Origin of the sequence: Desulfuromonas acetoxidans DSM 684, from assembly GCF_000167355.1 — a bacterium.
In the GTDB taxonomy this organism is placed as follows: Bacteria; Desulfobacterota; Desulfuromonadia; order Desulfuromonadales; family Desulfuromonadaceae; genus Desulfuromonas; species Desulfuromonas acetoxidans.
Genome location: NZ_AAEW02000011.1, coordinates 57,672 through 115,342 on the forward strand (window position 1 = coordinate 57,672; position 57,671 = coordinate 115,342).

Below are 57,671 nucleotides of genomic sequence, written 5' to 3' on the forward strand. Positions count from 1 at the left end.
CCCGACGCGTTATTCACTTCATGACAGGGTGGCCCCCCTGGTGAATAACGCTCCCTGAAGAGACTGACACATGGTGGGGCCTCCCATTCCGATAAATCGGCAACCCCACATAGCGCTCCTTACCAGAGGTAAGTGCTACGGCCGGGAGAATATCACCGCGTCACATGCGTTAACCAATAATAACACAGAAAAGGAGTTTTTATGACAGTAGTAACCAAGTTTGATGAGAAAAATCTGCAGTTGGAAGAACAGCGGTTTCGCGTTCTGGAGAGCTTGGATAAATTCCGTCAACTCGTTGGAGTTGACGAGGCAAAGTTTACCGACAGCTTAAAGGGAGCATTCGGTGTGAATTCGGCGCACAAGCTGAACTGGGATCAGATCGGCATAGCCTTTTCGGTGCTCGAAAAAATTCATTCTGATGGTGGTACTGATTTTTGTGAAGCCTCTTTTTCAGAAGCAAGTCAACCTGGATTCTCAGCTGACCTAACACTCAAAGTTTAACCGACAACGAAAGGAAAAGCCCAATGGCCAACAAGCAAGTTGAGGGAAAAGACGTGGAAACCACCATTCAGGAAAAAATTGATCAGCGCCATCAGTTTTTAAATGGATTAGCTCAGGCTGAATCTGACTTCAGAACCGCTGAAAAACCAGTACAAGAATTGCGGGAAAAACTCTCCCAGACTCAGCATCTCCTGAGCGATAAAACAGCGCAAAGAGGAGCTGTCGTTTCCCACGCAATAAAACAAACCAATGCCAAGCTTGAGGAAGAAATAAAAGGTCTGATGGCACAGAAAGCAGAGATTGAAAGTGAAATTTCGAAGCTGCTTCCTAATTACGAAGAAAAAAAAGAGCGTGTTGACAACATGAGACTGGAAGCGCGTAGTGGCATGTCCGTTACCACGGATGATTTGGTGTATTTCCGGCAAAAAATCTCATCGAAGACCGCGCAGATCGAGAAAATTGAGACCGCGATTGAAGAAAATAAAGTCCTGATGAAAACGGAAAACAAAGCTCTGGAAAAACATCAGGAACTTTGCGAACAAAAGGAAAACCTCTTGGCCAGTCTCGCCATGAATCAAGGAGATGCCAAGTCTCTCGATGCCGTCAATGAGCAATTGGCTGAAATTGAAAAACAAATTGAGTCCCAACAAGAGGAATCCATGGCCTATGCCAATGGAAAAGCTCAAACCATCTCCGGTTTGAGGCGGATGCTCGATATTGAGCAAACAGAGCGAGACAGGCTTGAGGTTCTTTTTGCTGACCTGGTGAACTATCACCTCCTTTGGCGTGCTGAGCAAATCGGTGCTGAATACGTCAAAGCAGCCCAGATCGTTGAAGAGAGCTATAAAAATCTCTTCGGCATCGAAGTGGCTCTTGAAGCCATCAATCGTCGGAAGGATCGCCCTTCAATTCTTGACCATTCCTGCCAGCAATTGCGATTGCCGGGTTTCCTTATTAAGGGTTGCGAAGCTAAAGCTGGAACTGAAGGCCTCCTCTTCAGCTTTGAAAATGGAGGAGACTTTATCGACAAGGCTGCTGCTGCCGAAGTTGAACGCTTAGCTGAACTGGGAGTTTGTCAACTTCAATAAGAAGAGCAGGTACCATTTCGAGCTAGGCAGACCATAGAAACGGTATCCAGGACTGATTGCATTTTGTCATCAATCAGTCTGAGTGAGTGGAGATGGTCTGTCATGGAACTGGCGAGAGTCCACAGCTACGGCTGCCCCCTCTCGCCATTTTTTTAACTATCCACATGGAGTAGCCATGACAAAGCGGGAAGCAGAAAGAAAACTGCGGAAATTGATTGAAGTTGCAGACCTGCCAGTACGACCAAGCTACACGCCGGGTGAAGTGCAGACGCTAATAGGCGTTAAAAGTGAGAAAACCTTACGGCGCATGATCGTAGAACACGAGGTGGATCCAGAGACCGGGCAGCCAAAGAAACCATATACCCTGGCCAGTATTACATTGAGAAATGAACGTCGGATCACATTCCCAGATCTGGTTGACTGGCTGCTTCGCAACTCTACATATGAGCGGCTTTATTCCTGATACGAGACGAAAAACGTAGACCAGAATAGGAGACAATTATATGGCAAAGAAAAGACCTGGTGTTGAATTTTTGCTCAAGATGGCAACGACTATTCAAAGAGAGTTGGAAGGAGTCGGGATCAAATCGAAAGAGGCTCGTGAGGCAGCCCTGAAGGCTGTTGAGGTGGTTCGACAGGATAATGGCGGTACAGAAGTTTATATTCCAAAAGGAATGGCCTTAACTCTCAGCCAGAGAGATTGGGAACTATGGAATGAATTCGATGGTTCAAATCATAGTTTTCTAGCCAGGAAATATAAACTTACGATTCGACAAATTTATCGGATTGTTGAGCGCTGCAGAGAAGAAGGTGTTTGGGGCGGCTAGAACCATAGGGTGAAAATGACCTCCTGTTCGCTACAATGTAAGAATGAGGCCCACGAAAACAGGGAGGTTGTTATGGCTGAGGATATTAAAGAATATCTGGTCTTCCAAACGTTACGGGATGTCCCAGTTTATAATCGCATCAGAGCTCAAAACCGCTATGCAGTCATCAAGGCCTTTGAAAAATTTCTACGCAAGGAAAGGCAGAGGCTCAAGAAAGATTTCCGCATAAAAGCGGCACAAATCAAGTTTGCGGAAGAATCCGGTATCAGCCTTAGGACGCTATATCGATGGATCAAGGCCCACAGGAAGAAAGGATTGCGTGGGCTGGTACCAAACTTTGGGAAGCTGAAGAAAGATGAAAAAAACAGGAAGGCAATAACTGCTCTTGTGCCGGATCCAGGGAAAACCCTGTCAGCAAAAATAGAAATCAATCTCAAAAATCCTTTATTGGCTCTGCACCAGATCAATTTAATTGTCCAAATGAATCCTGTCTTTACGGCTGAAGTAAAAGAATATTCTAACAAGATAACTGAGGTAATTGGCATTGCCGATGGTGGCAACCTTATTCTGAAATTGCCCAGACGGCTTACCGAGGACGAGAAGAACACACTGAATGGACACTTGCTTGGAACCCACCGTAATTGTTGTGCCAAGGCCCTTGGTCTACTTCTTATGAATGAGGGATGCTCTCTCCAGGAACTCATGTTGAAAACCCAACGTTCAAGGAGAACAATTTTTCGATGGCATGAAAGGTTTGAGAAGGAAGGAATTTCTATCGTCAAGGTTAAATACGAGTCTCAGGCAATGATTGAGAAGAGGAACTTGGAGAGGGTTAGAGTTGTCGATATCCTCCATTCACCACCAATGACCTTTGACATCAATCGCTCTAACTGGACGTTGCCATCCATCATTCAGGCATATGAAAAGCTTTACGGCGAACACCTTGCAAAAGGAGCTTTAAAGCGAGTTATTAAGGACGCTCGTTATACATGGAAGCGTGCTAGAACAATGCTGACCAGCAATGATCCGCTTTACCGCCAGAAGGTGAAAACACTTATCACTGTCTTGCATTGCTTGACGCCCAATGATGCCTTTTTCTTCATCGACGAAGCTGGGCCTTGGAAAGTGAAAAAATATGGTGGAAAAGTCTTAACTGCACCAGATCAGGTTAGAACTATTCCAGAGTACCAACCAGACAAAGGGGCTGTCTATTTGATCGCCGCTTTGGAGGCCCAGACAAACCAAGTGATTTATCAGTACATCAAGGGTAAGACGGCCTCAGCTATTGTTGCGTTGCTTCAGGAGCTTCATGAACGCTACAGCGCTTATTCTCGCCTCTGCCTGACATGGGACTCGCTTTCAAGCCACAGCGCTAAAGAGGTCAACGAGTGGATTGAAACGGCAAACGCGAATTCAAAACGGGACTCTACCCCGAAGGTAAACGTTTACCCGTTACCATCTAATGCCCAGTTCCTCAATGTTGTTGAATCAACCTTCAGGAATATTAGAAAGGCCGTCATATACAATAGTGATTATCAATCAGTTGAAGAGATGCAGAGAGCAATCTCCAGGTATCTCAACGAGAGAAACGCGTATTTCCTTGAGAATCCAAGGCGCGCCGGAAATAAGATATGGGACAAAGAGCTGTTCACGCCGGACGATCTCCCTGGAGGCCTGTTCCGGAGGATGTGAATGAGATCTCTATGTTCAAACAACCATGAGGCTAAAAATGAAGAATAGATATGAAGTTGAAGGCAAGATAAGAAATTTACTTGGCACGGTGACACCATATGAATCCTTATCGATCTTAAACGATATGTCGAAAGAAATACTGAGATCGGTTGGGGAGAGTGGCCCACTCGCTGGAATTCCTGTCTATCCGAGAATTCTAAACCGTAAGGGATCTAAGAGCATAATTGACAAGGATCCAGAGATGAAAAAATATATACTTGGCTTAACTGAAACAACGACAATTGCAGCTCTCAGAAATAAATTGATCAGTTTATTTGGGAAAGAACGAGTGCCTTCAAAAAGCGCTCTGCATAGGTATTTGGCAAAGCTTGAAGGGAGAGCTTAAACTGGCCATTTTAAAGGTCTTAAAAGGCCATTTTATGACCGGTTCAAATTTTCAATTTTAAGTGTCCAAATTTTGCGTTTTAAGTGTCCGCGTACATGAACCTAGATCAACCGACAATGAGTCTGTTTCCGTTATGCTTAACGAATTCGGCTTGCCTCCCTTTAGCTCGGCAAATCGTGCAACTCATCATTTTTGACATAAAACAGTTGATAACTGTCTAAAGCCGCGATCTATATCTTTTGTCGCACCAACCTAACGGGTGGGACGGTGCCCACCCTTCAGCGAGTTATCTTGCAACCAAGCTCTGCCATTCAGCAGCGCCGAGAGCAATCAATGAACGTCAGAGCGATGAGCATACAGAAAATTCTCAATTGAAATTTAGCCGCCCTACTTTTCTTGTTGCGCAGTGATCAACTCCCGCGCAATCACCAACCGTTGAATCTCAGCCGTTCCTTCACCGATATCACACAATTTGGCATCGCGGTAAAACCGCTCAACACAACTGTTTTTCAGGTAACCGTAACCGCCTTGCAATTGAACAGCGCGCTCAGCGCTCTTGACCGCCATCTCCCCGGCAAACAGTTTGGCTTTTGCCGCAGCGGTTCCGCAGGTTTGTCCGTCGTCACACAACTGGGCGGCTCGCGCCGTCAGCAGCCAAGCCGCATCATAATGGGTGGCCATATCGGCCATGGGCCACTGCACCGCCTGAAACGTGTTGATCGGCGTGCCGAACTGCTGTCGGCGTGCTGTATGACGCTGCGATTCCTCCAGACAACCGCGCATAATGCCACAGGCCAGGGCGGCAATCGTCACCCGACCATGGTCGAGCAGACTAAACGCGGCTGAAAGTGCCCGGTGTTCCTCACCCAGGAGTTGCTCTTCGGCGAGCTGCACCTGATCAAAATGGACTGCCGTGGTATTGGAGCTGCGACAGCCCAATTTCTCTAGAGGGGCGGACGGCGTTACTCCCGGTGTATCACGCTCCACCAGATAAGCGCTGATCGCAGACTTCTTATGCTCGCCACTGCGTGCCATGACCACGTAAAGCCCGGCCACCGATCCCTGAGTGACAAACATTTTACGACCATTAAGCTGCCAGCCGTCCCCGTTTCGCTGGGCACGGGTCTTAATGGAGACCGCATCACTGCCACTGCCCGCTTCAGCCAATGCCCAGGCCCCAAGAGGCTCACCTTTAGCCAGGCCAGGAAGATAGCGGTTTTTCTGGGCTTCAGAGCCAAAACGTTGCACATGATCGCACACCAGACTATGTGCAGCCAGAGTCAAAGCCATGCCGGCATCGTAACGCGCCACCCCTTCAATAATCAGTGCCATCTCCAGGAGAGACTTCCCCAAACCGCCCCATTGCTTATCAACACAGATCCCCAGCAAACCATGTTCGGCTAAGGCGTGAACATGCTCCATGGGAAAGCGATTTTCCCGATCCCACTCGGCGGCATAGGGCTTCACATGGGCCACCGCCAGTTGGCGGATTTTATCGATCAGCGGATGATGTTGTGTTGCATTCAGAGTTTTAATCATCACGATTCCTGCTCCTGCAAAAGTTGCGTCACACGCTCAAAAAAGGTCTCATCCAAGGCACGAGGCTGTTTATCCGGCCCCACGATCAGATGGCGGCTGCTGCCCTGAACAATCACTTCTTCATCACGTAAAATCCGGTACGAAAATTCAATCAACCGTTTTTTCAGGCGCTGCAACGAGGTTTCAACGATCAACCGATCTTCATAAAACGCCGGTGCCAGATAGCGTAGCGACAGATCTGCCACCACCACAAAATATCCCATCTTTTCCCACGTACTGTATGGGGTACCAATCTGACGAAGAAAGTCAGAACGTCCCTCTTCAAACCAGATGGGATAGGTGGCATGGTGAACAACACCCTGAGCATCGGTTTCAGCATAACGGACAATGACTTGACTGCTCTTTGCAACCACGTTGAACTCCTCCTGAGCGGGTTCCATACAAAAAACCATAAAAGGTCTTGGCCTAACCAAAGGTTTACATTTATAATACGAAATTGTCGTTTTTGTTATGTTTTTATGCTTTTTTGAGCTGTTGTGAGGTTTTATGAGCCCCGAAGAACTTGTCTCTTTTGTCAACACAGCACAGCGTGTCGGCACCCTGTCTACAGTTGACCATGCTGGAAATCCCAATAGCGCCATTGTTGGGTCAGCCATGATGCCTGACCCGCAGCATGTTAACATCGCCCTGGCCAAGAATCACAGTCTGGAGAATCTGCGACACAACTCCCACGCGGTCCTCAGCATTTATGAACCGGCACCGGTGATTTTCAACTGGCAAGGAGCTCGCCTTTATCTCACGGTTGACTCCATTGAAGAAACCGGACCGTTTAAAGAGGAGATGATTCAACGGGTTGAACAGGAAGCCGGGAAAATGGCTGCACGAACCATCCACGCTGCGGTACGTTTTTCTATGGTGAAAATCCGCCCCTTGCTCGATAGCATTCGTTAAACAATGAATATTCTACTGATCAATCCGCCCAACTGCGGGCGCAGCATCCCCGAAGAGCGTTACGGCATCGATTCACTAAAGCAGATCTTTCGTGGTGAACCGTTAGCCCTTGAAGTTGTTGCTGCCGGCCTCACTGACCACAATGTGACGATTCTGGACCTTAAAGCTGACAACACGGATTTGCAAAAAACAATTCATGCCGGTAAACCCGATATCATCGGCTTTACGGCAATGACCTGTGAAGCCAACACGGTCAAGAAATTGGCCAGACAGGCACGTACACTTTGCGATGCAACTTTGGTTATTGGCGGAATTCATGCCAGCAATGTCCCGGAACACTTTAACGAAGAACCGTTTGACTATATCGTCCTCGGCCTTGGCAAAGACAGTTTTCACCAACTGGTCACGCATCTGGAACAGAGTCAGTCAGACTTTGCGATCCCGGGAATTGCCAGCGTCACGCCGGGGCAACCATTATCTTGGTCACCACGACGTTATAACCACACTGATCAGCCCATTGATCACGCTCCGCGCTACGACCTGATTGAATCCTACCGAGACGATTATTTTCTGGCTAAATTAAACGTGTCCTTAGGTTTTGTCGTCACCGCCTTTGGCTGTCCGTTCAATTGTTCGTTCTGCTGTATCGCCGGCCAGTGTGGTGGCCAATACCTGACCCAGCCGATTGATGCGGTGATTCGCGATCTGCAGAGTTTACCCGACATTCCGTTTATCCGTCTGGTGGATGCCAACACCTTTGGTTCTCCGGCCCATGCGGAAGAACTTTACCGGGCGATCAAACAAGCTGGAATTAAAAAGAATTACTTGATTGACGTGCGCGCCGATACTGTGGTACGTCACCCCGTGCTGTTGCAACAATGGAAAGAGATTGGCCTGCGTTCCGTGGTCATCGGTTTTGAAGAGATCAATGATCAACGGCTCGCGCAGATGAACAAACAGGGAACCCAGGCGCTCAATGATGAAGCACTGTTGCGTCTCAAAGAGTTGGACATTACCGTGGTTGGTGATTTTATTGTCGACCCGGATTACAGTCATGACGACTTTGACACCCTGGAGCGCTACATCACCAGTCATAAGATCGACTTGCCCATGCTGACAATCATGACACCACTGCCGGGCACCCCGATATACGACAGCATGAAAAAGCGAATTACCGAACACAATCTCGATTATTACACGTTGACCAATGCGGTCACCCGGACCCGTTTGCCGGAAAAGGAATTTTACACCCGTTACGCCAACCTGTTGCGTGCCTGCCACGCCCAGGCGAAGTTATAGGATCACGTATGGACGCCTACATCACTGACCTCGCATCGTTCCTCCCCAATAAACCGGTTTCCAACCAAGAGATGGAAGCCATGCTTGGACTGGTCGGTGATCTGCCTTCGCGTACGCGGCGCATTATTCTGCGCAACAATCGCATTGAACAACGCTATTATGCGATTGATCCAATCACCCTGGAACAAACTCATACCAATGCCGAGTTGACCGCCGAGGCAGTTCGCCAGTTGCGTTCCTACGATCCGCACAACATCCACACCCTGTGCTGCGGAACCTCATCGCCGGACCAGATCATGCCGGGGCACGCCTCCATGGTGCATGGTGAGCTTAAAGGAGGACCGTGCGAAGTGGTGTCCACTGCCGGTATCTGTATCTGTGGTGTCACCGCCCTGAAGCAAGCGTGCATGCAGGTGGCTTTAGGCGAAGCACCCAGTGCGATTGCCACCGGTTCGGAACTCGCCTCATCTTTCATGCGTGCCTCATTGTGCGGCCAGATCTCAGACGAGCGCGCGGAACAGCTGCAAAACCAGCCGGTATTGTCTTTTGATGCGGATTTTCTGCGCTGGATGTTGTCGGATGGTGCAGGTGCCGCCAAGATTTCACCGACCCCTGCCCAAGAGGGAATTTCGCTGAAGGTTGAATGGATTGACCAGCGTTCCAGTGCCCATCTATTTGAGCCGTGCATGTATGCCGGAGCCATCAAGGAACAGGGAAAACTGCGCGGCTGGCGCGAATTTGAGACCATTGAGCAGGCCGTGGATAATCATGCCTTTTTAATCAAGCAAGATGTCAAATTACTCAATGAAGAGATCATTCCGACATCCGTTGACAGAGCGTTGCTGCCCATTGCTGAACAACGGGGATTAACACCTGAGAGCGTTGACTGGTTTCTGCCCCACTACTCATCCGATTATTTCCGGACCCGGCTTTATGACCGAATGCAGGAACAGGGCTTTCACATCCCTTATGATCGCTGGTTTACCAACTTGACAACAAAAGGAAATACCGGCGCAGCCTCGATCTATATCATACTCGAAGAGCTGTTTTATTCCGGCCGTCTGAAGAAGGGACAGCGCGTGCTGTGTTTTATTCCGGAAAGCGGACGCTTCTCCGTATGCTACATGCTTTTGACGGTCTGCTAAATCAGCGACCACAGCAATAGTGACAAAAAAAACCCCTGCCAGATGGTCAGGGGTTTTTTATCAGTTATCCACACGTTCCCGTAGTTCTTTACCAACTTTGAAAAACGGAAGTTTCTTCGTTTTCACCTGGATGGCTTCACCCGTTTTCGGGTTACGACCGGTGTACGATTTATAGTCCTTAACGACAAAACTGCCAAAACCGCGGATCTCAATCCTGCCACCTTTGACCAGTTCCTGCGTCATTGAGTCGAACATAAGGTTAACAATCTCCTCTGCCCGCTTATAGGTCAAATCCTTTTCAAGAGAGAGCGCTTCGATCAGTTCAGACTTATTCATACTTCCTCCTAGCCGCTCATCTTACACGGTATTCCGATCAGGTTGTCAGCAAAGAGTTCCAAGTTATTTAAGCGATATTAAGAACATACATGATTAATCACACGTGTCAACAAGTGAAACCACCGTTTTTATTATTAAATCACAGTAAAGGGTGAGACTGTCCAGATCACTTTAGCGTCAACCGTACCGATATTCTCCCAACTGTGCGGTAAATGGGACTTGAAGGACAGACTGTCACCGGGAGTCAACTCATAGACTTCATCAACGACAGTTACTTTTAAACGGCCCTCCAACAGATAGATCAGTTCATCACCCGGATGATACATGTTGGATTCGCCACTGAGGCCGCCAACAGGGACGGTACAGTAAAAAGACGAGAACTGCGGATCGCGAAGTCCCGAGGTAAACGACTCGGTAATCATGTTGCTGCTGTCTTCATACACCGTTGCATCACGCTGACCGCTGGAACTAAAAACCACTTCATGCGTGGTTTTTACCTCTTCAACAAAATAGTCGACGCTCTTATTGAACACACGTGCCAGCTTCATAAGAATTTCAACCGACGGGATCGTCAATCCCCGCTCGACACGGGATATCATATTGGAAGACACCCCGGAGCCGTTGGCCAGCTCCTGAATGGTCAAATCACGGCCAAGACGGATCGCTTTCAACTTTTTGCCGATAATTTTTTTCAGTTTCATGGTCAGTTACTCCTTACGCCTGCTGCTGGGCGACATTGGGCGCCGGTGAAACAACCCACATTACCAACGTCTGCCCCTGATAGGTATTGGTCCAGCGATGTGGCAGGTTGGCTTTAAATGACAGCGAATCGCCATCACTCAGCAGGTAGCTTTTGCCTTCGATGATAAATTCCATCTGCCCCTTGAGCACCATGGCAAACTCTTCACCAACATGGACCATATCACCTTCGCCACTGTTGCATCCCTCTTCCAAAGTGTCATAAAACACAGTGAAGCCGGGATCACGCAGCCCTTGCGTCAAACTGACGATCTGATGTTTGTCTTCAAAGAAGAAGATGGGCTCGCCGGATCCATTCGGCGTATGTACCACTGTTGAGCCTTTTTCCGCTTCTTCAACAAAATAACTGATACTCATGCCGAAGGCACCGGCCAGCTTCATAAGAATCTCAACAGATGGCGTCGTCAGTCCGCGTTCGATCCGGGAAATCATATTGGAAGACACCTGAGATTTATTGGCCAAACCTTCAATGGTCATATCGTTATTTAGCCGCATTTTTTTCAGTTTTTTACCAATGAGTTCTTTAACCATGACAACTCCCTAGTTCGTAATAATAGAATGTTGTTTTATCATCAGCAATAACACATGTCAACGGCAGATATCCCATTTGTCGCAGAATTCGTATTTGTAGCACAGAATAAAAATAGCCATTTCACAGATAACCAGAAGATCAGATAGTTATATATGTTTGCCAAGGCACTTGTGTTGTTAAACATAGCTCATATTTATGTTTTTTTCACAACAAACACTTTTCGACTCCCTTAAACAGTATTTCAATACCCTATTTCTATTATTTATTAAGTACTCGGCGAAATATTACGAATGTTCATTCGGGTATATCGCCACATGAAGGCGTCATTAGACTGTGTTTGACGGGCCAAGGAGGAAATTGCAAAGATTAAGAGGGGAGATAAAAGGAAATAAAAAGATTTAAGAAAAAAGTTAAAGATCCTAAGTGGCCGGAATCAGGTGGGAAGAGCACAGTGGAAGTCAAAAAAAAACAGAGGATCAATCTCTATTGGCACAGCGAATGCATATTCCAAAGACAACAAAAAAGAAAAATCCTCTATTGAGCCTCGGCGCTTTCTCCTCCTTAGCCCGAGGCTATTTTTTTATCTAACTTAGCGTTCCAACAAGGAAATTCTGACTCACGCCGACAATCTCAACCGAGACAAGTTCTCCAGCAGCACCCTGCTCACCTGCGACCAGAACGGTCAAATATTCAGCACTGGTGCCTTGCCACTGGTTATTTTTTGTACGGGATTCCAACACAACGTCAACAAGCCGACCAATAAACTGCTCTCGGTACTGGCTGGCTTTTTCCTCTGCCAATACTCGAAGCTCTGCGGCACGTTGCTTGGCGATATCCCCAGGGATCTGATCGGGCATGGTAGCCGCCGGCGTTCCCGGCCGGGCACTGAACGGAAAGACATGCAGATAATGCACCGGCAAAGACGAGATAAACTCACAGGTATGCCGATGTTGCGCTTCTGTCTCACCGGGAAAACCACTGATCACATCAATACCGATCGAGACACGTGGAATTTTTTGACATAACAGTTCAACAGTGTCGTGAAACTGCCGGATGGAGTAATGGCGATTCATCTGTTGCAGAACATCATCACAACCGGACTGCAATGGGATATGAAAATGGGGGCAGATCCGAGAAGAGTGTTGTACACAGTCGATCAACGCCTCGTTGACCTCTTGAGGTTCAATAGAACCAAGACGGATGCGGCATCCATCAGTCTGCGTCAATAAAGCATTGAGCAAGTCAGTTAACGTACATTGCGGGGTCAAATCCTGACCATAGTTGCCAATATGGATACCGGTCAAAACCACTTCACGATAACCGCCCGCAACCAGTTGATTGACCTGGTCTACCACTGCAGAGGTGTTCACGGAACGACTTCGACCGCGAGCGTAAGGGATGATGCAGTAACTGCAAAAGGCATTACAACCACTCTGGATTTGCACAAAGGCACGACTGTGTTCGGAAAACGACGCTATTTTCAAGTCCGGGCACTGTTGTTGACTGGCAATATCGCCAACCTGAACCTGAGGCCCCTCCTGACACAGGATATCGATGAGATCCTGTTTTTCACTGTTGCCGATGACATACATCACTCCAGGCAACTCCGCGATCTGTTGCGGTTGAATTTGAGCATAGCAGCCGGTCACCACAATACGGCATTGCCCGTTCAAACGACGGGCTCTACGAACCAATTTGCGTGACTGGGCATCGGTTGCCGAAGTGACGGTACAGGTATTAACAATGACCAACTCTGCCCCCTGTTCAAAAGGGACAATCTGATACCCCTGTTCGCGCAGCATCCGCTCCATTGCTGCAGACTCAAACTGATTGGCCTTACATCCCAGAGTAACTATGCTGACGCAACTCATACCGTAATCCATCCACCGCCAAGGACACAATCGTCGTCATAAAAAACCGCGCATTGTCCGGGGGTCACACCATATTGAGGCTCATCGAAAACCACATCGACATCACCGTTGGGCCGGATCGACAGGGTGGCCATGGCCGGATGATGACGGTAACGAATCCGACAATCAACACGCAACGAGGTGTGTTGTGGCGGTACCGACCAAGTCACATCACGTACTTGCAGACGATCACGCTGTAAAGCGGCTTTTTCACCAACGATAACCCGCTGCTGCTCAGCATCAAGCTCAATCACATAAAGTGGTTCCGTCCAACCAATGCCGAGACCTCGTCGTTGGCCGATGGTGTAGCGATGGGTCCCATGGTGCGTTCCCAGCACTTTACCGTTAATATGGACAATCTCTCCATGGTCCGGCCATGGGCTGTCATAGCGTTCGAGAAATCCGATATAATCGTTGTCGGGAACAAAACAGATATCCTGACTTTCTGACTTCTTCCGAGAACTGAGGTGGTATTTTTCAGCCAGGTTGCGCACCTCGGGCTTGGTCAAACCGCCAAGAGGAAACAACACCCGTTTTAACTGGGCCGCACTGAGCACAAAAAGAAAATAACTCTGGTCTTTTTGTTTATAAAGCCCGCGACAGAGACGAACATGGTCCTTTTGGCGGTCGATGCGTGCATAGTGGCCAGTGGCCAGATAATCGGCCCCCAGCTCATCAGCCAACGCGAACAAAGCGCCAAACTTGAACTGTTGATTGCAACGGACACAGGGATTAGGCGTGCGACCGGCACGGTATTCGCGACAGAAGTCTCCGATAATGGCAGCATTAAAAGTGTCTCGGCAATCCAGACTGTGAAACGGAATCTCTAACTCTTCAGCAATGCGGCGCGCATCCGCCTCGCCCTGAATCGATTGATCTCCAGGCAGCAGACGCATATGGGCACCGATCACCTCATAACCCTGATCAATCAGCAGGGCTGCCGTCACCGATGAATCAACACCGCCACTCATGGCCACCAATACTGTGTTTTTTTTCATTTTGGATCCTGCAACCTGACCCCTCTACGGATTCAGGAAAAGACAGCGAAGGCACTTCCAGATGAAGTGCCTTCGTGGGGTTAAACAGGATGTTGAAAAAATCCCGTCCGGGGATTTTTCAACGACGCAAGCCAAAAATGCGATTTCCGTCTTGCTCACAAAATCAAGGACTTGAAAACATGTCCTTGATTTTGATCGCCCGTCCATGAGCTCCACAGTCTGTTTTTTCAACAGCCTGTAAATCTATCGAACGGACACAACGCTAATGGGGATCGATCTCACACTCGACCACCAAACAGTCCGAGGAAAATTCGCGCTCAAGCATCGGACTCATCTCGCGCAATTTATCAACAATGGGTGGTAATTGTTCCAGAACATAGTCCACATCATCTTGTGTTGTCTGCGGACCGAGGCTGAATCGAACACTGGAGTGCAACACCGCCTCCGCAACCCCCATGGCCGCCAGAACATGAGACGGACCATCGGATCCGGAGGTACAGGCCGAACCCGACGACGCGGCAATGCCAACCATATCCATGTACAACAACAGCCCTTCCCCTTCGATAAAGGAAAAACTGACGTTGAGGGTGTTGGGCAAACGGTTGTCCTTATGTCCATTGAGAGTGACATCAGGCAGAGCCAATACCCCCTGTTGCAAACGGTTACGCAACACCATCATTCGTGCAACATCGTCATCAAACTGTTGTTGCGCTACGGCACAGGCTTTGCCAAAAGCAACAATCCCGGCGACATTCAGCGTACCGGCACGACGCCCCTGCTCCTGATGACCGCCATGAATCAGCGATTCCAGTTCGATACCATCACGCACATAGAGGGCTCCCACTCCTTTAGGCGCACCAATTTTATGCCCGGAAAACACCATCAGATCAACACCACACTCTGCCACGTCAATCGCCACTTTACCGAGCGCCTGAACGGCATCGCAATGGAATCGTATCTGATGCTTGCGAGCAATCCGGCCGATTTCACCAATGGGAAACAGACAGCCGGTCTCATTGTTGGCCCACATGACGGAGATCAGAATAGTCTGATCGGTGATGGCAGCTTCCAGTTCAGCCAAATCAAGCATCCCTTCACTGTCCACCCCAAGATACGTGACGCAAGCCCCTTTTGTTTCCAGGTAGCGACAGGTATCGAGCACTGCCGGATGTTCCACAGCCGTCGTAATAATGTGATTGCCATTGCTTTTGAGCATTTCATAACTACCGATCAGCGCCTGATTGTCTCCTTCACTGCCGCAACCGTTAAAAACAATCTCTTGCGGCGTGGCATTGATCAGGTCAGCAACCTGCTGACGGGCATTATCCACAGCGCCTTTAACCTCTCGACCGGCCCAGTGAATACTGGAGGGATTTCCATAAGCGTGCTGATAAAACGGTAGTAAAGCATCAACCACCACAGGAAGAACCGGGGTGGTTGCATTGTTATCCAGATAGACGTTTTTCACGATCAAACCTCTTTACTTGCTGTCCTCACTCTGCTCGGCACGTTGCTGCCGAATCCGTTCCTGAGCTTCTCTGGTCAGGTCCTCAATTGAAACCGATGACAAAAACCCCCGGATGCGTTCTCCAAGTTCCTGCCATACCGTATGGGTGACACACTGGTCCGAACAGGCGCAATTGCCAAACTCATCCATACACGAAACCGGGATCAGGGTCTCTTCGACGCTGTCAATAATCTGATCTACCTTGATTTGGTCGGCGGGTCGGGCCAGAACGTAACCGCCGCCGGGACCACGAACACTCCGAACCAGCTCGCCGCGACGCAGTTTAGCGAAGAGTTGTTCCAGATAGGTCAAGGAGATATTTTCATGATTGGAGATCTCGCGAATGGAAACCGGTGTCTCCCTTTGCTCAAGGCTTAAACGTACCATGGCGCGCACGGCATATTGAGCTTTTGTTGACAGCCGCATGGTTAAGCCCTTCTTTCGTTGAGGTTGTCCTGTTTCACTTGGTCGTTCAGAACCTTCTGCTGATCCTGTAATTGGACAACCTGTTGTTCCAGTGACCGGATGTGTTCAAACAGGCGGCTGATAGCCTGGGCCTGAGGGTCCGGTAACCGGCCATGTTCAAGATCAAAAAGGTGCCGTTCATCCTGCTGGCGACGCTCCTCTTCACTGAGCACCATCCGTCCAGGCACGCCGACGACAGTCGCCTTTTCCGGCACCTCTTTAACCACTACTGAGTTAGAGCCCACCTTGCTGCCACTGCCGACCTTAAACGGGCCAAGGATCTTAGCTCCTGAGCCAATCACCACATCATCGCCAAGTGTCGGATGACGTTTTTCCTTGGCCCACGACGTACCACCAAGAGTAACGCCGTGATACAGGGTGCAGTTATCACCGATTTCGGCCGTTTCACCAATTACCACCCCCATACCGTGATCAATAAAAAAACCACGACCGATTCGGGCTCCGGGATGAATTTCAATACCGGTGACAAAACGACCGAATTGTGAAATACAACGGGCCAGAAAGTACCATTTCCAGTTCCACATTTTATGCGCAAGACGGTGCAGTTGCAGAGCATGAAACCCCGGATAGCACACGATCACCTCAAGCATACTGCGAACGGCCGGATCACGTTGAAATACAGCGCTGATATCTTCTTTTAACGTTTTAAACACGTGCAACCTCCTCTGGTGCATGCAGTTATGGGTCACTCTTAGCATTCCTGAGCATAACTGTCAACTATTAACCCTGTACGGATGGCACCATCAGTCGTGTTTTGATTAAACGCTAACAATCCATAACTTTATCCGCCCTGAAGAAATCGTTTATAAGCGGGATTGAAGGTTTCTTCGATGTAGTAATACCCCAGATGATCGAGAAATGACGTGAGCTGTTCGTGTTGATCTTCCGGAACTTCCAGACCCACCAGAACTCGCCCAAAGTCACCCCCTTGAGCGCGATAATGAAACAAAGAGATATTCCAGTTACTCCCCATCGCCGAAAGAAAGCGCGCCAAAGCACCTGGACGCTCCGGAAACCAGAAGCGGTAGAGAAACTCCTTACCCACCTGTCGCGAATGTCCGCCGACCATATAGCGGATATGGGTCTTGGCCAGATCATTATCCGTCATGTCGAGGCAATCGTAGCCGTTTTTCTGCAACAGTGTGAGAAAATCAAGACGCTCCTGAGAATCCCTGACCGACAGACCGACAAAAATATAGGCATCTTTACGCCCGGCCAGTCGGTAGTTGAATTCGGTGATATTGCGCTCATCAAGTAACGTGGTGCACAGATGGCGCAGGGCACCGGGGCGCTCGGGAATGGTCACGGCATAAAGAGCTTCCTTTTTCTCACCGATCTGAGTGCGCTCAGCCACATAGCGCAAGCGGTCAAAGTTCATATTGGCCCCGGAATTAACGGCGACCAGATGCTGACCTGTGATGCCATGCTCCTGCACATATTTCTGCAGACCGGCCACAGCCAAAGCTCCAGCCGGTTCAACAATGGAACGTGTTTCCTGATAAATGGTTTTGATCCCGCTGCAAATTTCATCGGTATTAACCTGCACCATGTCATCTACATACTGACGGCACAATTCAAAGGTCCGTCTGCCCACTTCGCGCACGGCAACACCATCAGCAAAAATTCCGACGGAATCCAGAGTTAAACGCGCCCCTAACGCCAGGGAACGGCTCATGGCATCGCTGTCTTCCGGTTCAACACCGATCACTTTGACGTCAGGACAGACCGCCTTGATAAAACTGGCCACGCCAGCTATCAACCCGCCACCACCGACAGGAACAAAAATAGCATCAAGACGACCAGCACTTTGCCGTAAAATTTCGTCGCCGATGGTGCCCTGACCGGCAATAACATAGTCATCGTCAAAAGGATGGATAAACACCATACCACTCTCTTCGATCATAGCCTGACAACGCTCGGCCGCCTCAGAATAATTATCCCCATGTAGGACCACCTGGGCATCGTAACTTTTCACTGCCGAGACCTTGATGGCCGGCGTTGTCGCCGGCATGACAATAACGGCCTTAATCCCTAACTGACATGCGGAAAAAGCAACCCCTTGGGCGTGGTTACCCGCAGAAGCGGCAATCACACCGCGACGCTTCTCCTCATCAGTCAGTTGAGCCATGCGATTGTAGGCACCGCGCAATTTAAACGAAAAAACCGGTTGAAGATCTTCGCGCTTCAACCAGATGTGGTTATTCAATGTCGTGGAGAGTGTCGATGCTGACTCCAACGGTGTTTCCACAGCAGCATCATAGACCCGAGAGGTCAAAATCATTCTGAGCATCGTATGCACAACCGCACTCCTTTGTAAGGCAATTGACCGGTTGTACCACGGCACGTTAAACGAGGTCAAACCAACAAAAAGAGCGGCACAAGCCGCTCTTTTTGTCAGGTCTGTCAGGGGAAGACAAACAAGTTCAAGGGTAGAGGTGTTCTAACTTAGTAGCGTCCAAACTCCTCATCATCAAGGGCAATCTGAACATCATCTTTTTCAGGCGTGCGTTCAACCGGAAGCGTATGGGGTTTGCGCTCATAAGCCACCCGCTCAACCTGGGGCTTCGGTTCCTGCCATGCAACAGGTTCCGGCTCAGGCTGATGCATAACCACACGGTTCTGACCTTGCTTGAGTACGAATCGTCCCAACATCTGACGCAGCTGATCGGCCTGACTGGACAGCTCTTCGGCGGCGGCCGCACCCTCTTCGGCACTGGCGGTGTTCTGCTGGGTTACTTGATCGATTTGACCTAAGCCGATGCTGACCTGTTGCACACCTTGGGCCTGCTCGTTGCTGGCCGAGGCGATTTCAGCGACCAGATCGGTCACTTTAACGATGCTTTGTACGATGTCGTTAAAGCCGCTGGCCGTACGGTCGGCAATGGTCACACCGTTTTCGGCTTTTTTGACGGAACCTTCGATCAGTTCAGCGGTTTCACTGGCGGCTTTGGCGCTGCGAGCGGCCAGGTTGCGCACCTCTTCGGCGACAACAGCGAAGCCTTTGCCGTGCTGTCCGGCGCGGGCAGCTTCTACGGCGGCGTTGAGAGCCAGCAAGTTGGTCTGGAACGCGATCTCGTCGATCACTTTGATGATCTTGGCGATATCCTGACCGGAGGCGCTGATGTCGTCCATGGCACCAATCATATCCTGCATGCTGTCTTTACCGCTGTCGGCTGCAGTGCGAGCCTGATCGGCAAGCTGACTGGCCTGGCCGGCGTTGTCGGCACTGAGTTGAATCTGGCTGCTGAGCTCCTGCATGGAGGCGGAGATCTCTTCGAGAGAGCTGGCGGATTCCGTGGCACCTTGCGATAAGGCCTGACTGGAATCGGATACTTCAGTGGATCCGGCTGCAATCTGCTCTCCTGCCACCTGGACTTGGGACATAATTTCATTCATGTCGTTGCCAAGCGCTTTGAGGGCGCCACGAATCTCGTCTTTGTCGCTGTGGGGAACCACGTCAAAGTCGAGGTTGCCGTCGGCCAGCTTGCGCAGCGAGGCGACGATATCGTTTTGCAGACTGTCGGCAAATTTGTCCATGGTGGCGGCCATCTGCCCCACTTCGTCTTTTTGATTCAGATTCATTCGGGACGACAATTGACCAGCTTCGAGACTGGACAACATCTCTACGGCGTGTTTCAGTGGACGGGAGATGCCGCGAGAGACAAAATACACCAGAGCCAAGGCCAGAAGAATGACCACGCTAACCACGACGAGAACGGCGTAGAAGATGGCGTTGAGTTCGGCCTGAATGTCATCCAGATACAATCCGGCACCGACAATCCAGCCCCAGTCACGCTGCAATTTGACAAACGAGATTTTTCCAACAGGCTTGGTGGTACCGGGTTTACTCCATTGGTAATCAACAAAGCCTTGACCGTTTTTACTGGCCACTTTGGCCATTTCGACGAAAAGCGCCTTACCGCTCGGGTCAGTTGAACCACTGAGGCTTTTACCATCTAAGTCCGGCTTGATCGGGTGCATGACCATGTTTGGTGTGGCATCCTGAATCCAGAAATAGTTGTTACCTTCATCAAAGCGCAAATGGCTTACAGCTTGTTTCGCAGCAGTTTGAGCCTCTTCCAGACTCATAGTCCCGCTTTTGTACTCTTGGGCGTAATGATCGACAACACCCCAGGCACTTTCAACCGTGTGCTCAATTTCAACATTCTTACCATGGTAAAGGCTGTCTTTAAGACGACCGTACACCCAGCCGACTGTCAGCGTAAATCCGACAACCAAGGCCATGCTCAGCACAAAAATTTTCATGGATACGTTCAAGTTTTTCATAGCTTCCCCCGATAGGTTTGGTTGGCAGGTTGTCGAAAAATCCATCCAGGACTTTCACCCACGCATAACGAAAATCAAATCTTCGTCATCTTTACAGAATCAGTCTTTAAACAATCAGGAGCTGATTCTTATCGCCCCTCCCTGGGCTCATAAATTTCGTGACTAAGGTGTTGCCTGCAGCAATCCACGATTGAGTGCATCATGAATCTCTTCGATACGACCAACCAACTTTTCGCTTTGACAAAAATCAACACCCTCGCGAGTCAGTTCAGCCAAACATTTTTTTTCACTACGCTCCAGTTCATTGCTGCAAATCAGAATGGAAACAGGCCGCTGCAAATTGCTGCACATCTCCAGGCATTGCGATTCGAAAAGTCGCTCTTCCATGCTTTCAGCAAGGGAGAGATAGTTAACAACAACCAGCAGATCAAAATAATTGTCGTTAACATCAGCATTCTTGAGATAATTAACGGCTTCCGGCAAAGAGACCGAAGATTGCACCTCCCAACCGGCGAGCCTTAATAGAAAAGATACAATTTTCAATCTCTCCGGTCGGGCTGCTGTAATCATCACTTTGTTCATAACGTTGTCCTTAGTATTAAAAAAAATTTTCATGTCATTATGCTTGTGATCTTGTTGAGATCTTTAAAGAGCAATCGTTGTGCCAGAAAGCCAAAAAGCCCATAACAAGCTGGATTGACAGAGGAAACGATCAAAAATCAACATGGTCGTAGAAACAAAAAGGTTATGCACAAAAGAATAGAAACATGCGCAATTAAAAATAAATCGCGCAAAAACGATGAGTTACATCGATATGCAGTTCTGCAAGTTATAACAATTGTCATAGCCTTTTTTAACGGCGGGAGAAGACGTTTTTCTCAACAAAAAACGGGGGGCTATTCCACACTAGAACAGCCCCCGTTTTGGGGATAGATACACGCTTTCAGTATAATTAGGCCGTCTTTTTATGCCGCTTCGACAAAGTCTCCTTCATTGATCAAGCGATCAACGTCAATAAGGATTTTCACTTCATCATTCAACTTGCCCAACCCCATAATATAATCCTCGTTCAGTTGTAATTGGGGAACCGGCTGAATCTGGTTACTGCTGATCTCGACCACTTCATTCACACGATCGACAATCAGTCCAACGGTATCTTCACCAACATTGACAACCACAACACAGGTACGATCATCATACTCACGCTGTTCCATATCAAATCGCAGGCGGACATCCATCACCGAAATCACCTTACCGCGCAAATTGATCACACCCTGCATGTAGTGTGGCATGTCCGGAACAGCGGTAATTCTCTGGATGCCGATGATCTCAATCACATGGGCGATATCGATGCCAAAATCCTCACTACCGATATGAAAGTTCAAGTACAGGTCCTTCTGTGCCATGTCCATTGTTTCAAACGTTTCGTCAACCATTGTGTTCTCTACATCGCTCATCATGTCCCTCCTGACTTCTAAAAAATCCTTAGCGGGTTGCATTCTCGCCCCAACCACTACCCTGTCCCGGAACCAATTGGGAACGCTCAACCGGAAGCGCGTGAGGTTTGCGCTCATAAGCCACCCGTTCAACTTGGGGCTTAGGTTCCTGCCATGCAACAGGTTCCGGCTCAGGCTGATGCATAACCACACGGTTCTGACCTTGCTTGAGTACGAACCGTCCCAACATCTGACGCAGCTGATCGGCCTGACTGGACAGCTCTTCGGCGGCGGCCGCACCCTCTTCGGCACTGGCGGTGTTCTGCTGGGTTACTTGATCGATTTGACCTAAGCCGATGCTGACCTGTTGCACACCTTGGGCCTGCTCGTTGCTGGCCGAGGCGATTTCAGCGACCAGATCGGTCACCTTAACGATGCTTTGTACGATGTCGTTAAAGCCGCTGGCCGTACGGTCGGCAATGGTCACACCGTTTTCGGCTTTTTTGACGGAACCTTCGATCAGTTCAGCGGTTTCACTGGCGGCTTTGGCGCTGCGAGCGGCCAGGTTGCGCACCTCTTCGGCGACAACAGCGAAGCCTTTGCCGTGCTGTCCGGCGCGGGCAGCTTCTACGGCGGCGTTGAGAGCCAGCAAGTTGGTCTGGAACGCGATCTCGTCGATCACTTTGATGATCTTGGCGATATCCTGACCGGAGGCGCTGATGTCGTCCATGGCACCAATCATATCCTGCATGCTGTCTTTACCGCTGTCGGCTGCAGTGCGGGCCTGATCGGCAAGCTGACTGGCCTGGCCGGCGTTGTCGGCACTGAGTTGAATCTGGCTGCTGAGCTCCTGCATGGAGGCGGAGATCTCTTCGAGAGAGCTGGCGGATTCCGTGGCACCTTGTGATAAGGCCTGACTGGAATCGGATACTTCAGTGGATCCGGCTGCAATCTGCTCTCCTGCCACCTGGACTTGGGACATAATTTCATTCATGTCGTTGCCAAGCGCTTTGAGGGCGCCACGAATCTCGTCTTTGTCGCTGTGGGGAACCACGTCAAAGTCGAGGTTGCCGTCGGCCAGCTTGCGCAGCGAGGCGACGATATCGTTTTGCAGACTGTCGGCAAATTTGTCCATGGTGGCGGCCATCTGCCCCACTTCGTCTTTTTGATTCAGATTCATTCGGGACGACAATTGACCAGCTTCGAGACTGGACAACATCTCTACGGCGTGTTTCAGTGGACGGGAGATGCCGCGAGAGACGAAATACACCAGAGTTATGGCCAGAAGAATGACCACACTGACAACAGCAATAACCGCGTAAAAGATCGCATTGAGTTCAGCCTGAATATCGTCAAGGTAAAGTCCGGCACCGACAATCCAACCCCAATCAGGTTGCAACTTGACAAACGAGGCTTTGCCAACAGGCTTGGTGGCACCGGGCTTGCTCCATTGGTACTCAACAAAACCTTCACCAGATTTGCCGGCGACCTGAGCCATTTCAACAAATAGTGCTTTGCCATTGGGATCGGTAATGCTGCTGAGATTCTTGCCATCCAATTCCGGCTTGATCGGATGCATGACCATGGTCGGTGTAGCATCTTGAATCCAGAAATAATTGTTGCCATGATCAAAACGAGTGTGGCTGATAGCTTCTTTGGCAGAGGCCTGCGCTTGCTCCAGGGTTATCTCGCCGTTTTTGTAGGAGTGCGCATAAAAATCGACAATGCTCCAGGCGCTTTCGACCGAATGTTTAATTTCGATATTTTTCGCATGGTACAGATGATCTTTGAAGCTGCTGTACACCCAACCGATCGTCACAGTAAAACCGACGATCAAGGCCATGCTCAGCACAAAAATTTTCATGGATACGTTCAAGTTCTTCATAGCTTCCCCCGCTAGGTTTGGTTAAAACAGTGTCTGTTTACGAGCATGCCCATTGTTAGGACTGTTGGTCACATTGTTGTGCTGCGCAGTGGCGCTCAACAAAGTCGATGATCTGATGTGACTGACACATCAGGAATGATTCACCTTGTGGAACTTCTTGGACCAGGGCTAGCTGTTCCGGCTCTGTCCATCGGTATGCGGCAAGGAGTACTGCTGACGGTTCAAGCTGGGCCAAGGTTGTCAGTTTTTCAAAACGCAGTTCACGCTGGTGGCCAAGGTGGTGATAATCGGCAACAACAAGTAATGATGATTGCCGTTCAACACTGCTGAGCCCTTGATAAGATGCCATCGCACGCCCAAGATCTTGAATAACCTCAATGGTGTAACCGGATACTCTGAATAAAAACGAAAGTATTTTCAGCCGTTCTTGATTGCCTTCGGTCAAAATCACGTTTTTCATAAGCACCTCCCTGCACAACACGTTATTTACCCTTGTGATAGAGCAACGCCCATGCCACAACGGCCAAACAAAACATAAGTCACTGTAATCGTGGCAGGTTTTATCCAACGCAACCGCATAGAAGAGTTATTAACAGGCTATGCGTTTCATCATGACGTGTTGGCCATAAAATAAAAAAAGCCCTGATTTCTCAGGACTTTTTTCAATATAACCTGTGTCATGGCTATAACGTTTGTTATATGGGTTTTCAGGCGCAAGACTCAGAGGACTTTTTCAATCGTCGACTTAATGCAGGTTGGGAAATCCCTAAAAGCTTTGAGGCGATTGATTGATTGCCCTGAGAACGCTTCATGGCTTCATCAACCAGTTGCCCGGCAACTTCATCCAGAGTGGGCAACTGCTCGGGAAACATCACCCTGCCGGTAATCGGGCAGGAGGTTGGTGCGTTTTTGTCAGACTCATCAATAGCAATGGCCTGGCGAAAGACGTCCATCGACAGGATTCCCTGACGATGCTGACTTAAGGCATCGTAAACCATTCCACGCAATTCTCGGATATTGCCGGGGAAGTGATACGTTGATAACAGGACCGGCAATTGAGGTGGATAGGTCGGCACCTCTTTATTCAATTGATCGGCAGCCTGTTCGAGAAAATGAGTGAGCAACAAGGGTAGATCTTCACTACGCTCACGCAACGGTGGCAGAACAACCTGGTGCGAGCAAAGACGGTAATACAGATCTTTTCGAAAAGCACCGGACTGCTGCTTGCCGGCAAGATCGCAATTGGTTGCACAGATGATTCGCGCTTCCACCTGACGGGGCGCATCACTGCCCAACGCAAAATATTCCTTCTCCTGTAACAGACGCAATAACTTCACCTGGGATTGCAACGACAGATCGCCAATCTCATCAAGAAACAGAACTCCTCCTGCAGCCTTGGCGATCATTCCCTCTCTGGGTTTGTCGGCGCCGGTAAACGCGCCACGAACATGGCCAAACAAGGTATCGCTGAACGCAGTGTCATCGAGTCCAGCAACATTAACCGCCACCCATGGCGCATCAGGACAACTCAAGCGGTGAACCGCTTTGGCAATCAACTCTTTACCCGACCCGGACTCGCCGACGATCAGAATGGGCTCACAACTGCAGGCGACAGCTTCAAGGTACTTGAACACCGAGATCATCATCGGACTGCGCGTCACAATCTCTTCAAACACGTCGGGATGATTCAAGCCATAGCTGAGCAAGCCACTTTTGAGCGTTTGCAACTCACGGCGTAGATCCTGTTCGGTAAGAATGCGCTTCAACCCCGTCATCAGATGGCTGATTTCAGTGGTTTTCGTATAATAATCCGTAGCCCCGAGCTTCATGCAGTTGACAGCCGTATCAAGCTGATTGAGTCCACTCAGAACGACCACTGGCACATCTGGATACTCTGCAGTGATCAACGGCAACAACTGTTCCCCGGTCGGTGGCGGCATGGTCATATCGAGAATCACCAGACTGAATGGTTGCTCCTTGAGCAGCGCCATCACTTCATGGCTTTGACTGCAGGTCATGACATGGGTGATCCCAGCCTGATATTCCAGAGTAAAGCTGAAACTCTCCAACCACTCCACCTCATCATCAACCAGCAGCACCGGAAATTTTGGATAAAGACCCGAATGTGTCATGCGTCCTCCTTATAACACGGCAACGAGATGGTGATCTCTGTCCCTGAGTCGACAACACTTTCAATCGACAGGCGACCACCATGTTCTTCAATGATGCGTGATGATATCGATAACCCTAATCCCGTTCCACCCGTCTCCCTTTTTGTTGTAAAAAACGGGTTGGTAACTTTGGCGATATTCTCCTCACTGATGCCGCAACCTTGATCAATGATCTCCAACTCAATCTGGTTATTTTTGGCATCGTAGCGCGTCTGCAGCATGATAGACGCGTCCATGTCCGGCAACGACTGACAGGCATTCATGATCAGATTAACAATGACCTGTTCAATACGTTGCACAGAACCGATGAACGGGGGCAAGTTCTCTGCATAAGTGACCGAAAAATAATTGGTCGCTTTCTTCACTGTGTTGCTTGTCAAACGCACGGCAGCCTCAAGTGCATAATTCAAATCAGCCCGACTCCCTGCGTCCAAAACCCCTTCATCGCGCACAAAGTCTTTCAAATCATCAACAATGGCCTTGATCCGCTGGCTACTGTCCTCAACCCGACGCGGTATTTGAAGCAACTTATCGCGTACTCGGCTGTAAGGCAGACGGCCGACAGTAAAATCACCATGATCTTGAACATAGTCATCGAGAATCGGCTGCAGTGACTCGAGCATCTCACGAATAATTGGCGCATTTTGCATGATCACCCCGTTGGGATTATTGATCTCATGGGCAATGCCGGCAGACAACTCCCCCAGCGAGGCCAATCGCGCCGAACGCATGGCTTCTTCACGTAAAATACTCGATTCGGTAATATCACTGGCCACTTCAATCACATTGGTGACCTGACCGTTTTCATCTTTTTGCGGAAATGTTTTGATCCCCCAGCGAACACCATCGGGCGTTGTCACGATTGAACTGTGACTTTCACCAGTTTCAAAACTCTTACGGATCGGACAATCCTTACATTCACTCAGGTTCTTATCCCAGAGCGAATAACAACTGGTCATGGGAAGGACCGCTTCATTTTTATTCCAGCGTTTTTTGCCGTGATTACACCAGAGAATTTTCATATCTGGACTGATCAGAGAGATCACATCCTCGATACTGTTCAGAATTGACTGAAATTCTGCAGAAAGCAGCTTATATTGCTCTTCGCGCTCCTGAAGTTGTCGCTGGGTTTTCTTAAATGCAGATATATCTTCAAGCAAAATCAGGATGTTTTCGCAGGAGCTTTCCGGGCCAGCCAGACAGGCCGCAGAAACCAGCAAATCAAGCTTGTGTCCGTCTTTATGGTAACGCTGCATCTCCCTGGCCTGAAGAATCAGACCATTTTCGACCAGCTTTTTGTAGTCGAGACACTCTGCTGTCATATCTTCCCCCCTGACCAAGGGGTAGAGTTGACCGAGAACTTCCCTTTCTTTCCAGCCAAACATCTTTTCGGCGCTGGGATTCCACATCACCACATACCCCTCTTGGGTCACGACAATAATCGACATGGGGGCTTCACGGATAATGGTTTCCAGAGTGGCAACGGTATTTTGCAGCTTCTGCTCAATCTGGCGGCGGGCATTGACTTCAAGATCCAGTTCATCCCGCGATGCCGTGACCTGCTGAAGATTGTGCACCATGGTGTCAAAGGAACGATACAGCGCTTCAATTTCAAAACCACTGGCATGCCCTAATTCGTAGTCCAGATCGCCCTGGCCGACACGCTGAAATCCTTCTACCGCTTTTTCAAGCGGCTTGGAGATCTGGGTGGCCAGACGGAAAGCCAGCCACAGGGCCAAACTGAACCACAAAAAAGCTGTCATGCAGACAGAGGCGACCGTACGTTGAAACATGACACCTAAACGCTGCTGGGTGGAACTGGCTGTTTCACACTGGGAATAGATGCCAACAAGCCAGTCCCAAGGCGCAAAATAGCTGTAAACAATGACATGGTCATCCGGCACTGCGGACACACCGTTTAAACCACCATCTGTGTGAAGAACATTTATTTTATCCGTCAATAGCAGGCGATTTTCATTGAGCAGTTTGCCGATGATCTGCTGGGCATATTGGGCATCCTTGCTGGTAAGCCCGGAATGTACATGGTCGTAATCAGATGACGTCAGTTGCTGAACAACCCCCTGACGGTGATTCTCCTCACGCGGCTGGGCCTCCATCATAAACAACGCACCACTGGATCCGGCCGCAATATGTTGAATGGAATGAATCAGGGATGCGAGCTCGGATTGACGTTCGCCGACATAGAGCATGCCGATAATATTTCGCTGTTGATCATATAACGGATGATAAGCAGTGTTGTACCAGTCATCGACGACAAAAGCACGACCGACAAAGCGCTGCCCCTGCAGTACTTGACTGATAACCGGATCAAATGAACCGTCCGGATGCTGTGCCGGAATATAGGTGCCGACGGCGGCCCGCCCATCAGAGCTGGGAACCGTCGTGGCGACGCGCAACATGTCACCCTGCGGATCTATGCGCTGAAACAAAGTGCAGGTAACGCCGAGCACTTCGGACAGGTGTTCGATAAAATGGCTTGTTGATGGAGATTGCCAATGATCAGGATCGTACAAGTTGTTGTTCGAAACAAATTCCAGTGTCGGAAGAACAACGTCACGACTTGAATGATCGTATTGGTTAATGATTGTCCACTGCTGGGTGCGTGGCGTGATTTGAACCCCTCCAGAACTGTTCAAAAGAGCTTGGGCGGCGTTCAAATTGTAGTGCAGACGTCGTTCAACTTCAGCCTGCAGCGCCTCAATCATGAGAATTGTATTGCGCAGGACATTTTTCGTTTGGTCGAACTCAATGGTAAACAGTTCTTCTTCGATCTCGTCCTGAACATAATCGAGTTGGTAAAACACCACAGAAACAATGGACAGAGCCGTCAACAACACCAGAACGAGCGCCATAATGGCTATTTTCGACCGAATTTTCATCATTCCACCGTGTTTAATAATTGATTGTTTCATTCTACCGTCTTTGCGCTGACTTCTCAATCACCGGAAATCAATAAAAAAACGCTCAGCTATCGACAATTGTATACAGTTTCATTTATACTAGGCGCGCTGTAGAGTCGCGGTGGAGAACCCTCTGCCCTTGTAACCTATAGGATGTCATGTCAAAAGGAGAGAACCATGTCAGAATTCAAGTACCAGGACCCGTTCCCGATGGGCAAGGACGATACCGAATATCGCCTGTTGACCAAGGAATATGTCAGCACCACCGAATTTGACGGCCAGGAAGTTTTAAAAGTCGACCCCGAAGGTCTGGCGTTCCTGTCCAACCAGGCGTTCCGCGAAGTTAACTTCCTGCTGCGTCCGGCCCACAACGAAAAAGTCGCGTCCATTCTTCGTGACCCTGAAGCTTCTGCCAATGACCGCGGTGTTGCTATGGCCATGCTGCAGAATGCCGTTGTCGCAGCTAAATTTGAGCTACCGTTCTGTCAGGATACAGGCACTGCCACAATCGTTGGTAAAAAAGGTCAGGGCGTCTGGACCGGTTGTAATGACGCTGAAAAACTCTCTGAAGGAGTCTACAAGACCTACACCGAAGAGAACCTGCGCTACTCACAAAATGCACCGATCAATATGTACGACGAGGTCAACACCAAATGTAACCTCCCGGCTCAAATTGATCTGTTGGCCACCAATGGTAGCGAGTATAAATTTCTGTTTGTCGTTAAAGGTGGTGGTAGCGCGAACAAAACCTACCTCTACCAGGAGACTAAAGCGACCATTAACAAGAACACTCTGGTCGATTGGCTGGTTGGCAAACTCAAAACCCTCGGCACAGCAGCCTGCCCTCCCTACCATGTGGCATTCTGCATCGGCGGCACCAGCGCTGAAACCTGCTTAAAAACTGCCAAGCTCGGGTCCACAGGCTACTACGACAGCTTGCCGACTGAAGGCAATGAGCTGGGTCAATCGTTCCGCGATGTTGAGCTGGAGAATGAGCTGCTCAAGCGCGCTCAAGAGCTGGGCATCGGTGCTCAATTCGGCGGTAAATACTTCGCTCACGATATCCGCGTGATCCGTTCCAGCCGCCACGGCGCGTCCTGTCCCATCGGCCTGGCCGTCTCCTGTTCGGCAGACCGCAACATCAAGGCCAAGATCAACAAAGACGGCATCTGGCTGGAGCAGATGGACAACAACCCTGCGCGCCTCATGCCTGAAGGCGAGCGCGGCAACCGTCCTGAAGTGGTTAAAATCGACCTCAACCGTCCGATGAAAGACGTTCTGGCGGAACTGTCCAAGTACCCGACCAAAACGCAATTGTCTCTCAACGGTACCATCATCGTTGGTCGTGATATTGCTCACGCCCGTTTCCGCGAGATCATCGAGCGTGGTGAAGAGCTGCCGCAATATCTCAAGGATTACCCGATCTACTACGCCGGTCCGGCCAAAACTCCGCCCGGCAAGCCATCCGGATCCTTCGGTCCGACCACCGCAGCACGCATGGACCCCTATGTGGACATGCTGCAGTCGCGCGGCGCATCCATGATCATGATCGCCAAAGGCAACCGCTCCCAACAGGTGACGGATTCCTGTAACAAGCATGGCGGTTTCTACCTCGGCTCCATCGGTGGCCCGGCTGCCGCCCTGGCCGAGTACAACATCAAGAGCGTTGAATGCCTCGATTTTGAAGACCTGGGCATGGAAGCGGTCTGGAAAATTGAAGTTGAAGACTTCCCGGCCTTCATCCTGGTGGATGACAAAGGTAACGACTTCTTCAAAGAGCTGGGGATCTAATCCACTCACCAGCGTAACGCAAAAAAGCCGGACTCCACTGGGGTCCGGCTTTTTTATTGATGCTCAGGCAAACAGATCCAAAAAACTTTTGAGCTTCACAATGACCTTCGGATCAAGGCCTGGATGAAACAAAAGTCAAAAACAATTCACCACGCAGCCTCAGAGACACAGAGTAAAAACCACCAGGAATGAATCGGCAATGATTTACCTTGCCCTCATGCCTGAGTGATCCATAGGCGTTTGAGGTTTTATCCGAACGTACCGAGACCCTTGCCACGGAGCTAAATAAGGTTTTGCACGTCGTATCACGGATAATTATTTTGTCGAGTGCAAGAACTCCAGCAAACGCGCATTGAAAAACTCCGGGTTTTCCAGATTGCTTAAATGTGCCGCATCGGGAACCACATGCAGCACGGACCCTTTGATCTGATTCTGCAAATTACGCGCGTCCTCCGGAGTGGTCAGTTTGTCCTTTTCTCCTACCAGAATCAAGGTCGGCACGGCAATGTCTTTCAAAGAGGCGGTGGTGTCAGTACGTGCGGCCATGGCAATCAGGTTACCGGCGATAGCCAACGGGGCATTTTTACTGATAATCTGTTTAATCATACCAACGCCCGGTACATTGTTAGTGATCGACGCCTCACTGAATACTGCAGGTAGAAAGCCTTCGGCAAAAGCGGCAGCACCCTCCTTTTTAACCGATTGAGCAGCGTTAGCGCGCTTGATTCTCGCGGCATTGTCGTCCTCCTCACTGCGGGTATCGCACAGCGCCACAGCAAGAAATCGTTCCGGATTGCGTTGCAAAGCCCGCAAGGCGATATACCCGCCCATGGACAGACCGACAATCACAGCCTGGTCAATCTGCAGAAAATCCAGTAATGCGACCAGATCATCGACATGTCCTTCGAGTGAGTACTGGCCATCGCCGACACAGCTTTCGCCCATGCCACGGAAATCGTAGGCAATGCAGTGAAAATCATCCCCCAATGCCTTGATTTGTTTCTGCCAGATCGCATGACTGAACGGGAATCCGTGTATAAAAACAACGGAGGTTTTCGTCGGATCACCGCTTTCGGTATAAAAAATTTCAGTATCGTTAATTTGTGCTTTCATAAGACCTCCAACGTTATGACAATAAGCATATCAGAAAAACCAAAAATACCACGCAATGCCCTGCTCGATTCGTCAACAATTACTCTTCCCCCTCGCAATAAGCATCAATGGCGTCCATAAACTGCTGACCGTAATGAGCCATTTTATGCTTGCCGACGCCGTTGATTTTCATCATCTCCTCTTCAGTGAGCGGCAGATAGTAGGCCATCTCCACCAGGCTGTTGTCACTGAACACCACAAACGGCGGCACGCCCTGTTCATCGGCAATCTCCTTGCGGCGCTGGCGCAGCACTTCAAACAGATCTTCATTGTAATCGAGATCCATGGCCCGTTTGCGTACCGGCTTTTTGGTCACGGCTTTCAAACGGGGTCGAGCCAGGGTCAATTCCTGTTGACCGGTAAGCACAGTTCGTGACAGTTCTGTGAGCTTGATCACGGAATAATTGGCCACATCCTGATACAGATAGCCTAAGTGAACGAGTTGACGGATCAGTCCTCCCCAGACATCGCTGGACTGATCCGCGCCGATGCCATAGGTGCTCAATTTATCATGACCAAGATCCAGGACACGTTGGCCGCTGGATCCACGCAATACGTCAATAACATGTTTGGCGCCAAAACGTTGTCCAACCCGGTAGACACAGGACAACACTTTCTGGGCATCTTCTGTGGCGTTGTAGCGCTCGGGGGGATTGAGACACAAATCGCAGTTGCCGCAATCGTGATCAAGCGTTTCGCCAAAATAACCAAGTAAGGCGCGCCGTCGGCAGGTTAACGGCTCAGCGTAACTAACCATGGCGTTAAGTTTATGCAGTTCGATCCGCACCTGATCAGGATTGCCGCCCTTCTCGATCAGCCCGCGAGCAATCGCAATATCCCCATAGCCGAACAGCAACAGAGCTTCGGCAGGCAACCCGTCCCGTCCAGCGCGACCGGTTTCCTGATAATAGCTTTCAATATTTTTTGGCAGATCGTAATGGACGACAAAACGCACGTTGGATTTGTCGATGCCCATACCGAAGGCCACCGTGGCGACGACAACCTGAATATCATCACGCAGAAACGCTTCCTGAACTTCATGGCGTTGACGATCCGGCAGACCGGCATGGTAAGCGGCGGCAACAATCCCCCGGTCTACCAACTTGGCGGCAATTTCTTCAACCCGTTTGCGACTCAGGGCATAGACAATACCCGCCTCATTGCGGTGCTGATCGAGAAATTGCTCAAGTTGAACAATCGGTTTTTGTTTATCAACAACGGTATAGCGAATATTGGGCCGGTCAAAACTGCTGATAAATTTCCGGGCATGGTGCAAACGCAGACGTTCGACAATATCCTGACGGGTCTGCATGTCAGCCGTGGCAGTCAAAGCAATCATCGGTGTGTCGGGAAACTGGTCGCGCAACTGTCCCAGCTGGACATATTCAGGGCGAAAATCATGACCCCACTGAGAGACACAATGGGCTTCATCGACGGCAATCAGAGCAATCTTGATATCATGCAGGCGCTCAAGAAAGTCCGGACTAAGCAAGCGTTCGGGAGCAACATAGAGCAGATCGAGCTGCTGGCGATGCAATTGCGACAGAACATCGCGTGCCTCCTGTGCAGCCAGCGACGAGTTGTAGCACGCCGCGCTGACACCGTTGGCATTCAGAGCATCAACCTGATCTTTCATCAGAGAAATCAGGGGGGAAACAACAATGGCAACCCCCTGACGGTGCAACGCCGGAATCTGATAGCACAACGATTTACCACCACCGGTTGGCATAAGGACAAAGCAGTCCTGACCCGCTATCAGGGTTTCAATAATCTGTTGCTGCGGCTCACGAAATTCGCGAAAGCCGAACGTATTTTGCAAGGTTTGTTGAGGTGACACGAAAATTTCGCCTTATCTAGGGGAGGTGCAAAACAGGTCAATATTTGTTACCATATAGGTTATAAACAGCATGGACCACTATTGAACCATAGATGAACGCTGGATACCATGCCCTAATTACATCTGACGTCTAAGGAGTCTGCAATGACCTCCACAGAAATCCAGTTAGCTATTTCCGGTATGTCGTGTGCCAACTGCGCTCAAACGATTGAAAAAGGGCTCAATGCGCTTGACGCTGTTGACAGTGCCCAGGTCAATTTCGCCAGCGAGATCGTAACGATTCATTACGATGGCAAACATCTCAGTGTTGATGATCTGATTGAAAAAATTGAATCGCTGGGATTTCACGCGACACGTGATCTCGAACAAAGTGATCAGAGTGACACACAAAATGAGAAAAAATATTTCATCGTCGGTATTGCCTTCACCCTGCCACTTTTTTTACTCAGTATGTCGCGTGATTTTGGCATTATCGGACCATGGAGTCATGCCCTCTGGGTCAACTGGCTGTTTCTTTTACTGGCAACACCGGTGCAGTTTTACACCGGTTCAGGATTCTACACCGGTGCCTGGCGCAGCCTGCAAAACCGCAGCGCCAACATGGATGTTCTGGTGGTCATGGGCTCCACCATTGCCTATCTCTACTCGCTGGTGGTACTGCTGTTTCCGGCATCCGGAGACCACGTTTACTTTGAAACCTCTGCCGTGATTATCACCCTGATCAAGCTCGGCAAACTGCTTGAAGCACGCACCAAAGGCAAGACCGGTGCCGCCATTCGCAAATTGATGGACCTGCGACCGAAAAAAGCGTTACGACTGACGGACGACAAAGAGCAAGAGGTCGAAATCAGGGACGTTATCCAGGGTGACCGCCTGCGCATCTATCCGGGACAAACTATTCCCGTCGATGGAACGGTGGTCAAGGGCGAAAGTGCTGTAGACGAGTCTATGCTCAGTGGTGAGGCGTTACCGGTCGATAAGCAGATCAATGATCGGGTCACCGCCGGAACCATCAACCAGCATGGTCTGCTGGAGATGGTGGCGGAGAAAGTCGGCAAAGACACAGTGCTGTCTCAAATCATTCAGCTAGTTCAGGAGGCTCAGGGCAGCAAGGCACCGATTCAAGCTTTGGCTGATCGCGTTGCCGCCATTTTCGTGCCCACCGTGCTGCTGATTGCCATAACGGTCTTCATCCTGTGGTGGTCCATCGGTGGTGAATTTGTGCCGGCCATGGTCCGCCTGATCGCCGTGTTGATCATCGCTTGCCCCTGTGCCCTGGGCCTGGCAACCCCCACGGCATTGATGGCTGGCATTGGTAAAGCCAGCGAACAAGGAATCCTGTTCAAAAACGGCACGGCCATTGAAACTGCGGCAACGATTCGCCAGATGATCTTTGACAAAACCGGTACCATCACAGAAGGCAAACCGGCCCTGACCGACATCCTGCCCCTCAACACACAAAGCCAAGAGGAGATTCTCAAACTGGCGGCAAGTATTGAACAGGGCTCTGAGCACCCTTTAGGTCAGGCATTGATTCAAAAAGCGAAACAACAGCAGCTTGAACTGATCGCCGTAAATAACTTTGCCGCCCGTTCCGGCTGGGGCGTTGAAGGGGTCCTTGACAACACCCACTACCAGCTGGGCAAACCAAATTGGTTTAATCAGCGGCTGACAGAGACAATCCGCCAAAAACTGACTGCGTTACAAAAAGAGGGAAAAACAGCCATGATCCTGGCTGACACGACAGAGGTACTTGGCATAGTCGCCCTGTCCGACCCTATTAAAACAGATTCAGCGGCTGCCATTACCCGCCTTAAAGATCAAGGGCTATCGGTTACTATGTTGACCGGTGACCACCACGATACGGCTCAGGCCATTGCCAAGCAAAGCGGCATTGACGACATTGTTGCTGAAGTCCTACCGGTGGATAAAGCCTCGGTCGTCATTGATAAACAACACACAGCTCCGGTTGCCATGGTCGGAGACGGCATCAATGATGCACCCGCCCTGGCCCGTGCTGACATCGGCATGGCCATGGGCAGCGGCACGGATATCGCCATGGAGAGTGCCGACGTTATTCTGGTTTCCGGCAGCCTGTCACGTGCCCCTATCGCCATTGAGATCAGCCGCCAGACTATGGCGACGATCCGCCAGAATCTGTTCTGGGCGTTTATCTACAATGTCGCTCTTATCCCGACGGCAGCCGGTGTGTTTATGCTGTTTCCAGCAGTTCCTGATATCCTGCGTCACTTCCATCCCATGCTGGCAGCCGTGGCCATGTCGTTAAGTAGCGTTACGGTCGTTTCCAACAGCTTGCGTCTTTATCACAAGCGTCTAAAAACCGCCTAACGGTTTATTATTTCTCTCTAAGTTGCGCGGCACTCACACAATCCTTATCTTCGCCAAACATTTTTTTGGCGAAGATAAGGCCAGTGGAATTTCACAACTGAACAGAGAGATAAAACGATGTCATCACTACACCGCCTGGAAAACCCATCGGCAGAACCCGCTTTACAACATACTCTCGACTCGGAGCAGGGCTCTTTTGTCACCTGGCTTGATAACATTATCACTCATCGTCGGTTGACACCCTGGTTTCAACCCATCGTTGATCTGGCCGACGGAAAAATCATCGGCTACGAAGCCCTGGTACGCGGCCCATCCAACTCGCCCCTGCACTCTCCGGCCAACCTGTTCAATGCCGCCATCCATTGTGATCGGCTCACAGAGTTGGAGATGTTGTGCCGTGATGTCAATATTGAGTTCTTTTCCCGCTTGAAACTGCCGGGAAAACTGTTTCTTAATGTCAGCCCTAAAGCCTTGCTGGAACCCAATTTCCCCCATGGGTTCACCCGTCAAACCTTGGCGCACTATGGCATGGATCCACGCAATGTGGTGATTGAACTGACCGAGAATTTCCCAATTCTCGACATCGAAACCATTCGCAGCGCCCTTAACCACTACCGCCAGGAAGGGTTTAAAGTTGCTTTGGACGACCTGGGTTCAGCTTACGCAGGATTGCGGTTATGGTCGGAGCTGAAGCCGGACCTGGTCAAATTCGATAAATATTTCATCCAGTCCATCAATCGTGACAAGCATAAGAAACAACTGATCCAATCGTTGCAGGAAATTGCTAAATGTGTTGACTGCCGAACCATTGCCGAAGGCATTGAAACCCTCGAAGAATATTATGTGGTTCAGGCGTTGGGTGTCACCTATGGGCAAGGATATTATTTCAGTCGCCCCAGTCCCAGTCCCCCCCAGCAGTTACCAAGCAATATCGTTCTCAACCACGAAACCAATCAGCAAAACCACTTTAAATGGCGGACCGAATCTGTTTCGGGACTGATTAAAACCGTCCCGACAACCTGTTCGTCAACCACCCTGAACACAGTTGGTGATCTGTTTGAAAACATGCCGGAACTGTTGGCTCTGCCCGTCGTCGATGAGGGGCAGCCGGTGGGAATGCTGCACCGTCATGAAGTGATGAATATTCTCGCCAGCCGCTATGGCCGTGACTTGCGTGGTAATAACTCCATTCGTGAATTCATGAACATCTCGCCTCTGTGTATTGAAAAAGATGTTCCCATCGAAAAGCTCAGTGAGATCATCACCAAGGATGACAGCAAATATCAGGGCAACTATTTTATCATCACCGACAACGACTCTTACCTCGGCGTTGGCATGGTCACAGATCTTTTGAAACGGATTACCGAATTGCAGATCCGCAATGCCCGCTACGCCAACCCGTTAACACTGTTGCCCGGCAATGTACCGATTAATGAACATCTGGAGCATCTTCTGGAAAACTACCTGCCCTTCACGGCCTGTTATTTTGATCTGGACAACTTCAAACCGTTCAACGATTTGTACGGTTACAGCCGTGGCGACATGGTGATCCGACTACTCGGCACCATTCTCCAGAGCGCTTGCAATCCTCAATGCGACTTTATCGGCCATATTGGCGGCGATGACTTCATGATCATTTTTCGCAGCCAGGACTGGAAGCAGCGCTGCAAGATGATTCTCGCCCGTTTTGAAGAAGAAGTGATCGAGCTGTTTGACGAAGAGGATCGCAAACAAGGCGGTATCACCTCCACTGACCGCACAGGGCAGACAACTTTTTACGCCATCACCTCCGTCTCGATTGGAGCCACCTCTTTTGATGGAGATACCAATCACTGCTGCAGCCAGCATGAAATCGCCTTGCTGGCCTCAGAAGCCAAAAAAATTGCCAAAAAAACGGCTGGCAACACGTTGTTTATCAATCGACGTAAGTGCTCCTGTGGTTCCTGAGTGAAAAGGCAATTCAGCAAGGCGTTAAGAACATCTGTTGCTTATGTCCTCTTTTGTCGGCTATCACAAAAAAACATTTTCAAATAAAAAAGGCTCCCGGAAAACCGGGAGCCTTTTTTTGATCCATCCTGTTACTGCAACGATTAGATGTCGTAGTAGAGGTTGAATTCCTCAGGAACGGGACGCATGCGAACGGGGTTAACCTCGTTCTCAGTTTTGTACTCGATCCATGTGTCGATAACGTCTTGAGTGAAAACGTCACCTTTGAGCAGGAATTCGTGGTCTTCTTTAAGTGCGTCAAGAGCTTCCTCCAGAGAAGAAGCAACACACGGAATGTCTTTGAGTTCTTCAGGAGACAGACCGTAGATGTCTTTGTCCAGAGGCTGACCCGGATCGATTTTGTTCTCGATGCCGTCAAGACCTGCCATCAGCAATGCGGCGAATGCCAGGTAGCCGTTGCAGGAAGGGTCAGGCGTACGGTACTCAACACGCTTAGCAGCGGGAGCGTTGGTTACCGGAATACGCAGGGAAGCGGAACGGTTACGGTTGGAGTAAGCCAGGTTAACCGGAGCTTCAAAACCAGGAACCAGACGCTTATAAGAGTTGGTGCTGGGGTTAGTGAAAGCACACAGAGCTTTGGCGTGCTTCATGATACCACCAATGTAGTACATGGCCATTTTGGACAGGCCGCCGTAGCCGTCGCCGGCAAACTGGTTAACGCCGTCTTTCCAGATCGACTGGTGGCAGTGCATACCGGAACCATTGTCATTGTAGATCGGCTTGGGCATGAAAGTAACAGTTTTACCGTTACGTACAGCAACGTTCTTGATGATGTACTTGAACCATTGCAGGGTGTCAGCCATGTTCATCAGGGAATCGAAACGCATGTCGATTTCGCACTGACCACCGGAAGCAACCTCATGGTGAGAGGCTTCGATACGCATGCCAACGCTTTGCAGCACTTCAACCATCTCGTTGCGCAAGTCAACCATGGAGTCGGTCGGAGCGCAGGGGAAGTAACCTTCTTTATGACGAGGCTTGTAACCGAGGTTGGGGTACTCATCACGGCCAGTGTTCCAGCGACCTTCCATGGAGTCAACAGCATAGAAAGACTGGTTGCAGGTCGATTCGAAACGCACATCATCAAAGATGAAGAACTCAGGCTCAGGACCGAAGTAAGCAGTATCACCAATGCCGGTAGACTTCAGATACGCTTCAGCTTTGCTGGCGATGAAACGGGGGTCACGGGTGTAACCTTCGCGAGTGATCGGATCGATAATGTTACAGATGAGGCTCAGGGTCGGAGCTTCGATGAAGGGGTCGATTTTAGCTGTTTCGGGAACAGGAATCAGCAGCATGTCACTGTTGTGAATCGGCTGCCAGCCACGAATTGAAGAGCCGTCAAAACCAATGCCCTCTTCAAACGTATCCTCGTCAAACTCGGACATCGGCGTACTGAAATGCTGCCAGATACCGACAAAATCGAGGAATTTGTAGTCAACCATTTTCACATTGTTTTCTTTGGCAAACTGCACGACTTCTTTTGGGGTCATCAACTTGTTCTCCTTTACGGTTTAAAAAATACTGAACCTTTCGATTAACAGAACATACGATATCGCTTATAACGCATCATCACCTGTTTCGCCGGTACGGATACGAACAACTTCCTCAACCGGTGTCACAAAAATCTTGCCATCACCAATCCGACCAGTTTTGGCCGCTTCAGCAATCTGATCAATAACTTTGGCAACAATATCATCGGAAACGATAATTTCCATTTTGATTTTGGGGATAAAATCGACAACATATTCAGCGCCGCGGTACAGCTCGGTATGTCCTTTTTGACGACCGAAACCTTTGACTTCACTGACAGTAATCCCCTGAATCCCGATTTCACTCAAAGATTCCTTAACTTCATCAAGCTTGAACGGCTTGATTATGGCTTCCACTTTTTTCATTGACGTCTGTCCTCCGTGTAAAAGTCTCCATCTCATCACAGGATCTGGAGATTTATGAAATCAAACGTGGCGCACTTGCATTTTTAAGCAAATCTCTTGCCACAATCACCCCAAAAAGACCGAACTATTTTTACAGCGCAAAATCAATGCATTACAGCGCACTGAAAACATGTTGTTTTATTTATGTTCAAATGCGCCCAACCAGTGCACATTATTTACTCAACAAAAAACTAACAATGCTGACATTTTAAGCAATTACAGAATGTGCGCAGCCGAGTAAGCAAGCCACATCTGCCATTCTTCTTCAAAGTTCGGTGTCAAAATTCCACGACCAAGAGCACCGTCAATCTCTTGTGGCGTCCAAAAGCGCACTTCATCAATTTCCGTCCGATTAAAACAGATTTTTCCATCATAAACCACAAGATAAGTCATGACATTTTCAGATTCAAAATCATTACGAATTTTCGATGGATACAGCAACTTCAACGATAGCCCATGAATCCCCAATTCCTCATTCATCTCCCGATAAGCTGCCTGAAGATAATTCTCTCCCGGATCAACATGTCCACCAACGCTGGTATCCCATTTTCCCGGCTGGACATCCTTTAGTTCGGAACGCTTTTGCAGCAACAAATCTCCTGAGGAGTTGAACACAAGAACATGGGAAACACGATGAACAAGGTCGGGATTACCATGACATTCGTTTCGTGGTCTCAGGCCGATCACCTGGTCATCGCTATCGACAATCTCAAAAAAATCCACCTGTTCCCCCATGGCACGTGATTTATAAATGAGCAGTTAATACTAACAGAACCGAATCATGAATCAATAAGCATCTTGGCGACGATTCCCCTTGACCATGGTGAAAGATGCACAGTAAAACAAGGGCGGGTCGCCAGAGGCTGATTATTTTTGCAGATAGCCGTCCGGCGATTGAGGTCGCCCACCCAGGGGCACCCTCTTGGCAAGAAGGTCACTATTTTCAACCGAGTATCGGATATTACAGGATTATGCCCGCTTTCTATCGTTCCACTTGGTTTCCGTATGTTCTGCCGTTTTTGCTCTACCTGACTTTAATTCAGGCGGAAGAGTTTCTCCCGCAGTGGCACCATCATCTTTACGGTGCCCGAGTGTTCTTGTGTGCCGGTTTTTTATGGATGTGGCGCAAACACTATGGTCGTGATATTTCGGGCAGGCCCACCACCCGTCAATATCTCTATGCCTTGCTTGCCGGGGCGTTGGCATTTGCCTTATGGCCGTTATCACTTCACTTAGGGTGGATCACGTTGATCCCGGTGCAGAGCAGCTCCTATTCTTTTGCTGTAAGCATCCTGTTGCTGATCATCAAACTGTCAGGTTTTATCGTTGTGTTTCCGATTATGAACGAGTTGTTCTGGCGTTCCTTCATGCTGCGTTATTTCATCTCTGCAGATTTTCGTTCTGTCGATTTAGGACAGTTTCAATTATTTTCATTGCTCGGTGTCACCGTTCTTTCCGGACTGGCGTTCCAATATGGTATTGTTCTTGGAGGTGTTTCTCTGATCATGAGCCTCTTGTTGATTTGGCAGAAAAACCTCGTCAGCTGTATCGTCGCCCACGGTTTCACACAGATCCTTGTCGCCGCTTACGTGATGATGAATCATGCGGCTCTTTTTTAATGGTTAGGGATAAATGTCGATCATGAACCACACCGATTACATAGAAGACCAGCTATATGAACTCGAGCTGTCCCTGTTGAGTCCCGACCCGAATCAGCCTCGCAAACATTTTGACGATAAAGCGCTGCTGGAACTCAAAGAGACCATCTGCCAACATGGCGTCTTGCAACCGGTCCTTTTCACCCTATCGCCCGACGGACAGCTCCAGTTAATCTCCGGAGAAAGGCGCTACCGCGCCTCCAAGCTTGCCGGACTGACACACATACCGGCGATTTTCAAAAAACAGGCCAGTCTTGAAGTTGCTTTGATCGAAAATATCGTCCGGGAAAACCTTTCTCCGATTGAAGAGGCTGAAGCCATTCAACGCCTGATTGATGATAAGATCTGTCGCCAAAAAGACTTGCCGGAAAAGCTTGGCAAAGCCAAATCAACCATCAGCGAAATCCTTTCACTGAACCGCTTGCCCGAAGAGATCAAAAACGACTGTCGCAGTAACAACCTAGTGCCGCGGGGAATTCTGGTTGAGGTGGCAAAAAAACGAAAAAAACACACCATGCTGTCTCTGTATGAAAAATACAAAGCTCGTGGCCTGACTCGCGGCGAAGTGCGCAAAGTCTCCCGGCAACCGCGTAGAACCACCCCTGGCTCATCGTTGCAAAAATCCATTGATCAATTGATGCGCAAAATCGAACTGACTTATGAGCTCGGGTTTAACGATGACGATGAGAAACAACGCATTGAATCTCAGCTCTTTGAGTTGAAAAAGCAGATCGACGCCCGGGTCAAACCCCGCAGCAAAAACGACACGCAGGCCCCTCAACAAACTCTTGAATTCAATTTTTAACGAGGTTTTTCTTCATGAAGTTTCGCCATTTCTCTCAAAGTGTTCTTTTTCTTATCCTTGTCATTGCCGTGCTCAGCGGCTGCACCCACCCCGGTGAAGACGAATTCAACAAGGGAATTGAAGCGCAAAGAAACAATGAATTGGAACTGGCAAAGGAACTGTTCCAGACCGCTTTGAACAAAGACGCCTCGCTGGCGGAAGCTCATATCAATTTAGGGTATGTGTATTTACGGGAGAAAAATTACGATAAGGCCTGGGAGGAAACAGCTGTCGGCCTGGAAAAGATCAAAAAAAGCCGGGAAACCATCGTTATGGGGCAATCCTGGCAGGATCAGGCCGCTCTTGCCTATAACAATCTTGCAAAAATCGTTTTTGAAAAAGCGGTTCAAGCAAAGAAGGCCGGCTTAACGGCAGAGCAGAAGCGCCATCAGGAACACACCGTATCACTGCTCAACCAGGCCCTTGAACTGGTTCCGGATCTGGAGATGACCCAAAAAAACCTCGCCTATGTGCAACGCTGGATAAAGGAACAATAGAATGGAGACACCATCAAAAAAATCATGGGTCTTGGCCGTATATGTCTGTGCCTTGCTGGCTATGACCGTAGCGACACTCTGCTGGTTCAACAAAATCACCTTTGGCGCTCTGTTCATCCTGATCGCGGTGTGGCCGGTTGGTCAATTCTTTCTCAATAAAAAACGCTGATCACGCGTTCTCATCACGACACAGCGTTTTTTTCTCCAGACTGCTGACCCAGCGCACAGACAGCAGAATGCTGCCCAAAAAGGCCCCACCAAAGATCAGCCCCCCCTTTTGAAACAGGTTTGTCACCCCCAGAGTGATGACAAACCCTAAGCAACTCAGGGCAACACACACAATAGCACATCGCATGGTCAATGATTTTGAAGCGGCAGGAAGGTTAGACTGCTGCGTCGCATCAACCGGCGCATCACAAGTCAGGCAGGTTGTCGCTCGACGCGGCAAAGGATTTCCACATTGAGTACAGTGAAGACGGGCCATCGCATCCTCGCACAATTCGGAAGGAAAAAACAAAACGGGAGCCGATTGATATCGGCTCCCGCAAATATTTGGTGGGCGAAACAGGGCTCGAACCTGTGACCCTCGGTGTGTAAGACCGATGCTCTCCCAGCTGAGCTATTCGCCCAAACGTGTCGGTGTTTTTATCAACTTCCCGACAGGCTGTCAACAGTTTAATGCGTCATTGGTGTTTTTGTTTTTTCTGGGTCGTTTTCCACATCGTTTAAAATCGCCACGGTTTTATCCTGTGATAGCCACTTGACTTTACCGGTACCGACATTATAGATCGCTCCAACCACCATTGCCTGACCGCTTTTTACCAAATCACGGGTGGATGGGCTACGCATGAACAACTCACGAATCCCCTGCCACACATTTTCCTCAATGGCAAAACGGATGATATCCCGTGTTGGCGCACCGGGATAGTCATCGAGACTTTTTTGCACCGCGGGTTCAATATTATCCACCAGTGGCGGAATATTACACTCAAGCGAGTGGCCATGCCCTGTCATTGCTGCCGTAACAGCCGTTACCGCACCACATTGAGTGTGGCCGAGAACCACCAGAACCGGGGTGTTAACATGCGACAAACCATATTCGATTGACCCGGCTTCATCAACATCAACCACATTGCCTGCAACACGAATGACAAAAATATCCATAATGCCGGCATCAAAAATCAACTCCACCGGCACCCGCGAATCTGAGCAGGTGATCACCGTGGCATAAGCATGGTCCCCCTGATCTTCACGACCGGCTTGAATAATACGGGCAGAATCCATATGCGGATGCATTGATTCTCCGGTTACAAACCGCTTGTTGCCCTGTTGAAGCATTTTTATGGCCTCATCAGGTGACGGTTTGCCCTTAGCAGCTGTTTGGTGTGCCATGCTATGACCATGAGACGATTCGTCATGATGACTTGTTGCCCAACTCGGCGACACACACACAGCAACCAGCAACAGCGGTAACACCACGTAACGACGTACATCTACCCCAAAATCCATGTTCCCTCCTTGTTTCATAAACATCATTTAAATCATCCCGCAACAAAACGACCTCTCGTTCTAATGCCCCACCGATCGACTCATCCTCTTTGGTTTTCTGGTTTGTGCGCCACAGTGCCGCATAAACCAGAAAAAAAGATCACAAAACGACCGGATAAAAGCCTTCTAGAGGGCACGATGAGCCACACAGCCGGGCACTGTGCAAAGTGAGTTTTCTCCCCCACCAGAAGTCATCAATCACTGCAAAACGGGCCATAGCCCCCAGATAAAACCTTGTGCAACATCGCCTCTGTCGATGAGCAATATTAGTGCCTACAGCAATAACTCCAGCAAGGGCATGAGAATATTCACACGAGTTTAAGGTTTTCTATGGCAGGAAAAGTTATTAGGATATAAAAGGAAAATAGAAAAGAAGCAGGTTCCTTACCGGCGTTGCTCTGGTATAATTTTGAAAAAACTTTTATTTCAAACGACTCAATTATTATCGTGACAGGAATAAATTTAACATTATGAATCGTTTTGCAATTTTGCGTCATCTCTATCCGGCGCTACGTGACCATCAGCGTGTGGAACACTCCTTAAATCAGTTGCTGCGAAGCACACTGGACTCTGTTTATCTGAACACGACACCGGCTAAACCCAAGTTGATGCGCTTCTATCAGCGCAACTTCTTCTCTATCCTTTTTCTGTCCATCTACAAAGCGCTGAAAATACCCTCCGCCCATCGCCAGCTTTACGGTGTGATCAACCAATCTATCCGCGGCATTGTGACGGGCTGCGATAATATCCTCGACGACGAATACAAGTCCATGTTGCCATTGGCCTTCCCTTCCAAGGCGCAACGATTCAGCAGCGTGATGCATATCCTTCTGTTTGATCGCTTTCTTGAACAGGTTCTTGATAAGGCTGTCAATGACGCTCTTCTAAACAGAGCGGATAAAGACGCCATTCACAAACAGATTTTTTCTGCTCTGGTTGCCATTGGCGCCGAGGAAGCCAGTGAGGAGGGGGGCGTTAAAACCATTCTGCGCCCGGATCAGATTTTAACAACGGTTCACGCTCTGAAAGGCGGAGAACTTTTACGCTTGGCATTTATCACCCCTTGTTACATTGAAAACAGCCCGGCGGTTCGACAGGCCGATCAGGCCATTTATAAAATCGGCCTGGCACTGCAGGTGATTGATGACATGACCGACCTTGTTGAAGACCTGAGCGTCGGCCACCACAATTATCTGGTGTCATCCATTTATCACGAGGGCAATCGTCAGGAGCAGGACGCCTTACAAGCCTGCCTTGCCGCGCCGGATGAGATCTCAACACCCATTGAAGTGCTGTTCCCGACCTCAACCCGTCTGGTCATGCAACGCGCCATTGGCGAAGCGCTCAATGGTTTTACCGAGCTATACGACGCCGGTTTCTGGCTCAATCGTCGCGATGCATTCGGTGTCATCAAAGATCTGTTCCATTTACGCGGTTTAAGCCGTCTTGACCCGTTATGGCCCACCTACCAGGACCACCATCCAGGATTGAGCGATACAATTCACGGCTCAGAGGAAAACGCACCATGATCGATGCTGTGATCGGCTTAAGAAATCTTGGACGCAACCGCCGTCGGACCCTGCTTACCGGCAGTCTCGTTGCTTTTGGTGTGGTCTGTCTGATTGTCTTCCAATCATTAAAGGTGGGCATGCACGAACAGATGATTGTTTCTACGACCTCTCTCGACAACGGCATCCTGCAAATTCATGACCCGGACTACCGCCCTAACCGATCATTACTGCAACCAATTAACGATTCTGCCACCCTGATTGAGCGCCTTGACCAGCATCAAATTCGCTACGCTGAACGGCTTAAGACAGCTGCCCTGCTCCTGGCCGGGCCACAGAGCAGCATGATCTCACTCAGCGGCATCAGTCCTGAACATGAAGCCCAAGTCACCCAGATTTCTAACCAGATGCGTGAAGGGACCTATCTTGGTCGCAGCAATACCATTGTTCTTTCACAGGCGTTATGCCAAGCACTGTCGCTGTCTTTAAACGATCAGGTGACCGTCATGGCCCAGGACAGCGCCGGCCAGCCCGCTCTGGCAAAACTGACTGTTGTTGGCATATTCTCAACCGGCCTGCCGAGTTTCGACACCACACATGGCTATGTGGAGTTGGCAACCCTGCAACAACTGATCAAAGCGCCTCAGGTGATCAGTGAGATCAGCATCCACACACAACTCGACAATCAGAACGACATGGAAACACGCCTGCTGCCGTTACTGAACAAAGATCAGCGCATAACACGCTGGCAGGAGGCGCTGCCCGACTTGGTGCAATTGATCGAACTCAACGACACGACGATGTCGATCTTGATCGTCATCGTGTTTATTCTGGTGGGCATGGGCATTCTCAATACCATGACCATGATCACCTATGAACGGTTTAAGGAGTTTGGCCTGCTGGCAGCTTTAGGATACCCACCGGCGGGCGTGATACGTATGGTATTAGCGGAAGCTCTTTTCCTTGGAACAGGTGCAGCGTTTCTCGGTGGGTTGATTGGCGCACTGATCTGCTTATGGTTGGGCCAGCAAGGCTTGGATCTGAGTCAGTTTACCAGCAACAATCAATATTTCACCAGCGCCCATATCTTGTACCCGCAACTGCGCTGGTCCGACATGGTGGCAGCATTTGTGCTGGCAGCAGTCACCTGCATACTCTCCGGTCTGTTTCCGGCCTGGAAGGCCTCGCGACTCAATCCGGTGGAAGCATTGCGCCATATTTAACCGGGTATGAGATGTAGTCCACACACCACCCCTATACAAAAATCAATAGTTATGGCAGCACAGGCACAATTGTGAATCGTCCAGCGGCACTCGCAACATCCAGCTCCTATCACTGTGCGGATCATGACAGGTTGAACACATAATCCGTCCGGAATCCCCCTCCTGCCAATGATACAGCTTGATCCCCTGGGGCTCGGCATGAAACTTTTCGGAAAGAAAACCCGGATCATAAGGCATACCCACCGGATGATTGACGGATTGCTGATCGGCATTCACATGGCAACGCATGCAAATGCCCTGATCGTTGACAATCGGCAGTACCGCATCAACAAACTGCTCGGGGATAAATTCGCCTGAGATATCGAAATCAAAAACCAACTCTTGGGTTAATTTATGACATAACTGACAGACAGGAGCGACTTCGTTTTGATGTGTTTTACGAAATACCCGCGAGATCTGATGCGGATTTTCCGTGGCAAAAGCAACAGATACACTGGACACAATCACAATGAAAACAATTAAGGATCTCACCATGTCCCTCTCCCGAAATATATTGCATCAAACAAAACACTCATGAAAGGGTAACAAGCGAAATCGTTTTTTCAATATATAAAAAAAGGCTGACCTAATGGCCAGCCTTTTAAAGAGTTTTTCAGAGTTGTTTATAGCAATGCTTTTACAGCGTTAAGAGCCGCCTGGTAATCGGGCTCAGCCGTCACTTCAGAAACAATTTCGCGGTAAGCAACCTTACCCTGGGCATCGACAACATAAACAGCGCGAGCCAACAGTTTCAGTTCATCAATCAGCAAGCCGTAAGCGAGACCAAAAGAACGGTCTTGATAGTCTGATAATGTTTTTACACGCTCAATTCCGGCATTACCGCACCAGCGTCCCTGAGCAAACGGCAGATCCACGCTGATCGTATAAACGGCAACACTGTCCGGAAGATCGGCTGCATCCTGGTTAAATTTGCGGGTCATGGTGTCGCAAACCCCCGTATCAATCGACGGCACAACCGCAATTAGCTGAACTTTACCTTTAGCGGAGTCCAGGGTTACCGGTTGCAACCCGTTATCCACCACTTTAAAATCAGGTGCGTTGTCCCCAACAGTGATATCCGGACCAACCAACGTTACAGGATTGCCTTTAAATGTAATTACACCAGTTCTTTTTTCTGCCATCATAGATCTCCTTTTGTTTAATGAGCCTGCTGCCAGCCTAACAAAACAGGTCATCCTGTCAAGACGACATTAGCTCGAAAAAAAATACACAACACTTTCCATCCCATGAAAATTATAGGGCGGTACCATTAACCTGCGGCAGGTTAATCACTTCAACCCACAATGTCGCGCCGCCCCCTTCCGTCGTGGCCACCCAGGCGCGACCACCGTAATGACGGGCGATCTTCTGCACTGTGGCCAATCCAATCCCGGTACCAGGACGCTTTTCCGCCTGTTGACCACGGAAAAACACGTCAAACACCTGAGGCTGTTCCTGTTCATCAATTCCCGGACCATGGTCACGGACGTAAAACTGTATCAAACTACCGCGAGAATAGCCTCCAACTTCAATTTGTTCGCCATCAGGCAGTGAATAACGGATCGCGTTGGTCAATAGATTGGAAAATAATTGGCTGACCACGCTTTCGGGCAGAAAAACATCGGGAATATCTTCGATCACAATGCGCCCCTGTTGGGCGACTAGTTCTGAATTAAGATCTGTAATCACATCTGTAACCACGGTGTTGGTGTTCACCGGATGTAAGGGGCGATCATCATGACCAACTTTCGCCAAGTCGAGCAGGTCTTCCATGAAAACCAGCATTTTATCACCCTGTTGCTCAATTTCATCCAAGGCATCCAGAGCCCGTTCATCAAGCACACGATGATAGTTCTCAATTAGAAACTGAGCATAACCGACGATTGGAGTCAAAAAAGTCCGCAGATCATGCGAGACTGTATAGGCAAAAGCTTCAAGCTCCTTGTTGACCTGTTTCAAATCCGACTGTGCCAGTTGAATTGACGTCAGCATCTGGCTGAGCACCAAGGCCAGATCCTGTGTTTCACGCGTCCCGGACACCGGGATATCGATATCCTGGTAAATATCCTTCTCAATCAGAGCGGCACTTTGCGTTAACCGGTACAACGGGGTGGACAGCGCTTTGGACAGGTGCAGTGCCAACAGGGAGGAGACCAGCAAAACCCCGAGCGTCATAAACAAAATGCCGCTTTGCGCTGTTGCGGCCGGCGCATTTAATTCCGTGACATACATAGTGGAAACAATATACCAATCCAACGGTTCGAAATAGCGGATGTACGCGCGTTTTTCGTAGTTGTAGACCCCAACATGGTCGGGGCGATCCCACATGTACTCCAGGGGCTTCTCAGGATGTCTGGCAGCAACGATCAAGTCATCGACCAGCATATTGCCGGTGGCAGGGTTGACCATGGTGCGAAATGTATCGCCATTGATATTAGGATGAATCAGCATCTCCTTTTTGCCGTTGAAGATGCACATATAACCGGTTTCAGCGACTCTCATCTGCTCAAAAGCCGCACGCAGCTCTTTGATAATGGAAGCCAGCCGCCTTTGAGCTTCGTACTCAATATCGTCAATATAAACCCCGGTACCGACAACCCATTGCCAGGGTTCAAATAAACGAACAAAGGAAATCTTCGGCTGTTGAACAGTCAACCCCTGAGCGGTTGGTTTGGGCCACATATAACGGACAAACCCCTCTTTGTCCTCAGCACAGATCGACACCGCTTTGCTAAAAAAATTGCCATTCCCATCGGCTAGACTGTTAAAAGATGGCAAATCGAGTGGTTTGCCATCCAAATGGGGCAATGTCGGATGCATGATCATTTCAGGAACCGGCTGATCCATCGAATTGATCCACAGGTAGCCAACGCCTTGGTCATAGCGAAGCAACCGGATATGTTCGATGGCATTTTGTTGCGCCTGATAAGGCGAAATCAAATTGGCTCGCGAGTCTGAGTATTGCTCCTCAACATAGGACAGAGCCAGGCCGACGATGTTCTTCATCTCTTGTTTTCGTCGTTCCAAGGTGGCCTGCTTGTGGAACTGATAGCTGCGGTATTCACTTTCAACGTTGAGCAACACCGTCTGAATCAGATCTTTAGCATGTTGATCCAGCTTTTTGGAAACGGCCCGATCGATGGTGTAATGCGTCATAATCGAAATGGTAAACGCACTGAGTAACACCATGGAGATGGTCAGGGCGAGTATCCGCGACCTTAACGTATTAAAAAGTCGATTGAGCCAATCAATCATGCTCCTCTCCTCTATTTTGACACGGCAACGTTAGCGTCACCGTTGTTCCCCGATCGACTTCGCTATCAACACGAATCGAACCATGATGGGCATCAATGATACTTTTTGCCACTGTCAACCCAAGACCCAATCCACCTTTAGAGGTGGTAGAACCATCAATTCGGAAAAATTTATCGAACACTTTGTCGATATTTTTCTGTTCCATACCAATCCCCTCGTCACGCACTGTGATAACCGCCTGATGGTTTTTCATCTGTAATGAAATATGGATCCGTGTTTGTGGCGGCGAAAATTTCACCGCATTACTGAGCAAATTATCGAGAACCTGACCAACCCTCTCCTGATCAGCCCAAAGTTCACAAGGCTCGACCATGACGATAAAACGATGATCGGTATACGTCTTTTCATAGTGTTTGACCAAGGTCATAATATCAAGCTGCAAATCAAAACAATGGTATTGCAATTGAATCGACTGGCCGAATTCGAGTTGTTCGAGTTTCAACAGATCGTCAACGATCGAAGTGAGCACTTCCCCTTTATTGCGTATTGTCTCGAGAAATTCCTGCTGCTGTTCCAACGTAATGGACTGGCGATATTCTCGATTAACCAGCAATTCGGCAAATCCCATGATCACGGTCAGCGGCGTATTAAGCTCGTGAGCGGCAGAGGAGATAAACTCATTTTTAAGCTGATCCAGTTCCCGTTCACGGGTGATATCCCGTAGCAAGATCAGTGTTCCGGAAATCTCTTTGTCGTCATTCTGTACAGCCGTCACCTGAACGGCCATTAAACGGTTACGCTCCTGATCAGCTATCGGCACCTCGACTTCACAGTGTCGTGACAGGGACTCGCCCGCCAGGATCGATCCAACCAGAACAGAGAGATCATTATCGTGGAGAACGGTTGCCACCTGACGATTGAGAGTCTCCCCTTCCGGAAGTCCCAACCAATCCTGCGCTGATTGATTAATCAGAATAATGCGCCCCAGAGGATCAACAACGATTAAACCATCAGAAATAGCTTTGAGGATGGCATCAATTTTATCCCGTGACGACTCAGCATCCGCCAAGGCATTCACCAGTGCGGCTTCAGCGTATTTGCGTTGAGTCACATCACGGACCACCGCCAACATCGCCTGTTTGCCGTCGAGAGGGATCAGCGTCAGATGGACCTCGGCCTGGAATAGCGTGCCATCTCGTTTTTTATGTGTCCACTCGAAAAACTGGTGTCCTTCATGAATAAGCCGGGATATTTTTTCAGAGACTTTGAGTTCCGACAAACTGCCATCCGCTTGATTGATCGGAGAAAAATCTTTCGGCACCATTCCTTGCATTTCATCGTGACTGTAACCGAACATCTCTTCTGCAGCATGATTACTATCAAGAATCTGATGGCTATCACAATCAGCCAGCACAATGGCATCGTAGGAAAGCTCAAATAAGCTCCGATATTTTTGTTCATTATTTTCCAGAGCCTGCTGAGCCTCTTGCCGTTCAACCATCTCCCTGGCCAGTTGTTTATTTGCGGCGATAAGATCATTGTTGCTGACTTCAATGGCCCGCATGGCAGCCTCTTTGTCATGCAACAGCCCCTTCATCGAAGCCAACATATTCTGCAGCACCTGCCCCAGTTCCCGCGTTTCACTCGCACCACAGATTGGAACAGAAATATCCATGTCTTGACTGTGCTCAATGCGCCGCGCCACATCAGTGAGGAGCAACAACGGTCGGGTCAACGAATAGGAGAAAAGGTAAGACACCATGGCGGCCACCAACAAAACCAGTCCGGAAACCATCAGAATATCCCGGCGCAATTCATATCCGCTGTGCGCCAGATCATCGAGGTACATGGTGGAAACGATATACCAATCCAACGGTTCAAAATAACTGACATAAGCGCGTTTGGCATGCTGGGCGCCCGCGTAACGTGGATGGTGCCAATGGTATTCAATGGGAACATTGGGCGTCGCCGCAGCGCGTTTAAATTGGCCGGCATTTGGAAAGCCGTGGTCCGCAAACTCGCCTCTGGCATCGGGATGAATCAGCGTGTTGCCTTGACCATCGAAAATAAACATGTAGCCGTTTTGAGCGACATGCACACGGGAAAAGGTACGCTTAAGCTCGACCAGAATCTCATCAAGACGTTGTTGGACTTCGGCCTCGATATCATCCAGATACACGCCGCTACCCACCACCCAGTTCCATGGTTTGAACAAACGGACATAAGAGATTTTCGGCTGTTCTTCCGTAACCCCCTGTGACGTTGGCTTGTTCCAACGATAATTGACAAACCCCTCTTGATCACGCCGAATCAGCTTGGCAATCAAAACCAACAGATGTTCATGGCCTTGGGTGGCACGATAATATTTGTCATCAACAGCAGAGCGACCATCTTCCTGCTCCGGCAGGATTGGATGCATCAACACCTTGGGAATAGGCTCGCTGAGATCATTCACCCAGAAATAGCCCACCCCGTTGGCATAACGCAGTTGCCTGAGTTGCTCCAACGCTTCACGCCGCGCCACCGATTCGCTGATTTTACCCCGTTGGACTTCGCCATAGAGTTCTTTAAGGTGGGACATTGCAACGATGACCACGTCTTTGAGGGACACCTTACGCCGCTCCACCGTGATATGGCGGTGAAATTCAAGGCTGCGATACTCATTTTCAATAGTGAGCAACACCGCGTTCATCAAATCAATCCCGTGACGGTCCGCCGAATCCAACACCGCCCTTTGCGCATGGTTTTGAGCAAAATAGGCGATTGAACCGGCTGACAGCAGCAGGATACATCCAATCGTTATCAGTATGCGAGTACGAAACGAAGCACGCATGGGAATCCCTGGAGGTATTGGTATGACATGACCGCCATAACCGATCAATGAGTCATGTTTCCTGATCTGTCTGGTTTAAACCGAACCACAATCTGTTACAGTGTAACAATGACAATCCATCTTTCCATGGTTCCTCCGCATAATGTGTCACACTCATGAAAACTGAAAACAAAACCATGGAAAAACCAACAAAACAAGACGCGTATACTCCCTGACAACATCACGTCATCACTATCAACAGGATATCAGACATGAAACAATTTATTATAAGTATTTTATTGTTTTTAATGTGCATCTCCCTGAGTTGGGCACAGCAGTCAACACCGATCAGCACCGGATATCCCTTTCCTGAGCTGCAACTCCCCATGCCTGAATCTCCCCGTCAGCGAGCCTATCTGGGGCTTAATGACGTTCAGGGGAATTTTTTTTCCCCCAGCGCGATTCAGGCGCAAGTGGTTCTGTTCGAGTTCCTCAATGTTCACTGCCCGCATTGCAAAGATCAGGCACCAATTTACAACACGTTGTATCATCGCATCGAACGTGATCCCAATCTTAAAGACAAGGTGCGGATCGTCGGCGTTGCCGTCGGCAACCATCCCAAAAGGGTTGCGGATTTTATTGATTACTACGATGTAGCATTTCCGATGTTTCTCGACGAAAACTATCTTTTCTGGCGTGATGTCGGGGGGAAAACAACCCCGTTCACGGTTTATGTGCGGCAGTCTGCACCCGGCCAGGCCGGTGTTGTTGCGGGCACCCATATCGGCACCAATTGGGACATCAAAGAAACGCTGGAGCTGTTAACGGAAATGATTGACGAACTGCCGGAGGATCTACTCCTGCCCGAGGATGACCTGGTGGATATCGCCCAGGAAACACCACTGCCGTTTTCTGAACAACAGATCGTCACCAAGGTACGCCGTCTGATGGCACGCCAGGGAATTATTGATTCCTTGGAAAAGATCAAGGGCATTGAAGGACACAGCCTGTTTCGCGGAGTCGTTGAACGAGGCGGAGAACATAGAACCCTGCTGGCTGAAGTGGTCAGCCGCTCCACGGTTTGTGATATCTGCCATGATGTTCATTTTATTTATCTGTTCGATTCGTCCCTGAAAATTATCGATGTTGCGGCTCTACAGTTGACCAAATACGGCAATCAGGAATTTGATCAACAGGACATGCGTAAGTTGAAGCAGATTCTGGTTGGACGTGTGTTGACCGAAACAAAACCGTTCAACCCTGATGTGGATGCCGTTACAGCGGCGACGATCACCTCCTCAGTGATCAATCATGCCTTGAATCAAACCCCGATGTTGATCAAGCAATTAAAACGTTACAAATTCCCCCCACAGAGGATCAGAACTGACGTTATAAAAAAGACCCCCGGTGATGTTCACACCGGGGGTCTTTTCAACAGCCTGTCAGACCATCATCCTGCTCTATTTACCCTCATCGAGTTCCGCGCGTTCCATCACCGTCGCCGGTAAGGTCTTTTTCACCTTGACGCCGAGATCAACAAAACGGCTGGCCTGGCTGATCAGGTTGCCACGGCCCTGACTCAACTTGTTCATGGCCGCCGTATATGTATGGCCAACGGTATCCAATTGCGTACCGAGCTTTTCCATCTCCTCGACAAAGCCACGCAACTTGTCATAAATCGCCCCGGCCTTATCGGCAATGGCCTGAGCATTTTGATTCTGCCGTTCAAAACGCCAGATATTTTCAATGGTGCGCAATGTCGCCAACAGCGTGGTCGGCGATACCATAACAACATGGCGGTCAAACGCTTCATTGAACAGTTCACCATCCTGTTGCAAGGCCACCACCAAAGCCGCTTCAATGGGCATGAACATGACGACAAAATCAAGGGAACGCACCCCTTTAAGGTTGGCATAATGCTTTTCACTCAGTCCCAAAACATGCTGACAGACCGCCTGAACATGCTGTTTAAGACACTGCTGGCGCTGTTCAGGATCATCCTCACGGCAGGAGCGTTCGTAACTCGATAGAGAAACCTTTGAATCGACAATGATATCTTTGCCTTCAGGCAGGTGGATAATCACATCCGGGCGCAATAAGCGATTGTCGGCATCGCGAAAACTGCCCTGAACCTCATATTCCACACCGCGGCGCAATCCAGACTGTTCAAGCAATCGTTCAAGCACCAGTTCGCCCCAATTGCCTTGAACCTTACGATCCCCTTTTAACGCACGCGTCAGTTGGCGGGCATCTTCAGACATCTGCTGATTCAAACCGCGCAGCTGCTCAAGTTCCTGGCGCAGTGTCGCTCGCTCTCGAACATCGGTCACATGCACATCATCAACTTTTTGTCGAAAACCATCGAGTTGTTGACGTAACGGCGTCAGCAACTGGGATAATTCTTCGCGGTTAACCTCTTTGAATTGACGACCCCGCTCATCAAAAATTTCCCCGGCAACAACCTTAAACTGCTGGGTCAACTGTTCTTTGGCTTCAAGCAACAACGCCTGTTTTTCCGCGCTTTGCTGCCGCTCCAGTTCAAGTCGGGTGGTCATTTCGGCAGTTTGAAGACGGGCGTGTTCGACCGCCTGTTGCAGTGCGCGATTCTGCTGTTCCCTATCGGCCAGTTGTTGCTGTAAAACCTGGGTCAGACGCTGGGATTCATCCACCCGGACAAGGCTTTCATCCAGGCGTCTGCGTAACCCGCGAAGAAAAATAAGTCGCCCCCAGGCATAAACCAGTGCCAGCAGGCCAATCGCCCCACAACCCCATAACCATTGAGCGGGCTGAATGCTTTCCATCAACGCCCCTCAGCCACAGTGGTTAACCGCCGCCGGGAGATCTTAAACACCGCTGTCATCTCCATGGCCACGACATCCGCTTCGGTAACAATCTCTACCCGTGCATGCCACAACCGTTCTTCCTGCTGCTCCACACGGGCTTTTGCCGTGATCATCCCCTGGATCACCGGGTGCAGAAAGCGAATCGCCATATCCGTAGTGCCGAAATGGGTTCCCGGCTCGACCTTGCTTTTCAGTGCCATCACGGCAGCCGTATCCGCCAGACTCACTGTCGCCCCACCGTGCATAATCGACCCGCCGTTGGCATACTGACGACGAAACGGCATGGTCAAGATCGCTTCGCCATCTTCAGCACGTACAATGTCCATGCCTAGTAATTGTTCAAAAGGAGCACATTCAATCCAGCGTTCAAGGTGAATTTCGTGGGGTCCCAAACTTTCTTCATGCAACATGACAACTCCCTATTTATCGCAACAGTGGACCACTTCCCACTGGAGCATATGAACTTTAACATCTGTTCCTGAACCATAGTTTCCCGGCTGTCCATCGCTGCGGATCACTCGATGACACGGCACCAGAGCGGGAATAGGGTTAGCGGCCATGGCCGAGCCTACCGCCCTGCTGCCACGCGGGAAACCACTGGCCGCCGCCAGATCGGCATAGGAGACAACCTGACCTGATGGAACCCGCAGCAAGGTTGTCCATACCGACTGTTGGAATACGGTACCATCCATGGCCAATGGGATAATGTCGCGAACTTCGCCACCATTGAGAAGAGCTTCCACAGCAAAAGGAAGATGGGATTTAGCCGACCAGTGTTGGCTTGGGTAGCGGTCCTGCCAGTCAGCGAGAACGTCGCCCACGGATTGATGGCACAGCAGCTGCGCCAGAACAATAGCTGTTGGCTTCCAGGCCACCAGCAGAGGGCAAACCGGTCCTTTAACCACGGCATAGTCGAGAGAACCAGCCTGATCAAGGTGGGCAGAGGCCACAATTCGCACCGGCCAGCAAGGCGAGGCCGGTGACGATGAAGCATCAAAGGAGAACCAGCGGGGCTGCCAAAGGGTCTTCGTCATCATGTCATGATCCTTTAATTATCCGTTAGGGTCATTGAGCATCAGGTCGGCCTCAGGCATCCAGCGACAACTGAAAATGGCCAGCACACCCGCAACGACCAGACCCGCGATCAACATATCAGAACCAAACCATTGCGCAATAATACCAGCCCCACCTGCCAGCAGGGCCAGGATACCAACGGAACTGTTGGTAAATGCAACACAGGTAGCGCGATCATCATTGGTGATAGCATCAACCAGGTAGGTTTTCCGCCCCAGACGAATTCCGGATTCAGCCAGACCGACCAGAACAAAACTGATAAAGAAACCAACCTGTTGCCAGGAGGCCGGACAGGCACCGGCAACCCATAAGATCAAAAGAGCCGCAGTAACGGAAAGGATGGCACTGTAGGTCATGACTGTTTTACTGGTGCGATCTGCCAAACGGCCCCAAAACGGACTACTCAAAACCTGCGCCACACCAATCGCCAGCACCAATTGACCGATAAATCCGCCATTCACCTCCATGCTGTGACTGGCATGTAGAAAATAAAAGGGCGTCGCCAATTCAACACTGAGCAATAGCGCCCGAGCCAGAAGGAAACGCCGAAATCCTGAGTAACGCCTCAAATAATCAATGCCAATGGTCATCTCATGAATGGGGTTGCGTCCCCCTTGTGTTTCACCGGGGTGCTCACGAATA

Annotated in this window: 53 protein-coding genes and 1 tRNA gene (1 of these 54 only partly in view); 20 read left to right on the forward strand and 34 right to left on the reverse strand. The window is 49.6% G+C overall.

Annotated elements, in window-relative coordinates:
- The first annotated feature begins 201 nt into the window (after positions 1 to 201).
- From DACE_RS10350 to DACE_RS10375, 6 genes are all read left to right on the forward strand, one after another.
- Complete coding sequence (locus DACE_RS10350; protein ID WP_006001023.1) at positions 202 to 501, forward strand: hypothetical protein; 300 nt, start codon at positions 202 to 204, stop codon at positions 499 to 501.
- A 23-nt stretch (positions 502 to 524) separates the two neighbouring features.
- A complete protein-coding gene (locus DACE_RS10355) occupies positions 525 to 1,589 on the forward strand; it encodes a hypothetical protein (protein WP_006001024.1) in 1,065 nt (354 codons plus the stop codon).
- 175 nt (positions 1,590 to 1,764) lie between these two features.
- Positions 1,765 to 2,052: a hypothetical protein gene (locus DACE_RS10360; RefSeq protein WP_040367000.1), complete on the forward strand. Its 288-nt coding sequence runs from the start codon at positions 1,765 to 1,767 to the stop codon at positions 2,050 to 2,052.
- Between the two features lie 40 nt (positions 2,053 to 2,092).
- A complete protein-coding gene (locus tag DACE_RS17380) occupies positions 2,093 to 2,416 on the forward strand; it encodes a Mor transcription activator family protein (protein WP_006001025.1) in 324 nt (107 codons plus the stop codon).
- 72 nt (positions 2,417 to 2,488) lie between these two features.
- Positions 2,489 to 4,108 (forward strand): IS630 family transposase, encoded by a 1,620-nt coding sequence (locus DACE_RS10370; protein WP_040367002.1) that lies wholly within the window; start codon positions 2,489 to 2,491, stop codon positions 4,106 to 4,108.
- A gap of 37 nt (positions 4,109 to 4,145) precedes the next feature.
- The gene (locus tag DACE_RS10375; RefSeq protein WP_040367003.1) at positions 4,146 to 4,493 is read left to right on the forward strand and encodes a hypothetical protein; all 348 of its coding nucleotides are present in this window, start codon (positions 4,146 to 4,148) and stop codon (positions 4,491 to 4,493) included.
- A 387-nt stretch (positions 4,494 to 4,880) separates the two neighbouring features.
- Here DACE_RS10375 and DACE_RS10380 read toward each other — a convergent pair whose 3' ends face one another.
- Positions 4,881 to 6,032, reverse strand: coding sequence for an acyl-CoA dehydrogenase family protein (locus DACE_RS10380; protein WP_006001027.1), 1,152 nt, complete (start codon positions 6,030 to 6,032; stop codon positions 4,881 to 4,883).
- Positions 6,032 to 6,472, reverse strand: coding sequence for an acyl-CoA thioesterase (locus DACE_RS10385; protein ID WP_198912523.1), 441 nt, complete (start codon positions 6,470 to 6,472; stop codon positions 6,032 to 6,034). Before DACE_RS10385 ends, DACE_RS10380 begins: the two co-directional genes overlap by 1 nt.
- Positions 6,473 to 6,578: 106 nt before the next feature.
- Between DACE_RS10385 and DACE_RS10390 the strand changes: the two genes are divergently transcribed.
- Genes DACE_RS10390 through DACE_RS10400 form a run of 3 tightly spaced genes read left to right on the forward strand, consistent with a single transcriptional unit; the run spans position 6,579 to position 9,427 of the window.
- Positions 6,579 to 6,983, forward strand: a complete 405-nt coding sequence (locus DACE_RS10390; protein ID WP_006001029.1) for a pyridoxamine 5'-phosphate oxidase family protein — start codon at positions 6,579 to 6,581, stop codon at positions 6,981 to 6,983.
- 3 nt (positions 6,984 to 6,986) lie between these two features.
- Positions 6,987 to 8,282 (forward strand): B12-binding domain-containing radical SAM protein, encoded by a 1,296-nt coding sequence (locus DACE_RS10395; protein ID WP_006001030.1) that lies wholly within the window; start codon positions 6,987 to 6,989, stop codon positions 8,280 to 8,282.
- Positions 8,283 to 8,290: 8 nt separating this feature from the next.
- A complete protein-coding gene (locus DACE_RS10400; RefSeq protein WP_006001031.1) occupies positions 8,291 to 9,427 on the forward strand; it encodes a beta-ketoacyl-ACP synthase III in 1,137 nt (378 codons plus the stop codon).
- 60 nt (positions 9,428 to 9,487) lie between these two features.
- On the opposite strand, the gene DACE_RS10405 is transcribed toward DACE_RS10400, so the two are convergent.
- The 16 genes from DACE_RS10405 to DACE_RS17385 all read right to left on the reverse strand — a co-directional run bounded on the left by DACE_RS10405 (position 9,488) and on the right by DACE_RS17385 (position 28,667).
- Positions 9,488 to 9,763, reverse strand: a complete 276-nt coding sequence (locus DACE_RS10405) for an HU family DNA-binding protein (protein ID WP_006001032.1) — start codon at positions 9,761 to 9,763, stop codon at positions 9,488 to 9,490.
- A 134-nt stretch (positions 9,764 to 9,897) separates the two neighbouring features.
- Positions 9,898 to 10,464, reverse strand: a complete 567-nt coding sequence (locus DACE_RS10410) for a helix-turn-helix domain-containing protein (RefSeq protein ID WP_006001033.1) — start codon at positions 10,462 to 10,464, stop codon at positions 9,898 to 9,900.
- A gap of 13 nt (positions 10,465 to 10,477) precedes the next feature.
- Positions 10,478 to 11,053, reverse strand: coding sequence for a helix-turn-helix domain-containing protein (locus DACE_RS10415; protein ID WP_006001034.1), 576 nt, complete (start codon positions 11,051 to 11,053; stop codon positions 10,478 to 10,480).
- A gap of 585 nt (positions 11,054 to 11,638) precedes the next feature.
- Positions 11,639 to 12,925, reverse strand: a complete 1,287-nt coding sequence (mtaB, locus tag DACE_RS10420) for a tRNA (N(6)-L-threonylcarbamoyladenosine(37)-C(2))-methylthiotransferase MtaB (RefSeq protein WP_006001035.1) — start codon at positions 12,923 to 12,925, stop codon at positions 11,639 to 11,641.
- A complete protein-coding gene (gene mnmA, locus DACE_RS10425) occupies positions 12,922 to 13,962 on the reverse strand; it encodes a tRNA 2-thiouridine(34) synthase MnmA (protein WP_006001036.1) in 1,041 nt (346 codons plus the stop codon). Before mnmA ends, mtaB begins: the two co-directional genes overlap by 4 nt.
- A gap of 262 nt (positions 13,963 to 14,224) precedes the next feature.
- The gene (gene nifS, locus DACE_RS10430; RefSeq protein ID WP_006001037.1) at positions 14,225 to 15,430 is read right to left on the reverse strand and encodes a cysteine desulfurase NifS; all 1,206 of its coding nucleotides are present in this window, start codon (positions 15,428 to 15,430) and stop codon (positions 14,225 to 14,227) included.
- Positions 15,431 to 15,442: 12 nt separating this feature from the next.
- Positions 15,443 to 15,895: an Rrf2 family transcriptional regulator gene (locus DACE_RS10435; protein ID WP_006001038.1), complete on the reverse strand. Its 453-nt coding sequence runs from the start codon at positions 15,893 to 15,895 to the stop codon at positions 15,443 to 15,445.
- 2 nt (positions 15,896 to 15,897) lie between these two features.
- Entirely contained in the window at positions 15,898 to 16,608 is a 711-nt protein-coding gene (gene cysE / locus DACE_RS10440; RefSeq protein ID WP_040367004.1) for a serine O-acetyltransferase, read from the reverse strand.
- A 128-nt stretch (positions 16,609 to 16,736) separates the two neighbouring features.
- Positions 16,737 to 18,254, reverse strand: a complete 1,518-nt coding sequence (ilvA, locus tag DACE_RS10445) for a threonine ammonia-lyase, biosynthetic (RefSeq protein WP_006001040.1) — start codon at positions 18,252 to 18,254, stop codon at positions 16,737 to 16,739.
- 146 nt (positions 18,255 to 18,400) lie between these two features.
- Positions 18,401 to 20,242 carry a methyl-accepting chemotaxis protein gene (locus tag DACE_RS10450; protein WP_050770012.1) on the reverse strand — a complete coding sequence of 614 codons (1,842 nt, stop codon included), beginning with the start codon at positions 20,240 to 20,242 and terminating at the stop codon, positions 18,401 to 18,403.
- A gap of 162 nt (positions 20,243 to 20,404) precedes the next feature.
- The gene (locus DACE_RS10455; protein WP_006001042.1) at positions 20,405 to 20,824 is read right to left on the reverse strand and encodes a hypothetical protein; all 420 of its coding nucleotides are present in this window, start codon (positions 20,822 to 20,824) and stop codon (positions 20,405 to 20,407) included.
- A 383-nt stretch (positions 20,825 to 21,207) separates the two neighbouring features.
- Positions 21,208 to 21,702 (reverse strand): chemotaxis protein CheW, encoded by a 495-nt coding sequence (locus DACE_RS10460; RefSeq protein ID WP_006001043.1) that lies wholly within the window; start codon positions 21,700 to 21,702, stop codon positions 21,208 to 21,210.
- A gap of 25 nt (positions 21,703 to 21,727) precedes the next feature.
- Positions 21,728 to 23,563: a methyl-accepting chemotaxis protein gene (locus DACE_RS10465; RefSeq protein ID WP_006001044.1), complete on the reverse strand. Its 1,836-nt coding sequence runs from the start codon at positions 23,561 to 23,563 to the stop codon at positions 21,728 to 21,730.
- A 55-nt stretch (positions 23,564 to 23,618) separates the two neighbouring features.
- Complete coding sequence (locus DACE_RS10470; protein WP_040367006.1) at positions 23,619 to 24,023, reverse strand: hypothetical protein; 405 nt, start codon at positions 24,021 to 24,023, stop codon at positions 23,619 to 23,621.
- 247 nt (positions 24,024 to 24,270) lie between these two features.
- Entirely contained in the window at positions 24,271 to 25,695 is a 1,425-nt protein-coding gene (locus DACE_RS10475; RefSeq protein WP_006001046.1) for a sigma-54-dependent transcriptional regulator, read from the reverse strand.
- Positions 25,692 to 28,667 carry a Cache 3/Cache 2 fusion domain-containing protein gene (locus DACE_RS17385; protein WP_050770014.1) on the reverse strand — a complete coding sequence of 992 codons (2,976 nt, stop codon included), beginning with the start codon at positions 28,665 to 28,667 and terminating at the stop codon, positions 25,692 to 25,694. Before DACE_RS17385 ends, DACE_RS10475 begins: the two co-directional genes overlap by 4 nt.
- A gap of 165 nt (positions 28,668 to 28,832) precedes the next feature.
- On the opposite strand from DACE_RS17385, the gene DACE_RS10485 reads away from it, so the two are divergent.
- Positions 28,833 to 30,446: a fumarate hydratase gene (locus tag DACE_RS10485; RefSeq protein WP_006001048.1), complete on the forward strand. Its 1,614-nt coding sequence runs from the start codon at positions 28,833 to 28,835 to the stop codon at positions 30,444 to 30,446.
- Between the two features lie 315 nt (positions 30,447 to 30,761).
- Here DACE_RS10485 and DACE_RS10490 read toward each other — a convergent pair whose 3' ends face one another.
- On the reverse strand, positions 30,762 to 31,559 hold the full coding sequence (locus DACE_RS10490; RefSeq protein ID WP_006001049.1) for an alpha/beta fold hydrolase: 798 nt from the start codon (positions 31,557 to 31,559) through the stop codon (positions 30,762 to 30,764).
- Between the two features lie 79 nt (positions 31,560 to 31,638).
- Positions 31,639 to 33,441 carry a DNA helicase RecQ gene (gene recQ, locus DACE_RS10495; RefSeq protein ID WP_040367008.1) on the reverse strand — a complete coding sequence of 601 codons (1,803 nt, stop codon included), beginning with the start codon at positions 33,439 to 33,441 and terminating at the stop codon, positions 31,639 to 31,641.
- Positions 33,442 to 33,579: 138 nt separating this feature from the next.
- Between recQ and DACE_RS10500 the strand changes: the two genes are divergently transcribed.
- Positions 33,580 to 35,784, forward strand: coding sequence for a heavy metal translocating P-type ATPase (locus DACE_RS10500; protein ID WP_006001051.1), 2,205 nt, complete (start codon positions 33,580 to 33,582; stop codon positions 35,782 to 35,784).
- A gap of 117 nt (positions 35,785 to 35,901) precedes the next feature.
- On the forward strand, positions 35,902 to 37,731 hold the full coding sequence (locus DACE_RS10505; RefSeq protein WP_006001052.1) for a GGDEF domain-containing protein: 1,830 nt from the start codon (positions 35,902 to 35,904) through the stop codon (positions 37,729 to 37,731).
- A 143-nt stretch (positions 37,732 to 37,874) separates the two neighbouring features.
- Here DACE_RS10505 and glnA read toward each other — a convergent pair whose 3' ends face one another.
- The 3 genes from glnA to DACE_RS10520 all read right to left on the reverse strand — a co-directional run bounded on the left by glnA (position 37,875) and on the right by DACE_RS10520 (position 40,319).
- Complete coding sequence (gene glnA / locus DACE_RS10510; RefSeq protein WP_006001053.1) at positions 37,875 to 39,284, reverse strand: type I glutamate--ammonia ligase; 1,410 nt, start codon at positions 39,282 to 39,284, stop codon at positions 37,875 to 37,877.
- Positions 39,285 to 39,350: 66 nt separating this feature from the next.
- Positions 39,351 to 39,689 carry a P-II family nitrogen regulator gene (locus DACE_RS10515; protein ID WP_006001054.1) on the reverse strand — a complete coding sequence of 113 codons (339 nt, stop codon included), beginning with the start codon at positions 39,687 to 39,689 and terminating at the stop codon, positions 39,351 to 39,353.
- A 255-nt stretch (positions 39,690 to 39,944) separates the two neighbouring features.
- Positions 39,945 to 40,319 carry an NUDIX hydrolase gene (locus tag DACE_RS10520; RefSeq protein WP_238326416.1) on the reverse strand — a complete coding sequence of 125 codons (375 nt, stop codon included), beginning with the start codon at positions 40,317 to 40,319 and terminating at the stop codon, positions 39,945 to 39,947.
- Between the two features lie 30 nt (positions 40,320 to 40,349).
- On the opposite strand from DACE_RS10520, the gene DACE_RS18845 reads away from it, so the two are divergent.
- The 5 genes from DACE_RS18845 (at position 40,350) to DACE_RS18180 (ending at position 42,896) form a co-directional block, all read left to right on the forward strand.
- Positions 40,350 to 40,472: a hypothetical protein gene (locus DACE_RS18845; RefSeq protein WP_272940872.1), complete on the forward strand. Its 123-nt coding sequence runs from the start codon at positions 40,350 to 40,352 to the stop codon at positions 40,470 to 40,472.
- A gap of 227 nt (positions 40,473 to 40,699) precedes the next feature.
- On the forward strand, positions 40,700 to 41,347 hold the full coding sequence (locus tag DACE_RS10525; RefSeq protein WP_040367010.1) for a CAAX prenyl protease-related protein: 648 nt from the start codon (positions 40,700 to 40,702) through the stop codon (positions 41,345 to 41,347).
- Between the two features lie 22 nt (positions 41,348 to 41,369).
- The gene (locus DACE_RS17390) at positions 41,370 to 42,191 is read left to right on the forward strand and encodes a ParB/RepB/Spo0J family partition protein (protein ID WP_006001057.1); all 822 of its coding nucleotides are present in this window, start codon (positions 41,370 to 41,372) and stop codon (positions 42,189 to 42,191) included.
- Between the two features lie 14 nt (positions 42,192 to 42,205).
- Positions 42,206 to 42,727 (forward strand): tetratricopeptide repeat protein, encoded by a 522-nt coding sequence (locus DACE_RS10535; protein ID WP_006001058.1) that lies wholly within the window; start codon positions 42,206 to 42,208, stop codon positions 42,725 to 42,727.
- Between the two features lies 1 nt (position 42,728).
- Positions 42,729 to 42,896, forward strand: coding sequence for a hypothetical protein (locus DACE_RS18180; RefSeq protein ID WP_155809097.1), 168 nt, complete (start codon positions 42,729 to 42,731; stop codon positions 42,894 to 42,896).
- On the opposite strand, the gene DACE_RS17935 is transcribed toward DACE_RS18180, so the two are convergent.
- From DACE_RS17935 to DACE_RS10550, 3 genes are all read right to left on the reverse strand, one after another.
- The gene (locus tag DACE_RS17935; protein WP_081449999.1) at positions 42,897 to 43,211 is read right to left on the reverse strand and encodes a hypothetical protein; all 315 of its coding nucleotides are present in this window, start codon (positions 43,209 to 43,211) and stop codon (positions 42,897 to 42,899) included. It lies immediately after the preceding gene.
- 69 nt (positions 43,212 to 43,280) lie between these two features.
- Positions 43,281 to 43,356, reverse strand: a tRNA-Val gene (locus DACE_RS10545).
- A gap of 46 nt (positions 43,357 to 43,402) precedes the next feature.
- Positions 43,403 to 44,236, reverse strand: a complete 834-nt coding sequence (locus DACE_RS10550; RefSeq protein ID WP_040367022.1) for a carbonic anhydrase — start codon at positions 44,234 to 44,236, stop codon at positions 43,403 to 43,405.
- Positions 44,237 to 44,745: 509 nt separating this feature from the next.
- Between DACE_RS10550 and DACE_RS10555 the strand changes: the two genes are divergently transcribed.
- A complete protein-coding gene (locus DACE_RS10555; RefSeq protein ID WP_006001061.1) occupies positions 44,746 to 45,804 on the forward strand; it encodes a hypothetical protein in 1,059 nt (352 codons plus the stop codon).
- Complete coding sequence (locus DACE_RS10560; RefSeq protein WP_006001062.1) at positions 45,801 to 47,006, forward strand: ABC transporter permease; 1,206 nt, start codon at positions 45,801 to 45,803, stop codon at positions 47,004 to 47,006. The genes DACE_RS10555 and DACE_RS10560 overlap by 4 nt, the downstream gene beginning before the upstream one ends.
- Before the next feature lie 42 nt (positions 47,007 to 47,048).
- Here the strand turns inward: DACE_RS10560 and DACE_RS10565 are convergent, their stop codons facing one another.
- The 4 genes from DACE_RS10565 to DACE_RS10580 form a co-directional block, all read right to left on the reverse strand.
- Positions 47,049 to 47,540, reverse strand: a complete 492-nt coding sequence (locus tag DACE_RS10565; protein WP_006001063.1) for a cytochrome c3 family protein — start codon at positions 47,538 to 47,540, stop codon at positions 47,049 to 47,051.
- A gap of 128 nt (positions 47,541 to 47,668) precedes the next feature.
- Entirely contained in the window at positions 47,669 to 48,190 is a 522-nt protein-coding gene (gene tpx / locus DACE_RS10570; protein ID WP_006001064.1) for a thiol peroxidase, read from the reverse strand.
- A 109-nt stretch (positions 48,191 to 48,299) separates the two neighbouring features.
- A complete protein-coding gene (locus DACE_RS10575; RefSeq protein ID WP_006001065.1) occupies positions 48,300 to 50,300 on the reverse strand; it encodes a cache domain-containing protein in 2,001 nt (666 codons plus the stop codon).
- On the reverse strand, positions 50,293 to 53,133 hold the full coding sequence (locus DACE_RS10580; protein WP_006001066.1) for a cache domain-containing protein: 2,841 nt from the start codon (positions 53,131 to 53,133) through the stop codon (positions 50,293 to 50,295). The genes DACE_RS10575 and DACE_RS10580 overlap by 8 nt, the downstream gene beginning before the upstream one ends.
- Positions 53,134 to 53,384: 251 nt before the next feature.
- On the opposite strand from DACE_RS10580, the gene DACE_RS10585 reads away from it, so the two are divergent.
- Entirely contained in the window at positions 53,385 to 54,620 is a 1,236-nt protein-coding gene (locus DACE_RS10585; RefSeq protein ID WP_006001067.1) for a TlpA family protein disulfide reductase, read from the forward strand.
- Here DACE_RS10585 and DACE_RS10590 read toward each other — a convergent pair.
- The 4 genes in view from DACE_RS10590 to DACE_RS10605 are tightly spaced (at most 15 nt apart) and all read right to left on the reverse strand, a layout consistent with a single transcriptional unit that may run on beyond the window.
- Positions 54,573 to 55,913, reverse strand: a complete 1,341-nt coding sequence (locus DACE_RS10590) for a DNA recombination protein RmuC (RefSeq protein ID WP_006001068.1) — start codon at positions 55,911 to 55,913, stop codon at positions 54,573 to 54,575. The genes DACE_RS10585 and DACE_RS10590 overlap by 48 nt on opposite strands.
- Positions 55,913 to 56,365, reverse strand: coding sequence for a PaaI family thioesterase (locus tag DACE_RS10595; protein ID WP_006001069.1), 453 nt, complete (start codon positions 56,363 to 56,365; stop codon positions 55,913 to 55,915). The genes DACE_RS10590 and DACE_RS10595 overlap by 1 nt, the downstream gene beginning before the upstream one ends.
- Before the next feature lie 9 nt (positions 56,366 to 56,374).
- The gene (locus DACE_RS10600) at positions 56,375 to 56,992 is read right to left on the reverse strand and encodes a methylated-DNA--[protein]-cysteine S-methyltransferase (RefSeq protein WP_006001070.1); all 618 of its coding nucleotides are present in this window, start codon (positions 56,990 to 56,992) and stop codon (positions 56,375 to 56,377) included.
- 15 nt (positions 56,993 to 57,007) lie between these two features.
- Positions 57,008 to 57,671: the 3' portion of an MFS transporter gene (locus DACE_RS10605; protein ID WP_006001071.1), read on the reverse strand. It continues 680 nt past the right edge of the window; the window shows 664 of its 1,344 coding nt (coding positions 681-1,344); its start codon lies beyond the right edge, outside the window; it ends in the stop codon at positions 57,008 to 57,010.

Coding starts and splice junctions, on each gene's coding strand:
- DACE_RS10585 (WP_006001067.1), top strand. CDS start 53,385: ATGAAACAATTTATTATAAGTATTTTATTGTTTTTAATGTGCATCTCC.
- DACE_RS10525 (WP_040367010.1), top strand. CDS start 40,700: ATGCCCGCTTTCTATCGTTCCACTTGGTTTCCGTATGTTCTGCCGTTT.
- DACE_RS10515 (WP_006001054.1), bottom strand. CDS start 39,689: ATGAAAAAAGTGGAAGCCATAATCAAGCCGTTCAAGCTTGATGAAGTT.
- DACE_RS10485 (WP_006001048.1), top strand. CDS start 28,833: ATGTCAGAATTCAAGTACCAGGACCCGTTCCCGATGGGCAAGGACGAT.
- DACE_RS10590 (WP_006001068.1), bottom strand. CDS start 55,913: ATGGAAAGCATTCAGCCCGCTCAATGGTTATGGGGTTGTGGGGCGATT.
- DACE_RS10355 (WP_006001024.1), top strand. CDS start 525: ATGGCCAACAAGCAAGTTGAGGGAAAAGACGTGGAAACCACCATTCAG.
- DACE_RS10350 (WP_006001023.1), top strand. CDS start 202: ATGACAGTAGTAACCAAGTTTGATGAGAAAAATCTGCAGTTGGAAGAA.
- DACE_RS10435 (WP_006001038.1), bottom strand. CDS start 15,895: ATGCGGCTGTCAACAAAAGCTCAATATGCCGTGCGCGCCATGGTACGT.
- glnA (WP_006001053.1), bottom strand. CDS start 39,284: ATGACCCCAAAAGAAGTCGTGCAGTTTGCCAAAGAAAACAATGTGAAA.
- DACE_RS10490 (WP_006001049.1), bottom strand. CDS start 31,559: ATGAAAGCACAAATTAACGATACTGAAATTTTTTATACCGAAAGCGGT.
- DACE_RS10465 (WP_006001044.1), bottom strand. CDS start 23,563: ATGAAGAACTTGAACGTATCCATGAAAATTTTTGTGCTGAGCATGGCC.
- DACE_RS10410 (WP_006001033.1), bottom strand. CDS start 10,464: ATGAAACTGAAAAAAATTATCGGCAAAAAGTTGAAAGCGATCCGTCTT.
- DACE_RS10595 (WP_006001069.1), bottom strand. CDS start 56,365: ATGTTGCATGAAGAAAGTTTGGGACCCCACGAAATTCACCTTGAACGC.
- DACE_RS10535 (WP_006001058.1), top strand. CDS start 42,206: ATGAAGTTTCGCCATTTCTCTCAAAGTGTTCTTTTTCTTATCCTTGTC.
- DACE_RS17935 (WP_081449999.1), bottom strand. CDS start 43,211: ATGGCCCGTCTTCACTGTACTCAATGTGGAAATCCTTTGCCGCGTCGA.
- DACE_RS10375 (WP_040367003.1), top strand. CDS start 4,146: ATGAAGAATAGATATGAAGTTGAAGGCAAGATAAGAAATTTACTTGGC.
- DACE_RS10400 (WP_006001031.1), top strand. CDS start 8,291: ATGGACGCCTACATCACTGACCTCGCATCGTTCCTCCCCAATAAACCG.
- DACE_RS18845 (WP_272940872.1), top strand. CDS start 40,350: ATGGGAAACACGATGAACAAGGTCGGGATTACCATGACATTCGTTTCG.
- DACE_RS10385 (WP_198912523.1), bottom strand. CDS start 6,472: ATGGAACCCGCTCAGGAGGAGTTCAACGTGGTTGCAAAGAGCAGTCAA.
- DACE_RS17390 (WP_006001057.1), top strand. CDS start 41,370: ATGAACCACACCGATTACATAGAAGACCAGCTATATGAACTCGAGCTG.
- DACE_RS10450 (WP_050770012.1), bottom strand. CDS start 20,242: ATGAAAAACTTGAACGTATCCATGAAAATTTTTGTGCTGAGCATGGCC.
- DACE_RS10560 (WP_006001062.1), top strand. CDS start 45,801: ATGATCGATGCTGTGATCGGCTTAAGAAATCTTGGACGCAACCGCCGT.
- DACE_RS17385 (WP_050770014.1), bottom strand. CDS start 28,667: ATGAAACAATCAATTATTAAACACGGTGGAATGATGAAAATTCGGTCG.
- DACE_RS10475 (WP_006001046.1), bottom strand. CDS start 25,695: ATGACACATTCGGGTCTTTATCCAAAATTTCCGGTGCTGCTGGTTGAT.
- DACE_RS10550 (WP_040367022.1), bottom strand. CDS start 44,236: ATGGATTTTGGGGTAGATGTACGTCGTTACGTGGTGTTACCGCTGTTG.
- tpx (WP_006001064.1), bottom strand. CDS start 48,190: ATGATGGCAGAAAAAAGAACTGGTGTAATTACATTTAAAGGCAATCCT.
- DACE_RS10360 (WP_040367000.1), top strand. CDS start 1,765: ATGACAAAGCGGGAAGCAGAAAGAAAACTGCGGAAATTGATTGAAGTT.
- DACE_RS10470 (WP_040367006.1), bottom strand. CDS start 24,023: ATGAAAAACGTGATTTTGACCGAAGGCAATCAAGAACGGCTGAAAATA.
- DACE_RS10505 (WP_006001052.1), top strand. CDS start 35,902: ATGTCATCACTACACCGCCTGGAAAACCCATCGGCAGAACCCGCTTTA.
- DACE_RS10390 (WP_006001029.1), top strand. CDS start 6,579: ATGAGCCCCGAAGAACTTGTCTCTTTTGTCAACACAGCACAGCGTGTC.
- DACE_RS10460 (WP_006001043.1), bottom strand. CDS start 21,702: ATGATGAGCGATGTAGAGAACACAATGGTTGACGAAACGTTTGAAACA.
- DACE_RS10415 (WP_006001034.1), bottom strand. CDS start 11,053: ATGGTTAAAGAACTCATTGGTAAAAAACTGAAAAAAATGCGGCTAAAT.
- DACE_RS10580 (WP_006001066.1), bottom strand. CDS start 53,133: ATGCGTGCTTCGTTTCGTACTCGCATACTGATAACGATTGGATGTATC.
- mtaB (WP_006001035.1), bottom strand. CDS start 12,925: ATGAGTTGCGTCAGCATAGTTACTCTGGGATGTAAGGCCAATCAGTTT.
- DACE_RS10600 (WP_006001070.1), bottom strand. CDS start 56,992: ATGATGACGAAGACCCTTTGGCAGCCCCGCTGGTTCTCCTTTGATGCT.
- DACE_RS10370 (WP_040367002.1), top strand. CDS start 2,489: ATGGCTGAGGATATTAAAGAATATCTGGTCTTCCAAACGTTACGGGAT.
- DACE_RS10455 (WP_006001042.1), bottom strand. CDS start 20,824: ATGAACAAAGTGATGATTACAGCAGCCCGACCGGAGAGATTGAAAATT.
- DACE_RS10555 (WP_006001061.1), top strand. CDS start 44,746: ATGAATCGTTTTGCAATTTTGCGTCATCTCTATCCGGCGCTACGTGAC.
- DACE_RS18180 (WP_155809097.1), top strand. CDS start 42,729: ATGGAGACACCATCAAAAAAATCATGGGTCTTGGCCGTATATGTCTGT.
- DACE_RS10405 (WP_006001032.1), bottom strand. CDS start 9,763: ATGAATAAGTCTGAACTGATCGAAGCGCTCTCTCTTGAAAAGGATTTG.
- DACE_RS10500 (WP_006001051.1), top strand. CDS start 33,580: ATGACCTCCACAGAAATCCAGTTAGCTATTTCCGGTATGTCGTGTGCC.
- DACE_RS10380 (WP_006001027.1), bottom strand. CDS start 6,032: ATGATTAAAACTCTGAATGCAACACAACATCATCCGCTGATCGATAAA.
- DACE_RS10395 (WP_006001030.1), top strand. CDS start 6,987: ATGAATATTCTACTGATCAATCCGCCCAACTGCGGGCGCAGCATCCCC.
- DACE_RS10565 (WP_006001063.1), bottom strand. CDS start 47,540: ATGGTGAGATCCTTAATTGTTTTCATTGTGATTGTGTCCAGTGTATCT.
- DACE_RS17380 (WP_006001025.1), top strand. CDS start 2,093: ATGGCAAAGAAAAGACCTGGTGTTGAATTTTTGCTCAAGATGGCAACG.
- DACE_RS10575 (WP_006001065.1), bottom strand. CDS start 50,300: ATGATTGATTGGCTCAATCGACTTTTTAATACGTTAAGGTCGCGGATA.
- mnmA (WP_006001036.1), bottom strand. CDS start 13,962: ATGAAAAAAAACACAGTATTGGTGGCCATGAGTGGCGGTGTTGATTCA.